Origin of the sequence: Streptomyces thermodiastaticus (assembly GCF_014656135.1) — a bacterium.
GTDB classification, from domain to species: domain Bacteria; phylum Actinomycetota; class Actinomycetes; order Streptomycetales; family Streptomycetaceae; genus Streptomyces; species Streptomyces thermodiastaticus.
This window is the reverse complement of the sequence record NZ_BNBV01000023.1, coordinates 57,008-99,966: the sequence shown is the minus strand read 5'-3', so window position 1 is coordinate 99,966 and position 42,959 is coordinate 57,008. Positions and strand designations below refer to the sequence as shown.

Here is a 42,959-nt window from a genome sequence, read left to right as displayed (position 1 = left end):
CCAAGGCCCGCATCAAGGAGTGGGACACCCAGCTCGACGCGGTCCTGGACGCCTACTTCGACGACGGCGAGGGCGAGCCGGAGCAGGGGGCCGAAGGGGAGCAGCCGGCTGAGGCGGACCAGAAGGCCGAGGAGAGCGGGAAGGCCGAGGCCGACCGAAAGGCCGGGGAGGACCGGGACGGCAAGTCGGCGGAGGCCTCCGCTGCCCCGGACGCGAACGAGGCTGCGGCCGACGACACCGACAAGGACCGCTCCGAACCGTCGCAGGACTCGAAGCAGTCCGCCGCGTCGACGAACTGACGTGCTGACGGCGCCCTGAAGACACGGGAGCCGGCAGCACACGCAAGGTCGACCGGAGTGCGCCGACCCTCCTACGAGCTCAAGGGCTGTGCGCACCCCCTTCGAGGCCTGCGGTCAGCCGGTTCGGCGGAAATCAGGACATCACGGGGAACTCCCTGCCCCTCCGTGCGTGGAGCTGTCGCTGGTCAACCGGACGGACGCACTCGTGGTAGCGGGAAATCCAGGTGCTTCGGGAAGTCACAGCACGTCGGACAAGGGTGCTCGCCACTCCTCTATCACCTGCTGCATGTCCGGCAAAATGTGCTCCCTGCCCGGACACCGGGCCGCCACCGGGTCCGCATTGGTCAACTCCGTACGCCAGATATCCGCGACCGTGGGCGTCGCGCTCCACGTCGCCGCCGTCGGTGCGCACGTCGGCCCCGCGCAGCGACAGGACTTCCGCGTCGCCTGGCTGGTGGCGGCGGCACTGAGCGCCGCGACGGCCGTCGTCGGCGCGCGGATCACCCGCGCCGCCACACGCACGAGAAAGGTCCTGGCTCCGGCAGCCACCCAGGCCACCCGCCTCACCGACACGCACTGAACCGCTCTCCCCCAAAGCCCCGCCGCTCGGCGACGCGGTGGAGAACACGGACACATGACACGCATTCTCATCGTCGGCGCATGCGCCACCGGCGGCTGTCTCGGCCGTGCTGTCCCGCAGGGGACGGGTGAAGCCGGCGCGCTCGTCGGCCGCCCGCCTTCCGGAGGTCTGGCGGACGTGCTCCCGGCCTCGCCTCGGGCCCCGTTCGGCCGGCGGGTGTCCTCCCCGCCACGCGAGGGTGCTCCGGCGGCGACCGCGGCGCCGCGCGCCGGCCGCCGCCGGAGCGGGCGGGCCGGTGCCACCGGCATCACCCGTTCGAGCAGCTGCCGCAGACGGTCGGGCACCGGAGTGCGCACCACCGTCACGCCCGGACGCTACCGAGCGACGCCGGATGCGGACGGCGTCGGACGCAGCGTCGCCGTGAAGCTTCGGCCGTAGGCGTGTCGCGTGGTGATGTCGAGCCGGGTACCGCCGCCGACCGGGCTGACCTTGACCCCGTCGTCCGCCGAGACCGCCTTCATCGTCCGGCCGCGGACCGTGACCGAGACCGTGTCCCGCTCCATCGTCGGGTCGGACACGGCGACCTTGGTGGTGCCGTCGCGCATCTCCTGGAGGATCACCGATGCCGGGCCGTCGGCCGAGAGCCGCCCGGCGTGGTGGGTGCCCGGTGCGAAGACGTTGGCAGCCACGATGCGCAGCTTCGCCTGCTGCACGGCCTGGATCCGCGGGGTGTTGGCCAGAACGGACACCGGGCCGCCGGCGTAGGACCTCAACGCTGCTTCGGAAGCGTTCGGGACGAGGGCGTAGGCCATCGAGGTGGGTGGTGCGCCGGCCGCCTGCTCGACGGACACGGAGAAGACCTGCTTGCTCACCATGGTGTCCGGGTTGGCGGCGCGGACGAGACGGCGGCTGCGGGTGACCGTGTCGAGCGCGACGGTCGGCTGCTGCTCGTCCAGGAAGACGTATCCGACCGCGGTGCCCTGGCCGGTGTCGGCGTAGCGCAGCCAGGCCAGCGGGGCCGTGCCCGGTCCCAACCAGGCCCTGCCGTCGCGCAGTTCTCCCGTGAGAGTGACGACGTCCGAAGGGTCGGCGATCCGGCTGTCGATGGTCGTCGTCACCGGGCGTCCCGCCCGGTCACCCACCCCGGCGGCGAGGACGACGATCTCGTCGTCGAACATGAACCACGACTTCGTCGCCTCGGCGTTGCGGTAGACGACGAAATCGTCGGGAAGGGTGCCGGCTTGTTTCGCGGCATACGCCACGTCGTCGGCCTGGACGTATCCGGCGGCGCCGTACGCGCCGAGGCTCGCGCCGCCGGAGAAGGTGTTGGTGCCGCGGGGGAAGTACACGTAGGTGTTCTGCGACTCGGAGGAGGACGTGAACCCGCGTTCGGGGTTGTCGTACCACTGAGTGCCGTAGAGCTCGGGAATCGTCTTGCGGCTCTCGACGGGAGCGGTGACGCCGGCGAGACGGCAGGGCGGGACGGCCGTGTAGTAGTCGACGCCGAAGGCCTGGGTCTGGTCCTGACCGGACAGGTAGAGGTGGTAGGCGCCGTCGCCCTGGAACCATGGCATGAGGTTCTCGCCGCTCATGTACTCGTACTTGCTGATCCTCGTGGAACTGCGGGCCAGAGCGAAGGCGTAGCCGGGTCGCCGGTGGACGGTCCTGTCCATCGCATTGAACGCCACGTTGCGTGCAGGGGGGTTGAGGTCCTTGGCCGGGACCGACGCATCGGCGAGGAGGGCGGCGTAGCGGGCGATGCTCACCGGGGAGACGAAGCTCACGGGGTCGGGTGCGGCCTTCGACGTCCGCGCGAGGTATGTGACGTAGCCCTGCAGGGCCGTGGCGTCGGTACCGGACGCGCAGTCGGAGAGATCGACGACGGCCTCGACGACGGAGGCGACGGAGTCGTACCCGGTGGCGGTCCGGGACACCGCACGGCCCTTGACCATGTCCATCATCCAGCCCTCGAAGATCAGGGGAGCGAAGCCGTCGACCACCCAGGTGTGTACGGTGCCGGCGAGGCCGTCGATGTCCTGGGCGTAGCTCGTGCCATGAAGGATCTTGAGGGTCTGGACGACGCGGGTGAGCAGTCCGGTGCCGTAGGAGCCGGTGTAGGCGACGGAGGCGTGCTGGATGAACGAACCGTCGGCGTAGAAGCCGTCGGTGACGCCGTGCAGGGGGTGGTACGGATCGACCGTCGCGAAGACGGTCAGCTGGTCGGTGATGGCCTTCCTGATGCGGGCGCCGTCGTCGAGCACGGCGCCCTGCAGGATCCGGTTCGTGGTGATGTCGGCGAGGTTGGCTCCGGTGTGGAAGCGCGAGTCGAGGTCGACGTCGCCGTCCTTGCCGTTGCGCAGGTAGGCGTCCATCGAGGCGACGTAGGCGGCGGTGAGTCCGGGCCGGTACTTTGCGAGGTGGTCCTTGAGCAGGACGAGGATCTTGCTCACGTGGGAGGAGATGCCGATCTCCCAGGTGAACCAGTTGCCGTAGTAGCCCTTCGACGGGGTGCCGTAGTAGTCGTCGTAGAGCCGGGCCAGGCCGTCGACGACCCGTGTCTGGACGGCCACGTTGTCGCGGAGACAGGACGCCGTGGCGCCGGGCGTGCGGGTCGCGAGGGCGATCTCGTAGAGGTACTGGAACGATCTGGTCAGGTTCGTGTCGCTGGTGCCGAGGGGGACGCCCCGGAACAGCTCCCCCTGCCCGGCTTCGTCCATCGCGGTCAGCCGGGCCCGGGCGGTCGCGTCGATGGCCGCGAGTTTGCCACTGACCTCCGGCCGGGCGTTGGAGTCCGCGGTGCCGGCGAACATCGCGACGACGTTGTCGAGCAGTACGGCGTGGTCGGCGGCCGCGTCGGCGGGCCGGGGCACCGCCCATGCCCGGAGCGGCCGCGTCACTGCCAGCAGGGTTGCTGCGGGGAACAACGACAACAGAGCACGACGTGAGGTCTGCACGGGCCGCTCCAAGGCTCGACCGTAAGGCGCTTGCCGCATCCAACCAACTGTGAGTCCGCCTGTCACCGGTGCTGTGACCGCGAAGGTTCGCCGGGAAGCTCGCGGTGTCCGGAGCGGTGCCGCGTGGGAGGCCGTGCCGCCGGCTCCCGGATTGTGGCGATGGCCGACGGAAGGCAGGGTGGTTTCGAGACGGGTCCACGGAGGTGTGGCGCATGTCGGAGATGAACCCGGAGCACGCAACCACCAACGAGGTCTCCCTGCCGCCCGAGGTACAGGTGCTGCAGGAGGTCACTCCGCCCTTCTTTCCCGAAGGCGGTTCGGGAACGACCATTCTCGTCGAGTGGCCTCCCGGCCACCCTGGGCTCCCTCCGCATCGCCACTCGGGCCCGGCGTTCGGCTACGTTGTGGAGGGCGCGCTCCGGTTCGAACTCGAGGGCGAGCCGGAGCGTGTGGTCCAGGCCGGCGGGACGTTCTGGGAGCCGGGCGGTGACGTGATCCACTATCAGGACGGCAACGCACTGTCCGACGCGCCGACCACGTTCGTGGTGACCATGCTGTGCGCGCCGGGCCGGCCGATGCTCACCTTGGTCGACGAGGAGGAGCTGACCGAACGGGCGCACCTGCGCGCCCCGCGTCCGTCCGAAGGCTGACCCGGCGAGATCGCTGGTGTGACGCCCGGAAGACCGGTCCGGGAGCACCGCGCCTGTCGCTCTCGCCATGCCGCTGCGCCGGGCGCACGGCGAAAGAGCGTCAGGCCTGTCGATCGGGTTCGAAAACGCCGCGGCACGTGACGCCCGCACCGGGCGGGCTCCGCTCGTCGAGACGGTCACCTTCGTCGACGGTCTGCGGCGACGGTCTCCGAGGCCGCCCCTCCTCAGTCGGTCGACGCGCATGTCACCCCGGCGTATGGCGGCATATATGGCATATGTGCCTGCGACAACGTAATCTCCATCTCCACGAAAGGCGTGTCATGAGGATCGCAGTCATCGGCGGCACCGGGCTCATCGGGTCGCAGGTCGTCACGAACCTGAACGCCGCCGGTCACGAGGCGGTACCCCACTCGCAGTCCACCGGCGTCGACATCATCAGCGGCCGGGGAGTGGACGAGGCGATGGCGGGCGCCGACGTCGTCGTCAACGTGACGAACTCCCCGACCTTCGACGAAGCCTCGCTCGCCTTCTTCCGGACGTCGATGGACAACCTGCTGGCCGCGGCCCACAAGGGCGGTGTCGGTCACTTCGTCATCCTCTCGATCGTCGGCGTGGACCAGGTACCGGAGCTGGACTACTACCGGGCCAAGACGCTCCAGGAGCAGATCCTCGCGGCCGGCCCGGTCCCCTACTCGATCGTCCGCGCCACGCAGTTCATGGACTTCATGGACACCGTGCTGTCCTGGACAGCCGACGACGACACCGTCCGGTTGCCCGCCACGCCGATCCAGCCGATCGCCTCCAAGGACGTGGCGCGGGCGGTGGCGGAGGTCGCCGTGGGCGACCCGGTGAACGGCATCCACACCATCGCCGGCCCCGAGGTCTTCCCCCTGGACGAGCTGGGCCGGATCACCCTGGCCCACAAGGGCGACAACCGCACCGTCGTCACCGACCCCACCGCCGGCATGTTCGCGGTCGTCAAGGGTGACGTCCTCACCGACAGGAACGCCCACCTCGCTCCCACCCGCTACACCGATTGGCTCTCCTGACCTGCTCGCGCCCTCTGAGGTGCGCGGACCGCCGCGCGGGAGGCCGCCGGCCGGCGTCGGCTACGGCCGCTTCTGGTCGTCGTACTCGGTCAGTCCGGCGTCCAGCAGCGCGGGCTGGTAGGTGCCCGCCGCCTTGGAGAGCCAGCGCAGGCTGTGGTAGCCGACCAGGACCAGGAGGGTGCCCAGGGCGATGCCGCTGAGCTCGAAGGTGTGGGTGATCTTCAGGCTGACGCCGCCGATGCCCACGATCAGCCCGGCCGCCGCCGGTATCAGGTTGAGCGGGCGGCCGAAGTCGACCTTGTTGCGGATCCAGATCTGGGCGCCGAGCAGGCCGATCATGCCGTAGAGGATGACGGTGATGCCGCCGAGGACACCGCCCGGGATCGCCGCGACGAAGGCGCCGAACTTCGGGCACAGGCCGAAGAGCAGCGCGAAGAACGCCGCGCACATGTAGGCCGCGGTGGAGTAGACGCGGGTGGCGGCCATGACGCCGATGTTCTCCGCGTACGTGGTCGTCGCCGGGCCGCCGGCCACCGTCGAGACCATGGTCGCCGCGCCGTCCGCCATGATCGCGGTGCCGAGTTCGTCGTCCAGCGGGTCTCCCGTCATCTCGCCGACGGCCTTGATGTGGCCGGTGTTCTCCGCGACGAGCGCGATCAGGACCGGCAGGGCCACGACGATCGCGGAGGCGCTGAACGCGGGCGCGTGCAGGTCGGGGAAACCCACCCAGGCGGCCTGCTTCACCGCGGTCAGGTCCAGACGCCAGTGGTCGGTCACCTTGCCGCTGCCGTCCACCGAGTGGATCTTGCCCGCGGTCAGGTCCAGGATCCAGGAGAGCACGTAGCCGAAGAGCAGGCCCAGGAAGATCGCGATGCGTGACCAGAATCCGCGCAGCACCACCAGGGCGAGCCCGGTGAACAGCAGGGTGGCGAGCGCGGTCCACTGGTCCTGCGGCCAGTAGCTGGAGGCGGCCACCGGGGCGAGGTTGAAGCCGATCAGCATGACCACGGCACCCGTCACCGCGGGCGGCAGCACGGCGTGGACGACCCGCGAGCCGAGGAACCGGATGACGACGCCGACCACCGCGAGGGCGAGACCCACGACGAACAGGGCGCCGGTCAGCTCGGCCGGACCTCCGCCCTGGCTGCCGATGACGGCGGCGACACCGACGAAGGAGAGCGACGACCCCAGGTAGCTGGGCACCCTCCCCCGTGTGATCACCAGGAACAGCAGCGTCGCCACACCCGAGGCCATCAGGCCCAGGGCGGGGTCGAGGCCCATGAGCACCGGGGCGACGAAACACGCACCGATCATGGAGACGACGTGCTGCGCACCGAGGCCGATCGTGCGGGTCCAGGTGAGCCGCTCTCCCGGCCGGACGACCTCACCCGGATGCAGGTGCCGCCCGTCACCGTGCAGCTTCCAACCGAAACCCGACATCTGGAAACGCTCCGTTCGTTTTACTGTCGAACGAAAATACAAGATGCCTGGCCACCCGGCCGAATCGATCGAGGTGCGCCCACCGCGGGCCGGCGACCCGCCCGGCCCCCTCGCCGCGTGCGCGCGGATCCGGCGGCCGTACGCGCGGGTGCGGCAGCCGTGCGCCGCTCCCGTCGCGCCCCGCGCGACACGCTCGTGTTTCCCCCGTTCCGGGGAAGTGCGGGGCCGATGGGCGCCGGACGCGGGCCGGGCCTGGGAATCTGCCCGCATGGGGCAATCGGCACAACTCATCCGCCGCCCGCACACAGTGGACAGCGTGCTCGCCCGGATGCGCGAGCTGGCCGCCACACTGCCGGAGCGGGACGGGATCGCGGTGTTCAACCGGGTCTACCTCACCGTCACCGAGGAAGTGGCGCGGAGCCTGACCACCGGGCGGTTCAGGGACCCGCGGGCCACCGCGACGCTGGACGTGCACTTCGCGGTGCGCTATCTCGACGCCGTGGACGCGGCGGCCGAGGGGCGGCGCCCGCCCGGCTGCTGGCGGCCGCTGATCCAGTTCCGCCGGCACCCGGGGATCCGACCGCTGCAGTTCGCGCTGGCCGGCATCAACGCGCACATCGGTCACGACCTGGCGCTGGCCGTCGTGGACGCCTGCCGCGCCCTGGACTGCGAACCGGCCGACCTGGAGAGCGACTACGACCGGGTCGGCGACCTGCTCGTCGCCCTGGAGGAACGGGTCCGCGAGGATCTGATGCCCGGCCCCGACCTGCTGGAGCTAGCCGACCCGCTCACCCATCTGGTGGACGCGTGGAGTCTGGAGCAGGCCCGCAGCGCCGCCTGGTCGGCCGCGCGGGCACTGTGGGCACTGCGCCGGCTGCCCGACCTGGCGGAGGAGTTCGCCCAGCGGCTGGACGCGGCGGTCGGCTTCGCCGGGCGCATGATGCTCACCCCGCTGCCGTCCTGACCGGGCGGCCGGCGCCCGCCGGACCGTACGGCCACCCGTGTGACCGCCCGCGCAATCGCACCGCGGGCCGCGGTGCTGCCGGGAATGCACAGTCGTCACTGTACGTTGCACCATCGACACGCTCGATGACGAAGGAGGGCACATGGCGACTCGGCTGGGCCTCGGCCTCCCCCAGAATCATCAGTTCCACCTGGGCAGGGACGTTCCCGACGTCGCGCGCGCCGCGGAGCGCATCGGCTACGACAGCCTGTGGGTGTACGAGCGGGCCCTGTTCCCCGAGCCCGCCGCCCAGGGGCTGTACGGCATCGAGGGCATGCCGTGGCCCGATGCCTACCGGCATGTGGCCGACCCGTTGGTCACGCTCACCCTGGCCGCGGCGGCCACCGAACGGGTCGAGCTGGGCAGCAGCGTGCTCGTGGCGCCGCTGCACCTGCCGTTCCAGCTCGCCAAGGCACTGGCCTCGCTGGACGCGGCCAGCGGTGGCCGGGTGATCGCCGGGCTCGGCACCGGCTGGTCCCTGGACGAGTACGCGGCCACCGGCGTGCGGCCGATCAAGGAGCGCGGGCCCGTGCTCGACGAGGTGCTCGACGTGTGCCGGGCGGTGTGGGGCCCCGACCCGGTGCGCTACAGCGGCCGGATCACCGCGATCGAGTCCGCCGCGGTCGGCCCCAAGCCGGCCCGGCCCATCCCGATTCTGCTGGCCGCCGCATCGCGGAAGGCCCGTGAGCGTCTGGTGGACCGCGCCGACGGCTGGCTGCCCGTCGGCTCGGGCGTGGACGACATCGCCCGCCAGTGGCAGGCACTGCAGGAGCTGGCCGCCGAACGCGGCCGCACGCAGCCGATCCGGACGGTGCTGCGGGCCAACACGCGCTACACGCCCGAGGGCCACCAGGGCGGCGACCGGCCGCCGTTCCACGGCAGCGCGGACCAGATCGTCGAGGACGTGCTCGCCCACGCGGCCATCGGCCTGGACGAAATCCTGGTGGACCTGCAGAGCGGGGTCCGCGACGCCGAGGAACTCAAGGACGTCGCCGCGGAGGTGTACGAGAAGGCACGGGCGGCCGGACTCTGACCGTCCGCGCCGGCACGGGAGCTGCGCTGTCCGTGCCGGCGGACACCAGAGGGCCCGGTGTTCCGCGGCGTGCCCGCGCAACGTCCTGCCGGGCCCGCCGGCGCACAGCCCGCGGGCCCGGCATGATCACGCGGACGCGAGGCGCGGGGATCTAGTCCTCCGGCAGTTCCACCGGCGCGATCTCGTCGAAGACGTCGCCCGGGCCGGGGTTGGACGGGTCGGTCGAGCCTCCGAGGTGGTGCATGACGCCCCAGACCGCGTTCAGCGCGGTCTGGACGGCGCCCTCGGCCCAGCCGGCCGTCCAGGAGATGTCGTCGCCGGCCAGGAAGATGCCCCGCTTGTCCTCGGGCAGCCGGTCCTGCATGAAGTGGGTGAACAGGCGGCGCTGGTAGCGGTAGTGGCCGGGCAGGTTCGCCTTGAACGCGCCCATGAAGTAGGGCTCGTTCTCCCAGGAGACAGTCACCGGGTTGCCGATGATGTGCCCCCGGATGTCGACGTTCGGATAGATCTCCGACAGGGACGCCAGCATGACCTCCATCCGCTCCTCGGCGGACAGCGGCAGCCACTTCAGGCTGTCGTCGCACCAGGTGTAGGAGAGGCAGATGACAGCGGGCTTGTCCGGTCCGTTGTCGAGCAGGTAGGTGCCGCGGGTCATCCGGTCGGTGAGGGTCATGGACATCACGTCCCGCCCGTTCTCGTCCTTGTCCAGCCAGAACGGCCGGTCGACGGGGACGAAGAGTTTGGAGGACTCCATGTAGTGGGTGCGCTCGATCGCGGTCCAGTGGTCGATCGGGAACAGCTCCTCGTCGCACCGGATCTTGGACAGCAGCATCCACGACTGCGCGGTGAAGATCACCGCCCGGTAGGTGCGGATGTCGCCGCCGGCGTCGGTGACGGTGATCCGGTTGCCCGCGGTGCGGTGCAGGCGGGTCACGGCCGGACGCGGGGCGCCGTCCGGGTGCAGGGACTTCAGCGAGGTGCCGTGCGGCCAGTGGACGATCTTCTCGGGCCGGCGTTCCCAGAGCCGGAGCGGCAGTTGCTGAGAGCCGCCGACGATGCCCCGGTGGCGGTCGTCGGCCTCGGTGTAGACGACGCGCAGGATCTCCAGGATGGAGTTGGGGAAGTCGGTGTCCCAGCCGCCGGTGCCGAAGCCGACCTGGCCGAAGATCTCGCGGTGCCGGAAGGAGCGGAAGGCCTCCGACGCGCACAGGAAGCCGTAGAAGGTCTGGTTGTCGAGTTTCTCGACCAGCTCCGACCAGATCTCGCGGATGCGCCGCACGTCCCGCTGCCGGATGGCCTGGTTCATCTCGGAGAAGCGGGCGCCCTCTTCGAGGCACGCGGTCCAGGCGTCGGCGACGTCCCGGTAGACCTGCGGCAGGTCGTCGATGGTCCTCGCGTAGTGCGTCTCGCCCTTGAGGTCGACGACGGTCGACGGGGTCGCGTCCGCCAGGGGGTTGGGGAACGGCTTGGTCTCCAGGCCGACCAGGTCGATGTAGTGCTGCAGGGCCGTGGAGGACGGCGGGAAGCGCATCGCGCCCATCTCGGCGGTCAGCGACGCGTCGCAGCCCTCGAAGCCGACGGTGCGCAGCCGGCCGCCGATCCGGTCGGCCTCGTAGACGACGGGCTTGAGGCCCATCTTCATCAGCTCGTAGGCGGCGACGATGCCCGACAGGCCGCCGCCGACGACGGCCACCTCGGTGCCGTGCTCGGTGGCGGGTATCTGGCCCAGGCCCGCCGGGTGGGCGAGGTAGTCGTCGTAGGCGTAGGGGAAGTCCGGACAGAACATGGTGATCGGCGGCTGCTGCGGGTCGGCGTGCTCGACGGCGTTGGGCACCGTGGACGTCATGGGGTACGGACTCCTTGCACAGACGAACTCGGGAAGGTTCGGGGAAACGGTTCGGCCGGGTCAGACCAGGGACCCGTACAGGCCGGGGCGGCGGTCGCGCAGGTACGGGTTGGTGATACGGGAGGCGGCCAGGAAGGCGGGGTCGGCGTCGGCGAGGAGCAGTTCCTCGCCGCGCCCGCCGCGGGCACGGGCCACACCGTCGGGACCGGCGAGGACGGAGAGCCCGACGAACTCGAACTCCCCTTCGCGGCCGGTCCGGTTGACGTACGCCACGTACATCTGGTTCTCGAAGGCCCGCACCGGCACCAGGGATTCGGCGACGAACTGGAAGGGGTGCATCTGGGCGGTCGGGACGAGGAGGAAATCCGTTCCGGCCAGGGCGTGGGCGCGGACGGTCTCCGGGAACTCGACGTCGTAGCAGATGACGATGCCGACGGTCAGGCCGTGCAGTTCGGCCTGGACGACCGGCTGCTCGCCCGGGGTGAAGTGGTCGCGTTCGAAGCAGCCGAAGAGATGGGTCTTGCGGTAGTTCGCCAGGCGGGTGCCGTCGGCGGAGATCAGCTGGGCGGAGTTGAAGACCGCTGCGCCGTCCCGCTCGGGGTAGCCGTAGGCCACGGCCAGTCCGTGCCGGCGGGCCAGCTGTGCGACCGCGTCCGCGGCCGTGCCGTCGGCGGGCTCGGCGAGACGGGCGACGTCGTCGCCGATGGCGTATCCGGTCAGGAACAGCTCCGGGGCGACGAGCAGCGCGGCCCCCGCGTCCGCGGCCCGGCCCGCGGCCTCGTCCAGCTCCTTGAGGTTCTCGGCGACGCAGCCGGGACGGCCGGAGCTCTGGAGCAGGGCGGTGCGCATGCGGAATCCTCGCCGGTGAGGGGGTGATCGGGGCGCCTGACGAAGGCGCTACGACGGTACGGTCGGCCGGCTCGCGCGGACAAGCGTCAGCTGTTGCGGGGTGAGGCGCTGATCATTGCGTGCCGGGGCGGCTCGGCGGTGATTCGTTGCGCGGGGGCGGAAGGGCTGCTCAGGGCCGCGCTGGACGCCGTCCGACCGGGGCCTGTGCGGACGCCTGGCGACCGGTCGGGTTGCGCGCCTCGGGGTCGGCCGGAGACGCCGGTGCCCCGGGGCGGTCCGCGGGATCGGGCCGCCCCGGGGCACCGGGGTTGTTCGCCGGGGCGGGCGGGTGTCGTCCGGCCGCCCCCGGCGTCAGGCGGGCGAGCCGGAGTTGAAGCGGCGCACCAGCGGGGAGAGGACCAGCACCGACTTGGTGCGTTCCACGAACGGCTCGCCGGCGATGCGTTCCAGGACGCGTTCGAAGTGCCGCATGTCCGCGGCGAAGATGTGGGCGATCGCGTCGGCGTCACCGGTGACGGTGGAGGCGGCGACGACCTCCTGGTACCGCTCCAGCCCGCGCTGGATGGTCTCCGGCGAGGTGTTGCTGCGGCAGTAGATCTCGACGAACCCCTCGGTCGCCCAGCCGAGCGCCGCCGGATCGACGCGGACGGTGAAACCGGTGATGGCTCCGGTGGCGCGCAGCCGGTCCACGCGCCGCTTGACCGCGGGGGCGGAGAGGCCGACGAGCTGCCCGATGTCCGCGTAGGAGCGGCGGGCGTCCTCGGCGAGGGCGTGCACGATGCGTTCGTCGAGATCGTTCAGCACGGGGTACGGGTCACTTCTTCGTGTTCGGTGGTTCTACTGCTCCGCCGCCGCGGGACCTGCGGGTTCCGCGAGGCGGGACCGGCGATAGCCGTATACGAAGTAGAACACGAGCCCGACGGCCATCCAGACCCCGAAGACCACCCAGGTCACGGCGGACAGGCTGCCCATCATCCAGACGCAGAAGAGGAAGCCCAGCGCGGGCAGCAGAGGCGACAGCGGCACCCGGAAGGTGCGGTGCATCGTCGGGCGGGTCCGGCGCAGCACCACGACGGCGACGTTGACCAGGGCGAAGGCGAACAGGGTGCCGATGCTGGTGGCGTCGGCGAGCTGGCCCAGCGGGACCGCCGCGGCCAGCACCCCGCAGAACGCCGAGACGATCAGCGTGTTGGCGCGGGGCGCCCCGGTCTTCGGGTGGACCCGGGAGAACACCTTGGGCACCAGTCCGTCGCGGGACATCGCGAACAGGATGCGGGTCTGGCCGTAGAGCACGGTCAGCACGACGCTGGCGATGGCGACGACCGCGCACGCGGCCAGCAGGGTGCCCCAGAAGCTCTGCCCGGTGACCTCCCGCATGATCTGGGCGAGGGCCGCCTCGGAGTCGTTGAACTGCCGCCACGGCTTGGCGCCCACGGCGACGGCGGCGACCAGGACGTACAGGGCGGTGACGATGACCAGCGACAGCATGATCGCGCGGGGCAGGTCGCGCTGCGCGTTCTTCGCCTCCTCGCCGGCGGTGGAGGCGGCGTCGAAGCCGATGTAGGAGAAGAACAGCGTGGCTCCCGCCGCGCTGACACCGCTCATGCCCAGCGGCATGAAGTGAGAGTAGTTGCCGGAGCGGAAGCCCTGCACGCCGATGGCGCAGAACAGCACCAGTGCGGCGATCTTCACACAGACCATGATCGTGTTGGCGCGGGCCGACTCCCGGGCGCCGCCCAGCAGGAAGACCATGGCAAGGAGGACGACGATCAGCGCCGGCAGGTTGAACACGCCGCCGTCGCCGGGCGGGGCCGACAGCGACGCCGGGAGGGTGACGCCGATGGTGCCCTTCAGCAGCTCGTTGAGGTACTCGCCCCAGCCGACGGCGACCGCGGCCACCGACACGCCGTACTCGAGCACCAGGCACCAGCCGCACACCCAGGCGATCAGCTCGCCCATCGTTGCGTATGCGTACGAGTACGAGGAGCCGGAGACCGGGATGGTGCCGGCCAGCTCCGCGTAGGACAGGGCCGAGAACAGGGCCGTGAGGCCGGCTATCACGAAGGACAGGGTGACGGCGGGACCGGCCTTGGGGACCGCCTCGCCGAGGACCACGAAGATGCCGGTGCCCAGGGTGGCACCGATGCTGATCATGGTGAGCTGCCACAGGCCGAGGGAGCGGCGCAGCGAGCCGCCCTCGCCCTGGCCACCCTCGGCGACCAGGCGTTCCACGGGCTTGCGCCGCATCAGTCGCGCCCCGGCGGTCAGGGGGACGGCGGGGCTGCTGTGGTCCGGGGGTGCGCCCTGATCGAGCACGCGCGGCTCCTTGTCGCTGGGTGGTGGAAGGTGGCGGGGGCGGGCGGCGCCCCGTCCCAGGGCACCACCGAGCGGGGTCCCTGCCACGCCGAGTACTGCGCAGACCTTACGAGGCCGTGCTTCACGAGCGTAACGCAGCAACCTTGCGTGCCTGCGCACGATCATTGCGTTCTCGGGCCGTGAATGGATCTTCGTTGCGCACAAGGATACGGACTTTTGCGTGCGGCACGGGCGATGTGTCCCGGTGTGCGGGCATACGTACGGCCCCTGTTCCCCGCGGGCGGCGGGCGGACAGGGGCCGTGGAAGCGGGGTGCGCCGGTCAGGTCCAGCTGGCGTGCAGCGGCTTGCCCTCGGCGTAGCCGGCGGCGCTCTGGACGCCGACGACGGCCTTGTCGGCGAACTCCTCCAGGGTGGCGGCACCGGCGTAGGTGCAGGCGGAGCGGACGCCCGCGATGATCGAGTCGATCAGGTCCTCCACGCCCGGGCGGGTCGGGTCGAGGAACATCCGGGAGGTGGAGATGCCCTCCTCGAACAGCGCCTTGCGGGCGCGGTCGTAGGCGGACTCCTCGGCGGTCCGGTTGCGCACGGCCCGCGCGGAGGCCATGCCGAAGGACTCCTTGTACAGGCGGCCGTCGGCGTCCTGCTGCAGGTCGCCGGGCGACTCGTAGGTGCCGGCGAACCAGGAGCCGATCATCACGTTGGACGCGCCGGCCGCGAGGGCCATGGCCACGTCGCGCGGGTGACGCACGCCACCGTCGGCCCACACGTGCTTGCCGTACTTCTTCGCCTCGGCGGCGCACTCCAGCACCGCGGAGAACTGCGGCCGGCCCACGCCGGTCATCATGCGGGTGGTGCACATGGCACCGGGGCCGACGCCGACCTTGATGATGTCCGCGCCCGCCTCGACGAGGTCGCGGACACCCTCGGCGGAGACGATGTTGCCGACGACGACGGGCACCTGCGGGTCCAGGGCGCGGACCGTGCGGATCGCGGCGATCATCGTCTCCTGGTGGCCATGCGCGGTGTCGATGACGAGCGTGTCGACGCCCGCGTCCAGCAGCTGCTTGGCCTTGCCGCCCACATCGCCGTTGATGCCCACGGCGGCAGCGATGCGCAGCTTGCCCGCGGCGTCGGTCGCCGGGGTGTACAGCGTGGCGCGCAGCGCGCCCTTGCGGGTGAGGATGCCGGCCAGGCGGCCGTCCTTGTCGACGGCGGGCGCGTAGCGGCGGTTGGCGGCGTCCAGGGTGTTGAAGGCCTTGCGCGGGTCGATGTCCGCGTCGAGCAGCAGCAGGTCGCGGGACATGACCACTTCGAGCTGGGTGAAGCGGTCGACACCGGTCAGGTCCTGGTCGGTGACGACGCCGACGGGCCGGTGGTCGTCGTCGACGACCACGCCGGCGTTGTGCGCCCGCTTGGGCAGCAGGGCGAGGGCGTCGGCGACCGTCTGGTGCGGGGCCAGGACGATCGGGGTGTCCAGCACCAGGTGACGGCTCTTGACCCAGGAGATGACGTCGGTGACCACGTCGATCGGGATGTCCTGGGGGATGACCACCAGACCGCCGCGGCGGGCGACGGTCTCGGCCATGCGGCGGCCGGCGATCGCGGTCATGTTGGAGACGACGATCGGGATGGTGGTGCCCGTGCCGTCCGGGGAGCTGAGGTCCACGCCCTGACGCGAGCCGACCGCGCTGCGGCGCGGCACCATGAAGACGTCGTCGTACGTCAGGTCGTACGGGGGCTGGATGTCGTTGAGGAAACGCACGTGCTGCACATCCCAGTGGATCAAAGGTGGCCCCCCGACGGGACAGCCAGGGGGAAGAAGCACGTACTTCATTCTCCCATGCGACAGGGCCTGGCATGCCCTGTCGCATCGCCCAGCGGAGCGCGGACGCGTCAGGAGGTTCCTCCGAGAACCAGGGCCACGGCGACGGCCCGGCTGCGGTCCGCGGCCTGGGTGAAGACCTCTTGCGCGATCTGCCACTCCCGCGGGTTCGCCTGCGCGTACCCCTGCCAGCCGCGGACCACGAGCAGCAGCCCGCGCTCGGCGGCCGGGGCGGGCCACACCGTCCGGTCGCCGAGGCTGTCGGCGAGCGCGTCCCAGTTGCGCCCGAACCAGTCGGGCAGCCGCAGCGCGGCGGCGACGCGGTCCATGAGGGCGGCCTTGTCGGTGACGCCGTCCAGGTCGAGGGTGACCACGGCCCGGTCCGCGAGGTCGGTCCGCGTGGTGTGTTCGCTCATCTCGGTGTCGTCTTCGTCTCCGCGGGGACGCCGGGCAGCGCCCCCGCTTCGGGGTCCGTCAGGCGCCGTCGGGGTCCGCCCGGTTCAGGGCGGGCTTCGGCGCGGGTCCGGCCGTCATCAGGTAGTCGGCGGCCGAGGTGTCCGTGACCAGGCTGGTGACCAGGCCGGAGCGCAGCACCGCGTCGATCGCCGGCGCCTTGCGCTGCCCGCCCGCGATGGCCACCACCTCCGGGATGCGGCGCAGCTGGTCGGCCTTGACGGTGATGCACCGCTCCCCCAGGTCCCGTCCGATGCGGCGGCCCTCGGCGTCGAAGAGGTGCGCGGACATCTCGGCGGCCACGCCCAGCGAGGCGTAGTGGGCGCGCTCCTCCTCGCTGAGCATGTCGTGCACGGTGGAGATGCCCGGCTCCCAGGATCCGATGGACACGCAGGCCACCGTGACCTTGTCGAAGTACTCGAAGGCGCGGGCGATGCCGGTCTGGTTGCGCAGCGCTGCGGCGGTGGCCGCGTCCGGCAGCAGCATCGGCGCGTAGATGGGGTGCGCGTCGCCGCCGGAGACCTGGGCGGCGCGGCGGACGGCCTCGACCGAGCCGCGCTCGGCGGTGCCGGCGTCGTACACGCCGGTCAGCTGCACCACGGTGCACGGGGGCAGCCGGTCCAGGGCCGCCGCCATGTGGATGGTGGAGCGGCCCCAGGCCAGGCCCAGGACGTCCCCTTCGGTGACGAGCTCGCCGAGCAGGTCGGCGGCGACCTCGCCGAGGTTCTCCGGGTCGGGGGTCTCCTCGGCGTCGGCCGGGGACTCCACGACGACGGCGTGCCTGAGGCCGTAGCGGGCGCGCAGGGCGTCGGAGCGCTCGGCGTCCAGTTCGGCCGGCACACGGATCTCGATGCGGACGAGGTCCCGTTCGAGAGCGGTCTCCAGGACCCGGGCCACCTTGAACCGGCTGACCCCGAACTCCTCGGCGATCTGGATCTTGGACTTGCCCTCGAGGTAGAAACGGCGGGCCATGGCCGCCGCCTGAACCAGCTCAGCGGGTCCCATCCGCACTGCTGACCGGCCCGCTGACATACCCGACACGGCGCTCTCCTCACTGCACTGCTGTTCACACTCTGGATTCGCCGTTCATCCTTCCAGATACGGCGCACTCGATCAGCCCTGTGGAGGACCGTTCACGAAGCTGATGCCCCGTGTCCGCCTCGCGGACCCCCGTGGGCGCAGGCCCAGGCCGCCCGGGACGTGGCCGCCTCGGCACTGGCGCGCAGGGCACGGACCGCCTCGGCCGGGTCGTCGGCGCCGTAGACGGCCGAACCGGCCACGAAGACGTCGGCGCCGGCCTCCGCGCAGCGCTCGACGGTGGCGGCGGAGACCCCGCCGTCGACCTGGAGCCACAGCGACAGGCCGTGCTTGGCGATCAGCTCCCGGGTGCGGCGGATCTTGGGCAGCATGATGTCGAGGAACGCCTGCCCGCCGAAGCCGGGCTCCACCGTCATGATCAGGACCATGTCCAGCTCGGGGAGCAGGTCCTCGAACGGCTCGATGGGCGTGGCGGGCTTGAGCGCCATGGAGGCGCGGGCGCCCTTGGCGCGGATCTCGCGGGCCAGGCGGACCGGGGCGGCGGCGGCCTCGGCGTGGAAGGTGACCGAGGAGGCGCCCGCCTCGACGTACTGCGGCGCCCAGCGGTCCGGGTCCTCGATCATCAGGTGGCAGTCCAGCGGGGTGTCCGTGGCCCGCGCCAGGGATTCCACGACCGGCACGCCGAGGGTGAGGTTGGGGACGAAGTGGTTGTCCATCACGTCGACGTGGAGCCAGTCGGCGCCTTCGACCGCCTTCGCCTCGTCGGCGAGACGCGCGAAGTCCGCGGACAGGATGCTGGGGTTGATCTGCACGGCCATGCCCTCAAGCCTGCCATGCCGCGAGGCCCGGCCGGAACGCGGTCCTGGGTGCGCGGGGCGACGCCCTCCCGGGGCGCGGGGTGTCCCTCGCCGGCGCCGGCGAGGGTGCGGGTGCGCGGTGTCCCGGCGGGCGGTCTGACCGTGCGCTCCGGCGAGCGTGCGCCGGTGCGCCGCGCGGCCGGTCCGGTCGGCCGGTCCCGCGCGGCGGCATCGGGTGCACGGGCCCCCGGTCAGCCGGTCCTGCGCAGCAGCGCCAGGTACATCGCGTCCGTGCCGTGCAGGTGCGGCCACAGCTGCACGTCCGGGCCGTCGCCCAGCTCCGGTACGCCGTCGAGGAGCGGACGGGCGTCGAGGAGATCCGCCTCGGGCATCTTCTTGAGCGTGTCGGAGACGACCGCGCGGGTCTCGGCGAGGTGGGGCGAGCACGTGGCGTAGGCGACGACGCCGCCGACGCGGACCGACTCCAGGGCGGTGCGCAGCAGGCCGCGCTGGAGCGGGGCGAAGCCGTCCAGATCCTCCGGGCGCCGCCGCCAGCGTGCCTCGGGGCGCCGGCGCAGGGCGCCGAGACCGGTGCAGGGAACGTCGACGAGCACCCGGTCGAAGCTGCCGGGCCGCCAGGCCGGGCGAGTGCCGTCGGCGGTGACGACCTGGTACGGGCCCGGATTGCCGGCCAGGGCCTTGGCGACCAGCCCGGCGCGGTGCAGCTGCTTCTCGGAGGCGACCAGCGCGGCCCCGCGCTCGGCGGCCAGCGCGGCCAGCAGGGCCGCCTTGCCGCCGGGTCCGGCGCACGCGTCGAGCCAGCGCTCGTCCCGGCCGTCCAGCGGCGCGTTCGCCAAGGCGAGCGCGACCAGCTGGCTGCCCTCGTCCTGCACTCCGGCCCGGCCCTCCCGCACGGCCTCCACGGCTCCCGGTTCGCCGCCCTCGGTGAGCCGCACGGCGTACGGCGACCAGCGGCCGGGCACCGCGGACTGCTCGCGCAGCAGTTCCTCGGTGCTCGCCCGCCCGGGCCGGGCGACCAGGGTGACCTCGGGGCGTTCGTTGTCGGCGCGGAGCAGCTCCTCGATGCCGGCGCGCCCGCCGCCCAGGGAGTCCCACAGGGCGGAGACGACCCAGCGCGGGTGGGAGTGGACGACGGCCAGGTGCTCCTCGGGGTCCTCGTCCCAGGGCGGGGCGACCCGCTTCAGCCAGCCGTCGAGGTCGTCGCGGGCCACCTTGCGCAGCACGGCGTTGACGAACGCGGCCCGCCCGTCGCCGAGGACGACCCGGGCCAGCTCCACGGTGGCGGAGACGGCGGCGTGGCTGGGGATGCGGGTGCCGAGCAGCTGGTGGACGCCGAGGCCGAGCACGTCCAGGACGGGCGGGTCGACCTCCCGCAGCGGACGGTCCACGCAGGCGGCGAGGATCGCGTCGTAGGTGCCCTGGCGGCGCAGGGTGCCGTAGACCAGCTCGGTGGCGAGCGCGGCGTCCCGCGCGTCGAACTTCTCGGGGCCCTCCTTCTCGCGTGCGGCGCGCAGCAGCGGCGGCAGAACGAGATTGGCGTACGCGTCGCGCTCGTCCACGGCGCGCAGCGCCTTGAAGGCGAGGATGCGGACGGGGTCCTTCTTGGGCCGCCGGTAGGGCTTGGCGGGCCTGCGGGGCCGACGGGGGGTGTCGCTCACGACAAAGGTGCTCCGGTTGTGCGGGTGCGCCGGCCGGGGAGCCGTGCGCCGGTCGGGGTGTGCGGGCGGTGCGTCGCCGGGCGAGGGGCGTGCGGGGGCGGCGGGTTCCGCCGGGGGCGTGCGGTGGTACGGCGTCACGGCGTCACCGACTGCGCCGGGAGTACCGTCCCCGCGGGTGCGTGGCGAGGCGCCGCACGGGCCGCCCCACGGGACCGCGCGGGTGCCGCTTCGCCGCCCCGCGCGCAGCCGCGCTCCGGGCGGCCGGCCACCGCGCCCCAGCCTACGTCGCCCGCTGGTGCGCCGGCGCGCCGGTCAGCCGCCGAGGCTCTCGCCCGGCGCGATACGCACCCCGCGTGCCCAGTCCGCGGCCCGCATCGGCTTCTTGCCCTGCGCCTGCACCCACAGCAGCTCGACGGCGTGCGAGCCGGTGCCGGCGTACACGTTGTTCTTGCCCGCGGCGAGCGCGCCCGGGGCGAGGTCCGTGCGCTCGGGGACCGGCGCGACCTGGATCAGCTTGAGCCGCTCCCCGCGGAACGTGGTCCAGGCGCCGGGTGCCGGCGTGCAGCCGCGCACCACGCGGTCGATACGCAGCGCCGGGGCGTGCCAGTCGATCCGGGCGTCCTCGACGGTGATCTTCGGGGCGAGGGTGACGCCCTCGGCCGGCTGCGGTACGGCCTTCAGGGTGCCGTCCTCGATGCCGTCCATGGTGGCGGCGAGCAGCCCGGCTCCGGCCAGTGCGAGCCGGGTGAGCAGGTCGCCGCTGGTGTCGGTGGGCCGGACGGGCTCGGTGATCGTGCCGTAGACCGGACCGGAGTCCAGGCCCTCCTCGATGAGGAAGGTCGACGCGCCGGTGATCTCGTCGCCCGCCATGATCGCGTGCTGCACGGGCGCGGCCCCGCGCCAGGCGGGCAGCAGGGAGAAGTGCAGGTTCACCCAGCCGTGCCGGGGGATGTCCAGGACCGTGCGGGGCAGCAGGGCGCCGTAGGCGACGACCGGGCAGCACTCGGGGGCGATCTGCTTCAGCCGATCCACGAACTCCGGATCGCGGGGCCGCTCCGGCTTGAGCACCTCGATACCGGCCTCCTCGGCCCGCTCGGCGACCGGGCTGGCGACCAGCCGACGTCCGCGTCCGGCCGGCGCGTCGGGACGGGTGACGACGGCCGCGACCTCGTGCCGGCCGGAGGCGAGCAGGGCGTCCAGAGCGGGAACGGCGACCTCGGGGGTGCCGGCGAAGACGAGCTTCATGGGCGGGTGCGGGCCTCTCGGTCGGGGGCGGGTGGGCAGGCGGCCCACCAGTTTATGACCTTGGACGGCGCGGGGCGGCAGCCGGACTCGGCGCACGCCCCGCGCGCGGGTACACGACTCAGTCGCGCGTCGCGGAAGCGCAGCGCACGCCCGGCCCGCGAGGGGGCGTACGGATCGGCGTCCACGCCCCGCACCGTGACCCGCGGCACGCACGGGCGTTGGTCAAGACAGAGTTGACCCCGTGGGCCGCTCGCGCGGCCCGCTTCCTTTCCACGCCGGTTCGAGAGGCTTGTTCATGGCCGACCACTCAACCCACGACGCCCAGGCCCGGGCCAGCCTGCACTTGCTGGTGCGGGACATCGAGCGGGTCCGCCGGCAGGTGGACGCTCTGCGCACGCTCACCGCGCAGCTGGGCAACGTCTACCGCCCGCGCCGCACCGGCCCTTCCACGGGCTTCGTCGTCTACGGACGCGCCCCCGCCCCGACCGTCCGTCTCGCCCAGGAACTCCGCGACAGCGTCGAGACCCTGGTCACGGCCGCCGTGGACTTCGACCGCTCGCTCGGCTTCTCCTGGGACGCCGTGGGCTCGGCGCTCGGCGTCACCAAGCAGGCGGTCCACCGCCGGTACGGTTCGCGGCGCGCCGCCGCGCAGGCGGCCGCGGAGGCCGAGCGCGGCACGGAGCCGTCGGGCACCCGGACGGTCAACGTGGGCGGCGTGCCGGTGGTGCCCGCCGCCCGCTCCATGCCGGCGCAACCGACGGCGGGCAGCCCGGCGCTGCGCGAGGAGTCGCGGGCCACGCCCTTGCCCGGTCCGCGCAACGGCTGACACCTTCGGTCCCGGCCCGGCAGCGGTTACGCCGCCGTCCCGACCGGACGCCTCCCTTGCCGTCTTCCTCCCGGTCCGGCACGAGCACACCCCCGCCCTCGGTCCCCCACGGCCCCGCACCCGGCGCTCTTCCGGCACGTCCGGAAGAGCGCCGACGTCCGGCGCGGGGCGGACGGTACACCGGTGGCCACGGGCCCACGGACGGAGACCGGGCAGACCACCCGACGGCCGGGAGCGGTCCGTGTCCCTGGCCGCAGCGGCCCGGCGGACGGCCGCCGCTGCGCAGCCACCGTCCGGCGCAGCACCAGTGCCCGCTGGACCGCCCTTGACGGACCACTCGCCGGAACCGGCGGATCCGGCGGCTCGGCCGACGTCCGGCAGCGCGACTGCGCGGGTCGGCCGATGTCCGGCGGGTTCAGCCGATGTCCGGCGGGTCGATCCGCACCCACACCGGCTCGCCGCTCCCCCGCGCCATCCGTGCCGCCTGCGCCGTCTTCAGCGCGGCGGCGAGCGCGGAGCCGCGGCCCGGCGGCACCCGGACCAGTGCGCGCTCCCAGTGCTCCCCGGGCGGCGGCGCCCCCGGCCGCCGGGGCCGCCCGGGCGGGGTGACCGGCAGCGGCACCGGCCCCAGCACCTCCGCCTCGGCGGGCAGCTCGACCGCGCGCAGGAACTCCGCGACCGCCGTGGGCGGGCCGGTCACGGCCGCCATCCGGGACACCGGCGGGAACCCGAGTTCGGCCCGCTCGGCGAGTTCGCGCATCGCGTGGCCGACCGGATCCCAGCGGACCAGCGCCTGCACGGGCCGCAGGGTGGGCTCGGCCACGACGACGACCGTGCCGCCCTCCGCCTGCGGCCGCACCAGCGCGGCCGCCGCGATCCAGCGGCGCAGCGCGTCCTCGCCCGCCCGCAGGTCGGGCCGGCTCAGCATGGCCCAGCCGTCCAGCAGCAGAGCCGCCGCGTACCCGCCCTCCGCGACCGGTTCGGCGCCGGGCGTGCTCACCACCAGCGCGGGCGACGCCGGCACCGTGTCCAGGACGTGCTCACGTCCCGAGGTGCGCACCGGAACCGCGGGGAAGGCCCGCCCCAGCTCCTCCGCGGTACGCCGGGCACCGACGACCTGGGCGCGCAGCCGGAACGCGCCGCACTCCGGGCAGTGCCACGCGGACTCCTCCCGGCCGCACCAGCCGCAGCGCAGCACCGACGCGTCCTGCCCCTGCAGCGGCCCCTGGCAGTGACGGCAGCGAGCGGGAGCCCGGCACTGGGCACACGCCATCCGCGGCACATAGCCGCGCCGGGGCACCTGGACCAGCACCGGACCGTGCCGCAGCCCGTCCCTGGCCACCTGCCAGGCCGCCGAGGGCAGCCGCGCCGCGCGGGCCGCCTCGTCCCGCGCCAGATCGGCGTCGCCGACGGTGCGCACCACAGGAGCAGCCCGCCGGACCTCTTCCCGGTGCGCCACCAGGGGCCGGGCCCAGCCGCTGTCGACGAGCTGCGCGGCCTCCACGGTGCAGCTCCGGCCGCCGAGCAGAAACGCGCACTTGTCCTGCGCGGCCCGCAGCAGCAGCACGTCCCGGGCGTGCGGCTGGGGGGCGTGCTGCTCGCCGAGGCTGTCGTCCCCGTCGTCCCAGACGGCGACCAGTCCCAGGTCGCGCACCGGCGCGAACATCGCGGCCCGGGTGCCGACGACGGCACGCACCGAGCCCCGGCGCACCGCGAGCCACTGCCGGTACCGCCGCTCGGGGCCCGCGTCCGCGGTGAGCAGCACATGCCGGCCCTCGCCGAGGAGCGCGGTGAGCGCGGCGTCCACCCGGGCCGCGGCCCGTCCGTCGGGCACGACGACGAGCGCGCCGCGGCCGGAGGCGAGGGTCGCGGCGACGGCGACGGCCAGTTCCCCGCTCCACCCGGGGCCGGGCAGCGCGTTCCACACGGCCCGGGGAGTGCCCCCGGAGACCAGCGCGGCGATGAAGGAGCTGCCGTGCTCGTACCGGGACCAGGAGCCCGGGTCCGGGCCGGGCGGCGGAGGCAGCAAGGGAGGCGACGGCTGCTGCTCGGCCCGGGCGCTGCGCGGCGGCACGGCGAGCTGCAGCACGTCGGCGACGCTGCCCGCGTACCGGTCGGCGACCGCCCTGGCCAGCCGGAGCAGCTCCTCGCTGAGCACGGGTTCCGGCGAGACGACCTGGGCGAGCGCGGCCAGCGGCCCGGAGTAGTCCGACTCGGCCAGCCGCTCGATCAGGAACCCGTCGACGAGCCCCCCGCCCTCACGGCGACCCTCGCGCACCCGGTGCCGCCCGGCCCCGAAGCGCACCCGCACGCGCACGCCGGGCTGGGCGTCGGCGTCCAGGTCCGCGGGCACGGCGTAGTCGAAGTACCGGTCGAGATGGAGCACGCCCTTGTCGACGAGCACCCGCGCGACGGGCAGCCGCTCGGCCAGCGCCGCACCCCGCCAGGTGCGCGGCTTGGCACGGGGCGCCTTCGCCTTGCGCACGCTCTCCCGGATGAGCGCGAGCTGCTCCGGCGGCGCCCCCGCGCCGTTGCCCGCTTTGTTCTCGCTGCTCACGCTTGCCTTCTTACCAAACGGCACTGACACGCGGCCGGGATCCGGCACCGCCGTTCGGGACTCTTCTTCCCCGGGCCCGCCCGGGTCATCGCACACAGGCCCGGCCCCGCAACGCGGAGCCGGGCCCGGTGACGGTCGGTCGGGCTGCTGCCTACAGGCCCGCGGCCTTGCGCAGCGCGTCCACGCGGTCGGTGCGCTCCCAGGTGAAGTCGGGCAGCTCACGGCCGAAGTGGCCGTAGGCGGCGGTCTGGGCGTAGATCGGGCGGAGCAGGTCGAGGTCGCGGATGATGGCGGCCGGGCGGAGGTCGAAGACCTCGTCGATGGCCTGCTCGATCTTCTCGTGGTCGACCTTGGCGGTGCCGAAGGTCTCGACGAACAGGCCGACCGGCTCGGCCTTGCCGATGGCGTAGGCGACCTGGACCTCGCAGCGGGAGGCCAGGCCCGCGGCGACGACGTTCTTGGCGACCCAGCGCATGGCGTAGGCGGCGGAGCGGTCCACCTTGGAGGGGTCCTTGCCGGAGAAGGCGCCGCCGCCGTGGCGGGCCATGCCGCCGTAGGTGTCGATGATGATCTTGCGGCCGGTCAGGCCCGCGTCGCCCATCGGGCCGCCGATCTCGAACCGGCCGGTGGGGTTGACCAGCAGGCGGTAGTCGTCCGTGTCCAGCTTGATGCCCTCGTCGACCAGGGCCTTGAGCTCGGGCTCGACGACGAACTCGCGGATGTCGGGGGCCAGCAGCGAGTCCAGGTCGATGTCGCTGGCGTGCTGCGAGGAGACGACGACGGTGTCGAGGCGGACCGCCTTGTCGCCGTCGTACTCGATGGTGACCTGGGTCTTGCCGTCCGGGCGCAGGTAGGGGATCGTGCCGTTCTTGCGCACGTCCGACAGCCGCTTGGCGAGCCGGTGCGCCAGGAAGATCGGCAGCGGCATCAGGGTGGGCGTCTCGTCCGAGGCGTAGCCGAACATCAGGCCCTGGTCGCCGGCGCCCTGCCGGTCCAGTTCGTCGTCGTCGCCCTCGACCCGGGCCTCGTAGGCCGCGTCCACGCCCTGCGCGATGTCCGGGGACTGCGCGCCGATGGACACGGACACGCCGCAGGAGGCGCCGTCGAAACCCTTCTTGGAGGAGTCGTAGCCGATCTCGAGGATCTTGTTGCGGACCAGGGTCGCGATGTCCGCGTAGGCCTTGGTCGTGACCTCGCCGGCCACGTGCACCAGACCGGTGGTGATCAGCGTCTCCACGGCGACCCGCGACGTGGGGTCCTCACGCAGAAGCGCGTCGAGAATGGTGTCGCTGATCTGGTCAGCGATCTTGTCGGGGTGACCCTCGGTCACGGACTCCGAGGTGAACAGGCGACGGGACACAACGCTCCCTGGGGTTGCAGCGGCTGCTGGCTGATCATTGACGGTCGGCACGGGGCTGCACCCGGCGCCGGCCGTGGACAGTTTATCGGTCGACTTCTGCCACGGGCCCACCTGTCTCGCCTCTCGGGAGCGCTGTGACCTGCGGCACGGGCATTCTGCCCGATGCCCGCCGGTCATGAACACCTCTCGACGAGCCGCCCGAGTGATCCTCGGACCGGGCACGAGGTCAGCTCAGTCGCGCGGCGACCAGGTCCCACACGGTGTCGGCCAGGGCTTCCTTCGGCCCGTGCGGGACCGGGGTCTCGGTGCCGTCGGCGGCCAGGACGACGGCCTCGGTGTCCTCGAAGCCGAAGGTCTTGCGCTCCCCGACCTCGTTGACCACCAGCAGGTCGCAGCCCTTGCGGGCGAGCTTGGCGCGGCCGTTGGCCAGGACGTCGTCGGTCTCGGCGGCGAAGCCGACGATCACCTGCCCGGGCCGCACCCGGTCGGCCGACATCTCGGCCAGCACGTCCGGGTTGCGCACCAGCACGACGGGCTCGGGGTCCTGGCCGTCCTTCTTCTTGATCTTCCCGGTGGCGTAGGCAGCGGGCCGGAAGTCGGCGACGGCGGCGGCCATGACGACCGCGTCGGCGTCGGCGGCGGCCTTGAGCACCGCTTCCCGCAGCTGGACGGCCGTGCCGACCGGGACGACGTCGACGCCCGCCGGGTCGGGCAGGTGGGAGGTGTTCGCGGCGACCAGGGTGACGCGGGCGCCGCGGGCCGCCGCGGTGCGCGCCAGGGCGTAGCCCTGTTTGCCGGAGGAGCGGTTGCCGAGGAAGCGGACCGGGTCGAGGGGTTCCCGGGTGCCGCCGGCGCTGACCACGACGTGCCGGCCGGCCAGGTCGGGCTCGCGGACGCCGCGGGCCAGGACGCGGCGGCAGGCCTCGAAGATCTCTGCCGGGTCGGGCAGGCGGCCCTTGCCGCTGTCGGCGCCGGTGAGGCGGCCGACGGCCGGTTCGAGGACGACGGCGCCGCGGCGGCGCAGCGTCGCCACGTTCTCCTGGGTGGCCGGGTGCTCCCACATCTCGGTGTGCATGGCCGGGGCGAAGACCACCGGGCAGCGGGCGGTGAGCAGGGTGTTGGTCAGCAGGTCGTCGGCGAGGCCGTGCGCGGCCTTGGCGAGCATGTCGGCCGTGGCGGGGGCCACGACCACCAGGTCGGCCTGCTGGCCGATGCGGACGTGCGGGACCTCGTGGACGTCGTCCCAGACCTCGGTGGCGACGGGGTGGCCGGACAGGGCGGACCAGGTGGCGGCGCCGACGAAGCGCAGCGCGGAGGCCGTGGGGACGACCCGTACGTCGTGCCCGGACTCGGTCAGCCGGCGCAGCAGCTCGCACGCCTTGTACGCGGCGATGCCGCCGCTCACTCCCAGAACGACCTTCGGCTTGTCCACCGTCACTCCCCGATGCGGCCCGGGTGCGCCCGGTGCGGCGCACGCCTTCTATGACACACCACAGGCCCGGCAGTCGTGATGCCGGGCCTGTGGATGGAACCTTCTGGCGGTCTGCCGGTACGACCGGCGTGGGACGCCTCGGGCGCGCCGACGCGTCCTCAGCAGCTCACTGGCCGGAGCCCTCGACGGACTCGGACGTCAGCAGACCGGCGTTGATCTCACGCAGGGCGATGGACAGCGGCTTCTCGTGGACGTGGGTGTCGACGAGCGGACCGACGTACTCCAGGAGGCCCTCGCCGAGCTGCGAGTAGTACGCGTTGATCTGACGGGCGCGCTTGGCCGCGTAGATCACGAGGCTGTACTTCGAGTCGGTGGCCTCGAGAAGCTCGTCGATCGGCGGGTTGATGATGCCCTCGGGCGCGGAGATGGAAGAGGACACGCTCTACCTTCCGATGGATGGGAAAAAATCAGTCGGTGTGGTCGGCGGGGCCGTCACGGCGACCGTCACGATCACGCAACACCCATCAAGGCTAGCAGCTCGCGCGCCACGTCCTCGACGGAGGTGTTGACGAGGGTCTGGTCGAACTCGGGCTCGGCCGCCAGCTCGGTGCGGGCCGCCTCCAGCCGGCGTTCGATGACCTCGGGGGGCTCGGTCCCCCGCCCGGTGAGCCGGCGGACCAGCTCGTCCCAGGACGGCGGGGCCAGGAAGACGAGCCGGCTCTCCGGCATCGACTCGCGCACCTGGCGAGCACCCTGGAGGTCGATCTCCAGCAGCACCGGCACGCCGGCCTCGAGGTGTTCAAGGACGGCCGCTCGCGGGGTGCCGTAGCGGTTGCCGGCGAACTTGGCCCACTCCAGCAACTCCCCGTTGGCGATCATCTTGTCCATCTCCTCGTCGGTGACGAAGAAGTAATGGACGCCGTGTTCCTCGCCGGGGCGGGGCTTGCGGGTCGTCGCGGACACCGAGATCCAGACCTCGGGGTGTTCCTTGCGCATGTGGGCGACGACCGTGCTCTTGCCGACCCCGGAGGGGCCGGAGAGCACGGTCAGTCGCGGACGTGCGTCCGGGGGCACGGGGGACGCCCCCCGGGGTGTTCCAGCCATGCAGCGATTATTCCAGCTGTCCCGGGGTGCCCGGCACTCGAGGGCCGGGCACCCCATGTCCGGAACGTCGCGTCGTCCGCCCGGAGGGCGGGCCGAGCGGCCTGCCGGGCTCAGGAACCGGTGCCGCCGAACTCGCGCTCCAGGGAAGCGATCTGGTTGGAGCCGAGGCCGCGCACACGACGGCTCTCGGAGATGCCGAGCCGCTCCATGATCTGCTTGGCGCGGACCTTGCCCACGCCCGGCAGGGACTCGAGAAGGGCGGACACCTTCATCTTGCCGATGACGTCGTTCTCCTGGCCCTGCTTGATGACCTCGTGCAGGGAGGCGCCGGAGTGCTTGAGTCGATTCTTGACCTCGGCCCGCTCCCGGCGAGCCGCGGCGGCCTTTTCGAGCGCGGCTGCGCGCTGTTCAGGGGTAAGGGGCGGAAGAGCCACGCCTACGTCACCTCGGATGTCGAACTGTCGGATACGGACCGGTGAGGAACCTAGTAGCCCCACACCTGGGGAGCCACGAGCAACACGCTCGCCCGTCCTCCCCCATGGCTTGCGGGGCCTGGGAGGCGTCCCCACTCGACGGAGACTAGCGGTCGAGGGCGCCGGAGTCAGCGAGAACAGCGGAAAAGTCCTGGTCAGCCTCAGCCATGGCCGGACATTCGGGACATATCGCCCTGTATTTGAAAAGGTATCCGGACTCCGGAGCACCTCGGACCGCTCCTCGATGCTCAGCCGGACGCCACGGCCGCGCGGATCTCGTCCGCGTACCTCAGGGCCGCGTCCCGCAGTCCGGCGACGCCGGGACCGTGACGAAGAACACCCCGGCTGACGTTCGGCACGACGTTGCGCAGCGCGGCGCCGAAGACCGCCGGGAGGTCCGCCGCCCGCGCGCCCTGGGCGCCGATCCCGGGCGCGAGCAGCGGCCCGCCTATGTCCAGGTCGTAGGAGGACAGGTCGCCGAGCGTGGCCCCCACCACGGCGCCGAAGGAGCCGAGCGGCTGCTCGCCGGCGTTCTCGGCGGCCAGGTGGGCGAGGACGCCGGCGCCGACGGTGCGGCCGTCGGCGCGCACGGCGCGCTGCACCTCGGCGCCCTCCGGGTTGGAGGTCAGCGCCAGCACGAACAGGCCCGCGCCGTGCTCCCGCGCCAGCTCCACGGCGGGCTTCAGCGAGCCGTAGCCGAGGTAGGGCGAGACGGTCAGCGCGTCGGAGAACAGCGGCGCGCCGGGGCGCAGGAAGGACTCGGCGTAGGCGGCCATGGTGGAGCCGATGTCGCCGCGCTTGGCGTCCATGACCACCAGCGCCCCGGCCTGACGTGCCTCGCGCACGGTGCGCTCCAGCACGGCCACGCCCCGTGAGCCGAACCGTTCGAAGAAGGCGCTCTGCGGCTTGAGGACGGCGACCCGGTCGGCCACCGCCTCCACGACGGTGCGGCTGAAGCGCTCCAGGCCGTCCGCGTCGTCGTTCAGGCCCCACTCGGCGAGCAGGGCGGCGTGCGGGTCGATGCCGACGCACAGCGGCCCGCGCTCGTCCATGGCGCGGCGCAGCCGGGCGCCGAAGGGCTCCGGACGGCTCATGCGTGCTTGTTCCTCACATCGGCGCCGACCGCGTCGGCGAGCGTGGCGTACGGGCTGGTGCGCAGGCGCGCGGCGAGCCCCTTGTGGACGGCGCGGGCCCAGAAGGGGCCCTGGTAGATGAAGGCGCTGTAGCCCTGGACGAGGGTCGCGCCGGCCAGGATGCGCTGCCAGGCGTCCTCGGCGGTCTCGATGCCGCCGACGCCGATCAGGGTGACGCGGTCGCCCACGCGGGCGTACAGGCGGCGCAGGACCTGAAGGGAGCGCTCCTTGAGCGGGGCGCCGGACAGGCCGCCGGTCTCCTTCACCAGCGCGGGCGCCGACCGCAGGCCGAGCCCCTCGCGGGCGATGGTGGTGTTGGTGGCGATGATGCCGTCCAGGCCGAGTTCCACGGCCAGGTCGGCGACCGCGTCCACGTCCTCGTCGGCGAGGTCGGGGGCGATCTTCACCAGCAGCGGCACCCGGCGGGCGGGCACGACCCGGTCGGCGGCCTCGCGCACGGCGGTCAGCAGCGGGCGCAGCGCCTCGGTGGCCTGCAGGTCGCGCAGGCCGGGCGTGTTCGGGGAGGAGACGTTGACGACCAGGTAGTCGGCGTGCGGGGCGAGGCGCTCGGCGGACTTCACGTAGTCGGCGACGGCCTCCTCCTCGGAAACGACCTTGGTCTTGCCGATGTTGACGCCGACGACGGTCCTGAAGACCGGGGTGCGGGAGGCCAGGCGGGCGGCGACGGCCAGCGAGCCGTCGTTGTTGAAGCCCATGCGGTTGATCAGCGCGCGGTCCGCGACGAGCCGGAACAGGCGCTTCTTCGGGTTGCCGGGCTGCGGCTCGCCGGTGACGGTGCCGATTTCGACGTGGTCGAAGCCCAGCATCGACAGCCCGTCGATCGCGACGGCGTTCTTGTCGAAGCCGGCCGCGAGCCCGAAGGGGCCGTGCATGCGCAGCCCAAGGGCCTCGGTGCGCAGCTCCTTGTACCGGGGCGCGAGGGCGGCGGCGAGGAAGGTGCGCAGGACGGGGATGCGGGCGGCCAGACGGATCCAGCCGACGGCGAGGTGGTGGGCCTGTTCCGGGTCCATCCGCCGGAAGACCAGACGGAAGAAGAGTGCGTACATCTCGGGGAAGTCAGTCCTCGGGGTCCTCATGACGAGGGGGACACCGCTCGTGGTGTCCCCCTCGTCGGGTGCTAGTCGCGGGCCGCGGTCAGGAACTCGGCGTGTTCCTGCAGTGAGCGGACCCCTACGTCGCCGTGGTTGAGGGCGTCGATGCCCTGGACGGCGGCGGCGAGCGCCTGGACCGTGGTCAGGCACGGCACGGAGCGCGCCACGGCGGCCGTGCGGATCTCGTAGCCGTCGAGACGGCCGCCGGTGCCGTAGGGAGTGTTGACGATGAGGTCGACCTCGCCGTCGTGGATGAGCTGGACGATGGTCCGCTCGCCCTTCGGGCCGGTGCCCTCGGACTGCTTGCGCACCACGGTGGCGTGGATGCCGTTGCGCTTGAGCACCTCGGCGGTGCCGGAGGTGGCGAGCAGTTCGAAGCCGTGGGCGACCAGCTCACGGGCGGGGAAGATCATCGAGCGCTTGTCGCGGTTGGCGACCGAGATGAACGCGCGGCCCTTGGTGGGCAGCGGGCCGTAGGCGCCGGCCTGCGACTTGGCGTAGGCGGTGCCGAAGACGGAGTCGATGCCCATGACCTCGCCGGTGGAGCGCATCTCCGGGCCGAGGACGGTGTCGACGCCGCGGCCGTGGATGTCGCGGAACCGTGACCACGGCATGACGGCCTCCTTGACGGAGATCGGCGCGTCCAGCGGGATGGTGCCGCCGTCGCCCCTCTTCGGCAGCAGGCCCTCCTCGCGCAGCTGGGCGATGGTGGCGCCCAGGGAGATCCGGGCGGCGGCCTTCGCCAGGGGCACCGCGGTCGCCTTCGAGGTGAAGGGGACGGTGCGGGAGGCGCGCGGGTTGGCCTCCAGCACATAGAGGATGTCGCCGGCCAGCGCGAACTGGATGTTGATCAGACCGCGGACGCCGACCCCCTTGGCGATGGCCTCGGTGGAGGCGCGCAGCCGCTTGATGTCGTGGCCGCCCAGGGTGATCGGGGGCAGGGCGCACGCCGAGTCGCCGGAGTGGATGCCGGCCTCCTCGATGTGCTCCATGACGCCGCCGAGGTACAGCTCCTCGCCGTCGTAGAGGGCGTCGACGTCGATCTCGATCGCGTCGTCGAGGAAGCGGTCGACGAGGACCGGCCGGCTGGGGCTGATCTCGGTCGACTCGGCGATGTAGGCCTCCAGGCGGGCCTCGTCGTAGACGATCTCCATGCCGCGGCCGCCGAGCACGTAGGACGGGCGGACCAGGACCGGGTAGCCGATCTCGTCGGCGATGGTCTTCGCCTCGGCGAAGGTGGTGGCCGTGCCGTGCTTGGGGGCGGGCAGGCCCGCCTCGGCGAGCACGCGGCCGAAGGCGCCGCGGTCCTCGGCGGCGTGGATGGCCTCCGGCGGGGTGCCGACGATGGGCACGCCCTCGTCCTTCAGGGCCTGGGCCAGGCCCAGCGGGGTCTGGCCGCCCAGCTGGACGATCACCCCGGCGACGGGGCCGGCCTGCCGCTCGGCGTGGACGATCTCCAGCACGTCCTCCAGGGTGAGCGGCTCGAAGTAGAGCCGGTCGGAGGTGTCGTAGTCGGTGGAGACGGTCTCCGGGTTGCAGTTGACCATGACGGTCTCGTAGCCGGCGTCGCTGAGCGCGAAGGAGGCGTGGACGCAGGAGTAGTCGAACTCGATGCCCTGGCCGATGCGGTTGGGCCCGGAGCCCAGGATGATCACGGCGGGCTTCTCGCGCGGCGCGACCTCGGTCTCCTCGTCGTAGGAGGAGTAGAAGTACGGCGTCCTCGCGGCGAACTCGGCGGCGCAGGTGTCGACCGTCTTGTAGACCGGGCGGATGCCGAGCGCGTGCCGCACCTCGCGGACGACGTCCTCGCGCAGCCCGCGGATCTCGCCGATCTGCTGGTCGGAGAAGCCGTGCCGCTTGGCCTCGGCGAGCAGGTCCGCGGTCAGCTCGGGTGCCTCGGCCAGCTCGTCGGCGATCTCCTTGATCAGCAGCAGCTGGTCGACGAACCAGGGGTCGATCTTCGTCGCCTCGACGATCTCCTCGGGGGTCGCGCCCGCCCGCAGGGCCTGCATGACGGTGTTGACGCGGCCGTCGGTGGGCCGGGTGGCCTCGCGCAGCAGCGTGTCCTTGTCGCCGGGGTCCCCGGTGAAGGTGAACTGGCTGCCCTTCTTCTCCAGCGAGCGCAGCGCCTTCTGCAGGGCCTCGGTGAAGTTCCGGCCGATGGCCATGGCCTCGCCGACCGACTTCATGGTGGTGGTCAGCGTGGAGTCGGCCTGCGGGAACTTCTCGAAGGCGAAGCGCGGCGCCTTGACGACGACGTAGTCCAGGGTCGGCTCGAAGGAGGCCGGGGTCTCCTGGGTGATGTCGTTGGGGATCTCGTCCAGGGTGTAGCCGACGGCCAGCTTGGCGGCGATCTTGGCGATCGGGAAGCCGGTCGCCTTGGAGGCGAGCGCGGAGGAGCGGGAGACGCGCGGGTTCATCTCGATGACGATGATCCGGCCGTCGGCGGGGTTGACCGCGAACTGGATGTTGCAGCCGCCGGTGTCGACGCCGACCTCGCGGATCACGGCGATGCCGATGTCGCGCAGGATCTGGTATTCGCGGTCGGTGAGCGTCATCGCCGGGGCGACGGTGATCGAGTCGCCGGTGTGCACGCCCATCGGGTCGAGGTTCTCGATGGAGCAGACGACCACGACGTTGTCGTTGCTGTCGCGCATCAGCTCCAGCTCGTACTCCTTCCAGCCGAGGATGGACTCCTCCAGGAGCACCTCGGTGGTCGGGGACAGGGCCAGGCCGGTGCCCGCGATGCGGCGCAGCTCCTCCTCGTCGTGGGCGAAGCCGGAGCCGGCGCCGCCCATGGTGAAGGACGGGCGGACGACGACCGGGTAGCCGCCGAGCCGCTCGACGCCGGCGAGGACCTCCTCCATGGAGTGGCAGATCACCGAGCGGGCGGACTCGCCGTGCCCGGTCTTCTCCCGCACCCGCTCCACGACCTCCTTGAACCGGTCGCGGTCCTCGCCCTTGTGGATGGCCTCGACGTTGGCGCCGATCAGCTCGACGCCGTACTTGTCCAGCACGCCGCTCTCGTACAGCGTGATGGCGGTGTTCAGGGCCGTCTGGCCGCCCAGGGTGGGCAGGAGGGCGTCGGGGCGCTCCTTGGCGATGATCTTCTCGACGAAGTCGGGGGTGATCGGCTCGACGTAGGTGGCGTCGGCGATCTCGGGGTCGGTCATGATCGTCGCCGGGTTGGAGTTCACGAGCACGACCCGCAGGCCCTCGGACTTCAGCACCCGGCACGCCTGGGTGCCGGAGTAGTCGAACTCGGCGGCCTGGCCGATGACGATCGGGCCGGAGCCGATGACCAGGACGGACTGGATATCGGTGCGCTTAGGCACGCTGGCCCTCCATCAGGGAGACGAAGCGGTCGAACAGGTAGGCGGCGTCGTGCGGGCCGGCGGCCGCTTCGGGGTGGTACTGGACGCTGAAGGCCGGCTTGTCGAGCAGCCGGAGGCCCTCCACCACGTCGTCGTTCAGGCAGACGTGGCTGACCTCGACCCGGCCGTAGGGGGTGTCGGAGATCCGGTCGGTCGGGGCGTCCACGGCGAAGCCGTGGTTGTGCGCGGTGACCTCGACCTTGCCGGTCGTGCGGTCCCGCACGGGCTGGTTGATGCCGCGGTGGCCGTACTTCAGCTTGTAGGTGCCGAAGCCGAGGGCGCGGCCGAGGATCTGGTTGCCGAAGCAGATGCCGAACAGCGGTGTGCCGCGCTCCAGGACGCCCCGCATCACGGCCACCGCGTGGTCGGCGGTGGCCGGGTCGCCGGGGCCGTTGGAGAAGAACACGCCGTCGGGTCGGACGGCGTAGACGTCCTCCAGGGTGGCGTCGGCGGGCAGGACGTGCACCTCGATGCCGCGCTCGGCCATGCGGTGCGGGGTCATGCCCTTGATGCCGAGGTCGACGGCGGCGACGGTGAACTTCTTCTCGCCGATCGCCGGGACGACGTACGGCTCCCGGGTGGCGACCTCGGCGGACAGGTCGGCGCCGAGCATCCCGGGGGCCTCGGCGACCCGCGCGAGCAGCGTGGCGTCGTCCCGGACGGCGTCCCCGGAGAAGATGCCGACCCGCATCGCGCCGCGTTCGCGCAGGTGGCGGGTGAGGGCGCGGGTGTCGATGCCGCTGATTCCGACGACGCCCTGGGCGGCGAGCTCCTCGTCGAGGGTGCGCTTGGCGCGCCAGCTGGAGGGCACGCGTGCGGGGTCGCGCACGACGAAGCCGGCGACCCAGATGCGCCGCGACTCGGGGTCCTCGTCGTTGACGCCGGTGTTGCCGATGTGCGGGGCCGTCATCACGACGACCTGGCGGTGGTAGGAGGGGTCGGTGAGGGTCTCCTGGTAGCCGGTCATGCCGGTGGAGAACACGGCCTCGCCGAACGTCTCCCCCACGGCCCCGTAGGCGCGGCCCCGGAAGATCCGGCCGTCCTCCAGGACGAGTACGGCGGGAACCCGTGCAGCTCCCCTGGTGGAGGTGGTCATCGTTCGGCGCCTTCCTTGGTGTGCGTGTCGCGCTGTGTCTCGGTCATGGAGTTCAGGGCCCTCACCCATGCGGTGTGCTCGTCCGCCCGGTCGGAGCGGAAGCCGGAGTCGAGCAGCTTCCCGCCGTGTTCCCAGGTGACGACCAGCAGGCCGCCCTCGGTGAGGACCTTGCCGGCGATGGCCTTGTCGAGCCGGGCCCCGCGCAGCTGGGCGGCGGGGACGAAGAAGTCGGTCGCGCCGGGGCGTACGACCTCCACTCCCGCGTCCGTCAGGGTCAGCTCGACGCGGCTGCGGGTGCCCAGGCCGTGGGCCACGATGCGGTCCAGCCACTGGCCGGCGGTGGTGGAGCCGTGGTAGCGGCCGGTCATCGTGAGTGTCGCCGGGCCGGGGTCCTGGGGCGGCTCGGGCAGCTCGGGCAGGTCGCTCTGGAGGGTGCCGCGCCACTTCCAGCCCTCGCGCATCAGCCAGTAGACGAGGGCGACGAACAGCGCGAGGCCCACGAGCCAGCCGATGCGGGCGGCCCAGTCGGTCACGGGCGCCGACTTCTCCTGGGCGGCGAGCGTGGTCGCGAGCCCGGCTGCGTACGGGGATACAGATGTCACGTGAGCTTCCCGTCGACGAGGGTGGCCTTGCCCCGCAGCCACGTGTGGGTGACACGGCCCGGCAGCTCACGGCCCTCGTAGGGGGTGTTGCGGCTGCGCGAGGCGAAGCGCGCGGGGTCCACCGGGCCACGGTATGACGTGTCGACCAGGGTGAGGTTGGCGGGCTCACCTGCCGAGACGGGGCGGCCGTGCCCGGTGGCCCGTCCGATCCGCGCGGGCGCGAAGGACATGCGGTCGGCGACGCCGGCCCAGTCCAGCAGGCCGGTGTCCACCATGGTCTCCTGCACCACGGACAGCGCGGTCTCCAGGCCGACCATCCCCATGGCGGCGGCGGGCCACTCGCAGTCCTTGTCCTCCTGCGGGTGCGGAGCGTGATCGGTGGCGACGATGTCGATGGTGCCGTCGGCGAGCGCCTCGCGCAGGGCGTGCACGTCGCGCTCGGTGCGCAGCGGCGGGTTGACCTTGTAGACCGGGTTGTAGGTGCGCACCAGCTCGTCGGTGAGCAGCAGGTGGTGCGGGGTGACCTCGGCGGTGACCTGGATGCCGCGGGACTTGGCCCAGCGGACGATCTCGACGCTGCCGGCGGTCGACAGGTGGCAGATGTGCACGCGGGAGCCGACGTGCCCGGCGAGCAGCACGTCCCGGGCGATGATCGCCTCCTCGGCGACGGCCGGCCAGCCGCCCAGGCCGAGCTCGGCGGAGACCGCGCCCTCGTTCATCTGGGCGCCCTCGGTCAGGCGGGGCTCCTGGGCGTGCTGGGCGACGACTCCGTCGAAGGCTTTGACGTACTCCAGGGCACGCCGCATGATCACCGCGTCGTGCACGCATGTGCCGTCGTCGGAGAAGACGGTCACGCCGGCCGCGGAGTCGTGCATGGCGCCCAGCTCGGCGAGCTGCTTGCCCTCCAGGCCGACGGTGACGGCGCCGACGGGCCGCACGTCGCAGTAGCCGTGCTCGCGGCCGAGCCGCCAGACCTGCTCGACGACGCCGGCGGTGTCGGCGACGGGGAAGGTGTTCGCCATGGCGAAGACGGCGGTGTAGCCGCCGGCGGCGGCCGCGCGGGTGCCGGTCAGGACGGTCTCGGAGTCCTCGCGGCCCGGCTCGCGCAGGTGGGTGTGCAGGTCCACCAGGCCCGGCAGGAGCACCTTGCCGCCGGCCTCGACGACCTCGGCGCCCTCGGCGCTCAGGCCGCAGCCCACCTCGGCGATGGTCTCGCCGTCGATGAGCACGTCCTGCGGCTCGCCGCCGAGCACCTTCGCGCCACGGATCAGGGTTGTGCTCATCTGGTTACTTCTCCTCGCTACGAGAGTGGGTGACGGCGGGCTCCATGCCGCCGAGCAGCAGGTACAGCACGGCCATGCGGATGGAGACGCCGTTGGCGACCTGCTCGACGGCGGTGCAGCGGCCGGAGTCGGCGACCTCGGCGGTGATCTCCATGCCGCGGACCATCGGACCGGGGTGCATCACCAGGGCGTGTTCGGGCAGCCGGGCCATGCGGTCGGCGTCCAGGCCGTAGCGGCGGGAGTACTCGCGCTCGGTGGGGAAGAAGGCGGCGTTCATGCGTTCCCGCTGGACGCGGAGCATCATCACCGCGTCGCACTTGGGCAGCGCGGCGTCCAGGTCGTAGGACACCTCGCAGGGCCAGCTCTCCACGCCGACCGGCAGCAGGGTGGGCGGGGCGACCAGGGTGACCTCGGCGCCGAGGGTGTGCAGCAGGTCCACGTTGGAGCGGGCGACGCGGCTGTGCAGGACGTCGCCGACGATGGTGACGCGCTTGCCGGACAGGTCCTGGCCGAGTCCGGCGTCGCGGCCGATCAGCCGGCGGCGCAGGGTGAAGGCGTCCAGCAGGGCCTGGGTGGGGTGCTGGTGGGTGCCGTCGCCGGCGTTGATGACCACGGCGTCGATCCAGCCGGAGGTGGCCAGCCGGTACGGCGCCCCCGAGGCGCTGTGGCGGATGACGACGGCGTCGACGCCCATGGCCTCCAGCGTCTGGGCGGTGTCCTTGAGCGACTCGCCCTTGGAGACGCTGGACCCCTTGGCGCTGAAGTTGATGACGTCGGCCGACAGCCGCTTCTCGGCGGCCTCGAAGGAGATCCGGGTCCGGGTGGAGTCCTCGAAGAAGAGGTTCACGACGGTGCGGCCGCGCAGGGTGGGCAGTTTCTTGATCGGCCGGTCCGCGACCCGGGCCATCTCCTCGGCGGTGTCGAGGATCAGGACGGCGTCGTCGCGGGTGAGGTCGGCGGCCGAGATGAGATGACGCTGCATCTGTCAGGCTCCGTGACGAAATTCATGAAGAGGAGATTTGGGGCAGGCGAGGGCATGACGGGCCTGCGGGGGCGTGCGGACGGGCCGGACGCGCGCAGGTGTCAGTGCAGGCGCCCGCCCTGGGCGGCCGGCTTCGCGCCGAGCAGCACGCTGTCGCGGCCGTCCTCCTCGGCGAGCTGGACCTTGACCGTCTCCCGCAGCGACGTCGGGAGGTTCTTGCCGACGTAGTCGGCGCGGATCGGCAGTTCGCGGTGGCCGCGGTCGACCAGGACCGCGAGCTGGACCGCGCGGGGGCGTCCGATGTCGTTCAGGGCGTCGAGGGCGGCGCGGATGGTGCGGCCGGAGAAGAGCACGTCGTCGACGAGGACGACGAGCCTGCCGTCGATGCCGTCCCCGGGGATCTCGGTGCGCGCCAGCGCCCGCGGCGGCTGCAGGCGCAGGTCGTCGCGGTACATGGTGATGTCGAGCGAGCCGGCGGGGACCGGGCGTTCGGTGATCTGTTCCAGCTTGGCGGCCAGCCGGCGGGCGAGGTGGACGCCCCGGGTGGGGATGCCGAGCAGCACCACGTCGTCGGCGCCCTTGGCGCGCTCGACGATCTCGTGGGCGATGCGGGTCAGCACCCGCTGGATGTCAGGGCCTTCGAGAACGGGCCGGGCGGCGGACGTGTCCGCCTCCGCGTGCGTGTCCATACGAAACGGACCTCCTTCTCCGCCTCACGGGACGGACATTAAAGGACGTCGTCATTGCGCCGACCACGCTACCAGGTGGCACAGACGCACCCGGGCGGCCCCCTCCACCGCCCCCGTCACTCCCCCGGACGCACTCCGTCACTCCCGTGGCGCAGCGCGGGGGCGATACCACGGATGAGGCGGTCCGGACCATTCGGCTTGACGCGGCAGTGTAACGCTGCGTAACCTCACAGTGAGTTACCAGCCGCGCGGTCTGGAACCCGAAAGCCAGTCCCGCGTCGACACAGTGCCGGGGAGCTATATGTCCAGCGAATACGCCAAACAGCTCGGGGCGAAGCTCCGGGCGATCCGCACCCAGCAGGGCCTTTCCCTCCACGGTGTCGAGGAGAAGAGCCAGGGACGCTGGAAGGCGGTGGTGGTCGGTTCCTACGAGCGTGGCGACCGGGCCGTGACCGTGCAGCGCCTCGCCGAGCTGGCCGATTTCTACGGGGTTCCCGTGCAGGAGCTGCTGCCGGGCAGCACCCCGGGCGGCGCCGCCGAGCCGCCGCCGAAACTGGTTCTGGACCTGGAGCGGCTGGCCACCGTGCCGCCTGAGAAGGCGGGCCCGCTGCAGCGGTACGCCGCGACGATCCAGTCCCAGCGCGGTGACTACAACGGCAAGGTGCTCTCGATCCGCCAGGACGACCTGCGCACCCTCGCCGTGATCTACGACCAGTCGCCCTCGGTGCTGACCGAGCAGCTGATCAGCTGGGGTGTGCTGGACGCGGACGCGCGCCGTGCGGTGGCGTCCCACGAGGAGTCCTGAGCCCACCCTCACCGCGGGTGCCGACAGGTCCCGCCGCTACCAGCAGAAACGTGCCGCCGGGGGCCGGAACCACCGTGTTCCGGCCCCCGGCTGTTGTCTGCTCCGCCGGCTTCTGTGTCCGGCGCCTGCCCGGGGTCCTCGTCCGGCGCCCGTCCGTGAGCGGTGCGCGGGACGACGGGGAAGCGGCCCCGGACACGGCAGAGGGGCCCGCAGTGCTGCGGGCCCCTCCACAAGGCGGGTGACCGGACGGTGCGGTCCGGTGTCAGGCCTGGGCGTCGGTGTCCCGGCGCAGCGAGGGCTTCAGCTCCTTCAGCCGGCCGAGCAGACCGTTGACGAAGGAGGGCGACTCGTCCGTGGAGAACTCCTTGGCGAGCTGCACCATCTCGTCCAGGACGACGGCGTCCGGGGTCTCGTCGACCCAGATCAGCTCATAGGCACCGAGCCGCAGGATGCTGCGGTCGACGACCGGCATGCGGTCCAGCGTCCAGCCCACGGCGTACTGGGCGATCAGCTCGTCGATCCGGGCCGCGTGCTGGGCGTACCCCTCGACCAGCTGCATCGTGTACTCGCTCACCGGCGGCTGCCGGGGGTCGGTGCGGGAGAGCCGCATCCAGTCCGCCATCACGGTCAGGACGTCGGCACCGCGCTGGTCACCCTCGAAGAGGATCTGGAAGGCGCGCTTACGGGCCGTGTTGCGGGCAGCCACGGTCAGCTGTTCACCCGGCCGAGGTAGTCGCTCGTGCGGGTGTCGACCTTGATCTTCTCACCGGTGGTGATGAACAGCGGGACCTGGATCTGGTGGCCGGTCTCCAGCGTGGCCGGCTTGGTGCCGCCGGTGGAGCGGTCGCCCTGGACGCCCGGCTCGGTCTCGGCGACGGTCAGCTCCACGGCGGCGGGCAGCTCGACGAAGAGCACCTCGCCCTCGTGCTGGGCCACGGTGGCCTCGAAGCCCTCGACCAGGAAGTTGGCGGCGTCGCCGACGACCTTGCGGTCGACGTGGAGCTGGTCGTAGGTCTCCATGTCCATGAAGACGAAGTAGTCGCCGTCCATGTAGGAGAACTGCATGTCGCGCTTGTCGACGGTGGCCGTCTCGACCTTGACGCCGGCGTTGAAGGTCTTGTCGACGATCTTGCCGGACAGCACGTTCTTCAGCTTGGTGCGCACGAAGGCCGGGCCCTTGCCGGGCTTGACGTGCTGGAACTCGACGACGGACCACAGCTGGCCGCCTTCGAGCTTGAGCACCATGCCGTTCTTGAGGTCGTTCGTGGAAGCCACGGTTGCTTCAATCTCCTGGACTTACGTGGACGACCCCGGGGCACGCACCTGCCTAGAGGGCGAGCAGCTCCTTGGTCGTGATGGTGAGTAGCTCGGGTCCGCCGTCCGCCTCGGGGCGCACGACGAGCGTGTCATCGATCCGGACACCGCCCCGCCCCGGGAGGTGGACCCCCGGTTCGACGGTGACCGGCACGCAAGCGTCCAGTTTACCCATGGCCGCGGGGGCCAGTTGCGGGTCCTCGTGGATTTCGAGTCCGACCCCGTGCCCGGTGAGCGGCTGCAGTTGCTCTCCGTATCCCGCCGAGTCCAGCACCTGCCGCGCGGCACGGTCCACGTCCCGGCAGGCGGCGCCCGGCGCCAGCGCCTCACGGCCGGCCCGCTGGGCGGCGAAGACCAGATCGTACAGCTGGATCTGCCAGTCCGCGGGAGAGGTGCCGATCACGAAGGTGCGGCCGATCTCGCAGCGGTAGCCGCGGTAGGCGGCGCCCAGGCAGACCGAGAGAAAGTCGCCCTCCTCCACCCGGCGGTCGGTGGGCCGGTGGCCGCGGCGGCCGGAGTTCGGGCCGGTGGCGACCGAGGTCGGGAAGGCGGGACCGTCGGCGCCGTGATCGACCAGCCGGCGTTCCAGCTCCAGGGCGAGATGCCGCTCGGTTCGGCCGACGAGGATCGATTCCAGCAGCTCGCCGAGGGCCTGGTCGGCGATCTCGGCGCCGATCCTGAGGCAGGAGATCTCCTCCTCGTCCTTGACGACCCTGAGCTGTTCCACCGCGGTGCCCAGGTCGGTCAGGCGGAGCCGGGGCGCCACCGAGGCGAGGGCCCGGTGGCGGGCCACGGTGAGGTGGTGCTCCTCGACGGCGAGCGAGTCGGCGCCCTGTGCCTGGGCGAGGCCGGCCGCGGCGACGGCCGGGTCGCCGGAGGGCTGGGGCAGCACATGCACCCGCAGAGCCTCGTCGGGACGGCCCTCGTGGGGCCGGTCGTCCGGCGGGATGCGGCACACCAGCAGGTCCTCGCGTTTGCCGAGGAGCAGGACGGCACCCTGCGGGGCCGCCCCCGCGAGGTACCGCACGTTCGCGGGTCGAGTCACCAGCGCCGCCGCGCTGCCGCCCGCAGTGCAGCGCTCCCTGAGCCGGGTGCGGCGGACCGCGTAGACCTCTGACATGAACCGAGCGTAAGGGCGATGGCCCGATGTCGCCGTTCGGGAGAGGCCGAGTGGGGGTGCACCCGGCGGGGTGCCCCGCCCGCCGCGTCCGGCGTGCCGTGCCCGGCGGACCGGAGGCGCGGGGTGCGCCGCCCGCCGGTGCGCCCGCACGAGCCCGTGCCTACCAGCTCGGGGGGCTGGCGATGGCGCGGGCCAGGACCTCGTCGAGGAGCCGCGCGGTGGTGGGGATGTCCAGCTGGGAGTTGTCGATGATGGGCAGGCCCGACCCGTACCAGCCGGCCATGCGGCCGTGGATGCGGGCGACCTCCTCGTCGGCCAGCCGGCGGTTGCCGGTGCGCTCGGCGTTGCGTTCCAGGACGACGTCCAGGCCGGGCAGCAGGACGACCGGCAGCAGTCCGGGGCCCACGTGCCGTTTCCAGCCGCCGAGGCCGATCACCGGACGGTCGGGGAACACGGCGTCGTCGAGGATGCACGAGATGCCGTTGGCGAGGAAGTTGCGTGCCGCGAACCCGCAGGTGCGGCGGGCGAGGCGGTACTGGGTCTCGGAGTCGTCGTTCCACCCGGCCTGCGGATCGGCGAAGCCCGAGCGGACCCACTCGCGGACGTCGTCGAGGCTGATGTGCGCGGTGGGGACCGGGCGGTG

Annotated in this window: 37 protein-coding genes and 1 pseudogene (1 of these 38 cut by a window edge); 8 read left to right on the top strand and 30 right to left on the bottom strand. The window is 72.4% G+C overall.

Going from position 1 to position 42,959, the window contains the following annotated elements:
- Positions 1–299, top strand: a pseudogene (locus tag IE286_RS20210) (hypothetical protein); the annotation flags it as partial.
- 286 nt (positions 300–585) lie between these two features.
- Complete coding sequence (locus tag IE286_RS20205) at positions 586–879, top strand: hypothetical protein (protein WP_189798179.1); 294 nt, start codon at positions 586–588, stop codon at positions 877–879.
- A gap of 374 nt (positions 880–1,253) precedes the next feature.
- Here the strand turns inward: IE286_RS20205 and IE286_RS20200 are convergent, their stop codons facing one another.
- On the bottom strand, positions 1,254–3,833 hold the full coding sequence (locus IE286_RS20200) for a polysaccharide lyase family 8 super-sandwich domain-containing protein (protein ID WP_189798178.1): 2,580 nt from the start codon (positions 3,831–3,833) through the stop codon (positions 1,254–1,256).
- A 212-nt stretch (positions 3,834–4,045) separates the two neighbouring features.
- Here IE286_RS20200 and IE286_RS20195 point away from each other — a divergent pair, with 212 nt between their 5' ends.
- Together IE286_RS20195 and IE286_RS20190 are read left to right on the top strand one after the other, a co-directional pair.
- Positions 4,046–4,483, top strand: coding sequence for a cupin domain-containing protein (locus IE286_RS20195; protein WP_189798177.1), 438 nt, complete (start codon positions 4,046–4,048; stop codon positions 4,481–4,483).
- A 320-nt stretch (positions 4,484–4,803) separates the two neighbouring features.
- On the top strand, positions 4,804–5,532 hold the full coding sequence (locus IE286_RS20190) for an SDR family oxidoreductase (RefSeq protein WP_189798176.1): 729 nt from the start codon (positions 4,804–4,806) through the stop codon (positions 5,530–5,532).
- A gap of 60 nt (positions 5,533–5,592) precedes the next feature.
- On the opposite strand, the gene IE286_RS20185 is transcribed toward IE286_RS20190, so the two are convergent.
- Positions 5,593–6,972: a uracil-xanthine permease family protein gene (locus tag IE286_RS20185; protein WP_189798175.1), complete on the bottom strand. Its 1,380-nt coding sequence runs from the start codon at positions 6,970–6,972 to the stop codon at positions 5,593–5,595.
- A gap of 268 nt (positions 6,973–7,240) precedes the next feature.
- Between IE286_RS20185 and IE286_RS20180 the strand changes: the two genes are divergently transcribed.
- Positions 7,241–7,936 (top strand): DUF5995 family protein, encoded by a 696-nt coding sequence (locus IE286_RS20180; protein WP_189798174.1) that lies wholly within the window; start codon positions 7,241–7,243, stop codon positions 7,934–7,936.
- A 142-nt stretch (positions 7,937–8,078) separates the two neighbouring features.
- The gene (locus IE286_RS20175) at positions 8,079–9,008 is read left to right on the top strand and encodes an LLM class F420-dependent oxidoreductase (RefSeq protein ID WP_189798173.1); all 930 of its coding nucleotides are present in this window, start codon (positions 8,079–8,081) and stop codon (positions 9,006–9,008) included.
- 151 nt (positions 9,009–9,159) lie between these two features.
- Here IE286_RS20175 and IE286_RS20170 read toward each other — a convergent pair whose 3' ends face one another.
- The 10 genes from IE286_RS20170 to fmt all read right to left on the bottom strand — a co-directional run bounded on the left by IE286_RS20170 (position 9,160) and on the right by fmt (position 21,054).
- Positions 9,160–10,854 (bottom strand): flavin monoamine oxidase family protein, encoded by a 1,695-nt coding sequence (locus tag IE286_RS20170; protein ID WP_189798172.1) that lies wholly within the window; start codon positions 10,852–10,854, stop codon positions 9,160–9,162.
- 60 nt (positions 10,855–10,914) lie between these two features.
- Positions 10,915–11,703, bottom strand: coding sequence for a carbon-nitrogen hydrolase family protein (locus IE286_RS20165; protein WP_189798171.1), 789 nt, complete (start codon positions 11,701–11,703; stop codon positions 10,915–10,917).
- A 351-nt stretch (positions 11,704–12,054) separates the two neighbouring features.
- Positions 12,055–12,507, bottom strand: coding sequence for an Lrp/AsnC family transcriptional regulator (locus IE286_RS20160; protein ID WP_189798170.1), 453 nt, complete (start codon positions 12,505–12,507; stop codon positions 12,055–12,057).
- A gap of 33 nt (positions 12,508–12,540) precedes the next feature.
- Positions 12,541–14,019, bottom strand: a complete 1,479-nt coding sequence (locus IE286_RS20155) for an amino acid permease (protein ID WP_189798169.1) — start codon at positions 14,017–14,019, stop codon at positions 12,541–12,543.
- A gap of 320 nt (positions 14,020–14,339) precedes the next feature.
- Entirely contained in the window at positions 14,340–15,791 is a 1,452-nt protein-coding gene (locus tag IE286_RS20150; protein ID WP_268255406.1) for a GuaB1 family IMP dehydrogenase-related protein, read from the bottom strand.
- Between the two features lie 122 nt (positions 15,792–15,913).
- Positions 15,914–16,258: a barstar family protein gene (locus IE286_RS20145; RefSeq protein ID WP_189798168.1), complete on the bottom strand. Its 345-nt coding sequence runs from the start codon at positions 16,256–16,258 to the stop codon at positions 15,914–15,916.
- 58 nt (positions 16,259–16,316) lie between these two features.
- Positions 16,317–17,300 (bottom strand): sugar-binding transcriptional regulator, encoded by a 984-nt coding sequence (locus IE286_RS20140; protein ID WP_229813820.1) that lies wholly within the window; start codon positions 17,298–17,300, stop codon positions 16,317–16,319.
- A 128-nt stretch (positions 17,301–17,428) separates the two neighbouring features.
- Complete coding sequence (gene rpe, locus IE286_RS20135) at positions 17,429–18,151, bottom strand: ribulose-phosphate 3-epimerase (protein WP_189798167.1); 723 nt, start codon at positions 18,149–18,151, stop codon at positions 17,429–17,431.
- A 230-nt stretch (positions 18,152–18,381) separates the two neighbouring features.
- Positions 18,382–19,809 (bottom strand): RsmB/NOP family class I SAM-dependent RNA methyltransferase, encoded by a 1,428-nt coding sequence (locus tag IE286_RS20130; protein WP_189798166.1) that lies wholly within the window; start codon positions 19,807–19,809, stop codon positions 18,382–18,384.
- 312 nt (positions 19,810–20,121) lie between these two features.
- Positions 20,122–21,054, bottom strand: a complete 933-nt coding sequence (fmt, locus tag IE286_RS20125) for a methionyl-tRNA formyltransferase (protein ID WP_189798165.1) — start codon at positions 21,052–21,054, stop codon at positions 20,122–20,124.
- A gap of 295 nt (positions 21,055–21,349) precedes the next feature.
- On the opposite strand from fmt, the gene IE286_RS20120 reads away from it, so the two are divergent.
- Positions 21,350–21,880 carry a hypothetical protein gene (locus IE286_RS20120; RefSeq protein ID WP_189798164.1) on the top strand — a complete coding sequence of 177 codons (531 nt, stop codon included), beginning with the start codon at positions 21,350–21,352 and terminating at the stop codon, positions 21,878–21,880.
- A 415-nt stretch (positions 21,881–22,295) separates the two neighbouring features.
- Here the strand turns inward: IE286_RS20120 and IE286_RS20115 are convergent, their stop codons facing one another.
- From IE286_RS20115 to pyrR, 14 genes are all read right to left on the bottom strand, one after another.
- Positions 22,296–24,437 carry a primosomal protein N' gene (locus IE286_RS20115; RefSeq protein ID WP_189798163.1) on the bottom strand — a complete coding sequence of 714 codons (2,142 nt, stop codon included), beginning with the start codon at positions 24,435–24,437 and terminating at the stop codon, positions 22,296–22,298.
- Positions 24,438–24,588: 151 nt separating this feature from the next.
- A complete protein-coding gene (gene metK, locus IE286_RS20110; RefSeq protein WP_189798162.1) occupies positions 24,589–25,797 on the bottom strand; it encodes a methionine adenosyltransferase in 1,209 nt (402 codons plus the stop codon).
- Between the two features lie 226 nt (positions 25,798–26,023).
- Positions 26,024–27,229 (bottom strand): bifunctional phosphopantothenoylcysteine decarboxylase/phosphopantothenate--cysteine ligase CoaBC, encoded by a 1,206-nt coding sequence (gene coaBC / locus IE286_RS20105; RefSeq protein WP_189798161.1) that lies wholly within the window; start codon positions 27,227–27,229, stop codon positions 26,024–26,026.
- Between the two features lie 166 nt (positions 27,230–27,395).
- Complete coding sequence (gene rpoZ / locus IE286_RS20100) at positions 27,396–27,668, bottom strand: DNA-directed RNA polymerase subunit omega (RefSeq protein WP_125496086.1); 273 nt, start codon at positions 27,666–27,668, stop codon at positions 27,396–27,398.
- A gap of 71 nt (positions 27,669–27,739) precedes the next feature.
- The gene (gmk, locus tag IE286_RS20095; protein WP_189798160.1) at positions 27,740–28,333 is read right to left on the bottom strand and encodes a guanylate kinase; all 594 of its coding nucleotides are present in this window, start codon (positions 28,331–28,333) and stop codon (positions 27,740–27,742) included.
- A 110-nt stretch (positions 28,334–28,443) separates the two neighbouring features.
- Positions 28,444–28,767 carry an integration host factor gene (locus IE286_RS20090; RefSeq protein WP_125496088.1) on the bottom strand — a complete coding sequence of 108 codons (324 nt, stop codon included), beginning with the start codon at positions 28,765–28,767 and terminating at the stop codon, positions 28,444–28,446.
- Between the two features lie 287 nt (positions 28,768–29,054).
- Positions 29,055–29,900: an orotidine-5'-phosphate decarboxylase gene (gene pyrF, locus IE286_RS20085; protein WP_189798159.1), complete on the bottom strand. Its 846-nt coding sequence runs from the start codon at positions 29,898–29,900 to the stop codon at positions 29,055–29,057.
- Entirely contained in the window at positions 29,897–31,006 is a 1,110-nt protein-coding gene (locus IE286_RS20080; protein WP_189798158.1) for a quinone-dependent dihydroorotate dehydrogenase, read from the bottom strand. Before IE286_RS20080 ends, pyrF begins: the two co-directional genes overlap by 4 nt.
- A gap of 71 nt (positions 31,007–31,077) precedes the next feature.
- On the bottom strand, positions 31,078–34,386 hold the full coding sequence (gene carB / locus IE286_RS20075) for a carbamoyl-phosphate synthase large subunit (protein WP_189798157.1): 3,309 nt from the start codon (positions 34,384–34,386) through the stop codon (positions 31,078–31,080).
- On the bottom strand, positions 34,379–35,521 hold the full coding sequence (gene carA / locus IE286_RS20070) for a glutamine-hydrolyzing carbamoyl-phosphate synthase small subunit (RefSeq protein WP_189798156.1): 1,143 nt from the start codon (positions 35,519–35,521) through the stop codon (positions 34,379–34,381). Before carA ends, carB begins: the two co-directional genes overlap by 8 nt.
- Entirely contained in the window at positions 35,518–36,123 is a 606-nt protein-coding gene (locus tag IE286_RS20065; protein WP_189798155.1) for a PH-like domain-containing protein, read from the bottom strand. Before IE286_RS20065 ends, carA begins: the two co-directional genes overlap by 4 nt.
- Positions 36,120–37,406 carry a dihydroorotase gene (locus IE286_RS20060; protein ID WP_189798154.1) on the bottom strand — a complete coding sequence of 429 codons (1,287 nt, stop codon included), beginning with the start codon at positions 37,404–37,406 and terminating at the stop codon, positions 36,120–36,122. The genes IE286_RS20065 and IE286_RS20060 overlap by 4 nt, the downstream gene beginning before the upstream one ends.
- A 4-nt stretch (positions 37,407–37,410) precedes the next feature.
- Entirely contained in the window at positions 37,411–38,388 is a 978-nt protein-coding gene (locus tag IE286_RS20055; RefSeq protein ID WP_189798153.1) for an aspartate carbamoyltransferase catalytic subunit, read from the bottom strand.
- Between the two features lie 101 nt (positions 38,389–38,489).
- Entirely contained in the window at positions 38,490–39,077 is a 588-nt protein-coding gene (gene pyrR, locus IE286_RS20050; RefSeq protein ID WP_189798152.1) for a bifunctional pyr operon transcriptional regulator/uracil phosphoribosyltransferase PyrR, read from the bottom strand.
- A 301-nt stretch (positions 39,078–39,378) separates the two neighbouring features.
- Between pyrR and bldD the strand changes: the two genes are divergently transcribed.
- Positions 39,379–39,882: a transcriptional regulator BldD gene (gene bldD, locus IE286_RS20045; protein ID WP_189798151.1), complete on the top strand. Its 504-nt coding sequence runs from the start codon at positions 39,379–39,381 to the stop codon at positions 39,880–39,882.
- 262 nt (positions 39,883–40,144) lie between these two features.
- Here the strand turns inward: bldD and nusB are convergent, their stop codons facing one another.
- The 4 genes from nusB to IE286_RS20025 form a co-directional block, all read right to left on the bottom strand.
- A complete protein-coding gene (nusB, locus tag IE286_RS20040) occupies positions 40,145–40,588 on the bottom strand; it encodes a transcription antitermination factor NusB (protein ID WP_189798150.1) in 444 nt (147 codons plus the stop codon).
- Between the two features lie 2 nt (positions 40,589–40,590).
- On the bottom strand, positions 40,591–41,157 hold the full coding sequence (gene efp / locus IE286_RS20035; RefSeq protein WP_189798149.1) for an elongation factor P: 567 nt from the start codon (positions 41,155–41,157) through the stop codon (positions 40,591–40,593).
- 52 nt (positions 41,158–41,209) lie between these two features.
- Positions 41,210–42,316 (bottom strand): aminopeptidase P family protein, encoded by a 1,107-nt coding sequence (locus tag IE286_RS20030; protein ID WP_189798148.1) that lies wholly within the window; start codon positions 42,314–42,316, stop codon positions 41,210–41,212.
- A 160-nt stretch (positions 42,317–42,476) separates the two neighbouring features.
- Positions 42,477–42,959 carry the 3' portion of a Pro-rich N-terminal domain-containing protein gene (locus IE286_RS20025; RefSeq protein WP_189798147.1) on the bottom strand. It continues 456 nt past the right edge of the window, so 483 of the gene's 939 nt are visible here — the last part of the coding sequence; its start codon lies beyond the right edge, outside the window; the stop codon is at positions 42,477–42,479.

What these genes read in the sequence shown, in the direction of transcription:
- IE286_RS20205 (WP_189798179.1), top strand. Translation starts at nt 586, where the DNA reads ATGTCCGGCAAAATGTGCTCCCTGCCCGGACACCGGGCCGCCACCGGG.
- IE286_RS20195 (WP_189798177.1), top strand. Translation starts at nt 4,046, where the DNA reads ATGTCGGAGATGAACCCGGAGCACGCAACCACCAACGAGGTCTCCCTG.
- IE286_RS20190 (WP_189798176.1), top strand. Translation starts at nt 4,804, where the DNA reads ATGAGGATCGCAGTCATCGGCGGCACCGGGCTCATCGGGTCGCAGGTC.
- IE286_RS20185 (WP_189798175.1), bottom strand. Translation starts at nt 6,972, where the DNA reads ATGTCGGGTTTCGGTTGGAAGCTGCACGGTGACGGGCGGCACCTGCAT.
- IE286_RS20180 (WP_189798174.1), top strand. Translation starts at nt 7,241, where the DNA reads ATGGGGCAATCGGCACAACTCATCCGCCGCCCGCACACAGTGGACAGC.
- IE286_RS20175 (WP_189798173.1), top strand. Translation starts at nt 8,079, where the DNA reads ATGGCGACTCGGCTGGGCCTCGGCCTCCCCCAGAATCATCAGTTCCAC.
- IE286_RS20170 (WP_189798172.1), bottom strand. Translation starts at nt 10,854, where the DNA reads ATGACGTCCACGGTGCCCAACGCCGTCGAGCACGCCGACCCGCAGCAG.
- IE286_RS20165 (WP_189798171.1), bottom strand. Translation starts at nt 11,703, where the DNA reads ATGCGCACCGCCCTGCTCCAGAGCTCCGGCCGTCCCGGCTGCGTCGCC.
- IE286_RS20145 (WP_189798168.1), bottom strand. Translation starts at nt 16,258, where the DNA reads ATGAGCGAACACACCACGCGGACCGACCTCGCGGACCGGGCCGTGGTC.
- IE286_RS20140 (WP_229813820.1), bottom strand. Translation starts at nt 17,300, where the DNA reads ATGGGACCCGCTGAGCTGGTTCAGGCGGCGGCCATGGCCCGCCGTTTC.
- rpe (WP_189798167.1), bottom strand. Translation starts at nt 18,151, where the DNA reads ATGGCCGTGCAGATCAACCCCAGCATCCTGTCCGCGGACTTCGCGCGT.
- fmt (WP_189798165.1), bottom strand. Translation starts at nt 21,054, where the DNA reads ATGAAGCTCGTCTTCGCCGGCACCCCCGAGGTCGCCGTTCCCGCTCTG.
- IE286_RS20120 (WP_189798164.1), top strand. Translation starts at nt 21,350, where the DNA reads ATGGCCGACCACTCAACCCACGACGCCCAGGCCCGGGCCAGCCTGCAC.
- gmk (WP_189798160.1), bottom strand. Translation starts at nt 28,333, where the DNA reads ATGGCTGGAACACCCCGGGGGGCGTCCCCCGTGCCCCCGGACGCACGT.
- pyrF (WP_189798159.1), bottom strand. Translation starts at nt 29,900, where the DNA reads ATGAGCCGTCCGGAGCCCTTCGGCGCCCGGCTGCGCCGCGCCATGGAC.
- IE286_RS20080 (WP_189798158.1), bottom strand. Translation starts at nt 31,006, where the DNA reads ATGTACGCACTCTTCTTCCGTCTGGTCTTCCGGCGGATGGACCCGGAA.
- carA (WP_189798156.1), bottom strand. Translation starts at nt 35,521, where the DNA reads ATGACCACCTCCACCAGGGGAGCTGCACGGGTTCCCGCCGTACTCGTC.
- IE286_RS20060 (WP_189798154.1), bottom strand. Translation starts at nt 37,406, where the DNA reads ATGAGCACAACCCTGATCCGTGGCGCGAAGGTGCTCGGCGGCGAGCCG.
- IE286_RS20055 (WP_189798153.1), bottom strand. Translation starts at nt 38,388, where the DNA reads ATGCAGCGTCATCTCATCTCGGCCGCCGACCTCACCCGCGACGACGCC.
- pyrR (WP_189798152.1), bottom strand. Translation starts at nt 39,077, where the DNA reads ATGGACACGCACGCGGAGGCGGACACGTCCGCCGCCCGGCCCGTTCTC.
- bldD (WP_189798151.1), top strand. Translation starts at nt 39,379, where the DNA reads ATGTCCAGCGAATACGCCAAACAGCTCGGGGCGAAGCTCCGGGCGATC.
- IE286_RS20030 (WP_189798148.1), bottom strand. Translation starts at nt 42,316, where the DNA reads ATGTCAGAGGTCTACGCGGTCCGCCGCACCCGGCTCAGGGAGCGCTGC.